This is a genomic window from Rhodococcus sp. DMU2021 (assembly GCF_019641445.1).
GTDB lineage: Bacteria > Actinomycetota > Actinomycetes > Mycobacteriales > Mycobacteriaceae > Rhodococcus > Rhodococcus pyridinivorans.
This window is the reverse complement of the sequence record NZ_JAIFKB010000005.1, coordinates 57,672-115,342: the sequence shown is the minus strand read 5'-3', so window position 1 is coordinate 115,342 and position 57,671 is coordinate 57,672. Positions and strand designations below refer to the sequence as shown.

Sequence of the window (57,671 nt, the reverse complement as noted above, 5' to 3'; positions counted from 1 at the left end):
CTACGAAGGGCTCGACGACAGCCGCGCCCTCTACGAGTGGGACTACGCCAAACAGCTGCTGCACGTGCAGATGCTGCGCGACCGCATCGGCGAACTGCTCGCCGGTCGCGCCGACCTCGCGGACGCGTCGAAGTTCCTCGCGCAGCAGGACTTCGGACTGTACTCGGAGACCTTCCTGTCGGTCCGTCCGCTGCTCGAGGCCGTGCTCTCGGACGAGCCGGTGGTCCTGCTCGTCGACGAGGTGGACCGCACCGAGGAATCCATGGAGGCACTGTTGCTCGAGGTGCTCGCCGAACGGCAGGTGACGATCCCCGAGGTCGGCACGTTCACGGCCCGGTCCACACCGTGGGTGATCCTGACCTCCAACGACACTCGCGAGTTGTCACCCGCGCTCAAGCGTCGCTGCCTGCACTACCACGTCGGATACCCGACACCCGAGCGTGAACGCGAGATCGTCACCGCGCGGGTGCCGGACGTGCGCCCGGGAACGGCTCACCAGATCGTCGACCTGTCCCGGACCCTGCGCGATCTGCCGCTGCGCAAGAGTCCCTCGATCTCGGAGGTCATCGACGCCGCACGTGCGGCGACGGTGATGGGACACGACGCCGACGACCCGGATTCGCTGGGCGGCATGCGCGACGTGCTGCTGGCGACGCTGCTCAAGTACACCGGCGACGTCGACCTCGCGAAGACCCGGCTCGGCGGTGCGGCACCGGCAGCCGCGGTGTCCGAACCGATCGCACCCGAAGCGAGTGCGCCCGAAGCTGTTGTGACCGAATCTGTTTCGTCGCGTGAACGCGTGACGGTCGCATCGCGCCCGGCGAACACCACGACGGCCGTCTTCCGGGGACGCGGTGGTGGCGGTCGCGACGCCGCGGGCAGCGGACTGCGGGGGTGACCCCGCAATGCACGCATCCCGGGTCACACAGGTGACCGCGCTCGACGAGCGTCGCCCCCGCTACGTGCTCGACGTGGTAGCGGCGGTGTTCGGCCTGCTCCTGCGACGCCACGGTGTCGCGGCGTCACCGGCCGAGAGCATCGAGGTGCGCCGGGTGCTCGACCTGGTCTCCGTCCGCGAGCGGGATTCACTGCGCTCGTGCCTGCGGGCGGTGTGCGCCAAGTACCCGCACGAGCGGGCCGGTTTCGAGCGCGCTTTCGACGAGTTGTTCGGTGCGGTCGACGCCGCCGTCGCCGCGAGCGGCGGCGGTCCCGCCCGGGCGCAGTTCGCCGAATCCCTGCCGGCGGCGCTCGAGATCGGCGACGACCCGAGCATCGCGCGCTACGCCGAGTACAACGACCGCGCAGCCGAGGTCGGCGACCACTTCGACACCCCGGAGGCCCGCAAGGGGTTCAACCCGCACAAGGACGACGACGATGTGTCGATGACGTCGTCCGATGCCGATCTGTCGGTGGACACGGGTGCGGACTCGGGCCGTCGCGGCGTCACCTACACCGTCGACGTCGAGAATGCGGCGACCACGACGGTGGGTGATCTGTCCGGTGAACCGGGTGCCGCGGTCGTCGGATCGCTGTCGTGGGACGACCCGGCGTCGATCCTCGCGTGGCTCGACGCCTACGACCCGCACCGCACCTACGGGGGAGAGGTCCTCGACGAACCCCTCTCCGCATCGCAACTCGCGCGACTCGTGGACGCGGTCGAGGCGTTCGTCGCCTCACTCGCCGCCGCGGTGCCGGGCGCCGAGGGTGTCGAGGCGCCCGAATCGCACGACGCCGCCGGCATCGATCGCGCCGAGATCGAGCTCGCGTGCCACGAGGTGCTGCGCCGCATGCGCGGACCGGTCCGGCCCCATCCGCGTGAGCGGACCCGCGGACGGCTCGACATGCGCAGGACCGCCCGGGCGGGGATGCGGACCGACGGTGTGCCGTTCCGGCTCGTCGTCCGCGCACCCCGCCCCGACCGGGTGCGGCTGCTCGTCCTCGCCGACGTCTCGCTGTCGGTCCGCCCGATCACATCGTTCACGCTCCGGCTCGCCCAGGCGATGCACGGGCGGGCGCACCGGTGCCGGGTGGTCGCCTTCGTCGATCGTCCGGTGGACGTGACGACACAGTTGCTCGCCGCCGGCGGTGACGGTGCCCTGGCCGCCGTACTCGCCCATCCTGCCGTCGATCTCGAGGCGAGCAGCGACTACGGAAGGATGTTCGACGAACTGCTCACCGAGCACTCCGGATCGATCGACGGCCGGACGTCGGTGCTTGTCGTGGGGGACGGGCGCTGCAACGGCCTGCCCCCGCGCACCGATCGGCTCGAGGAACTCCGTCGCCGCGTGCACCGCCTCGCGTGGATCACGCCCGAACCCGAGCGGTACTGGACGCAGGCGACCTGCGCGATGCCCGGCTACGCCGAACTGTGCGACGAGGTGGTCGTCGCCCGCGACGGCGCGCAACTGCTCGCGCGCGCCGCCGAACTCGGCCACGCCCTGCGGTGAACGGCGCTCACCGCGTCGCGGACCCGGCAAGCAGTTCCTCGAGTCGTTCGAAGCCCTCGGTCAGGCCGGTCTCCATACCCGCTTCCGCCATGCCGTCGCGGGCCTCCTGTCTCGGGTACACGGAATGGCCGACCAGCTTGCAGGGACGTTCCCGAGGTCGACGAAGGTGAGCGTCTCGAGGCTCACCACATCAGGGAACCCGAGATATTCGAAGGTCTGGACGATGAACTCGTTCTCGCGGACGGTGTGGAAGACACCCGCGAAGCGGTAGCTGCCGCTGTCGTCGGAGTGTTCGTAGCGGTACGAACCGCCGGTGCGGAGGTCGTACTCCTCGATCTTCATCTCCAGGCCGCGCGGGCCGAGCCACTGCGCGACGGCGTCGAGACCGCGGAACTGCTGTTCCTTCACCAACCGGTAGCGGTCGATCCAGGAGGTCAGCATCTCCAGCCGTGCGGGCTTCAGGTGGACGGGCCGGCGCTGGGCGTCGCGCGTGCGCAAACGGATCGCGGTCGAATTCCCTACGGGCACTCACGTGCCCGGCTACGGTCAGTGAATGGTCCTGCCCTCGAGAGCCCGGTCCGGTGTCCGCGCGGCCTTCGCCGCGGCCGTCTCGATCACCCTCCTCGGCGCGTGTACGTCCGCGTCGGACGATATGGAGTCGGGCGGTACGGCTGACGTGCAGGAGACCGCGGCAGCCGCGACCTGCACCGCCGAACCCAACGGCACCCCGATCGCCGAGACGCAGCCGGCGACGGAGACCGGGGATCGCGACATCTCCACGAACCCCGAGATCGCGACCGGTTACCGCGCCGGCATGACCGCGGTGACCACCTCCTCCTTCGCCGTGTCGACGGCCAATCCCGCATCCACCGAAGCGGCATGCGAGGTCCTGCGCGACGGCGGGACCGCGGCCGACGCACTCGTCGCCGCCCAGATGGTCCTCGGTCTGGTCGAACCCCAGTCGTCGGGTATCGGCGGCGGAGCGTTCCTGGTGTACTACGACGCCGAGTCCGGTGAGGTGAAGGCATACGACGGCCGCGAGACGGCACCGATGTCCGCGACCGAGAACTATCTGCGCTGGATCAGCGACACCGATCGCACCGAACCCCGCCCCGACGCGCGTGCGAGCGGCCGCTCGATCGGCGTGCCCGGCGTCGTGCGGATGCTCGAAACCGTCCACGCGAAGCACGGGAGTGCCGCGTGGGGCGAATTGTTCCGCCCCGCGATCGATCTCGCCGATCAGGGCATCGTGATCAGCGACCGTCTGGCGCAGTCGATCGCCGATTCCGCCGAACAGCTCGCCGTCGACGACGAGGCCCGCGCCTACTTCCTGCAGGCCGACGGCTCGCCCAAGCCCGAAGGTGAGATCCTCACGAATCCGGCGATGTCCAAGACGCTCTCGGCGATCGCCACCGACGGCGCCGACGCCTTCTACACCGGTGACATCGCGGCCGGCATCGTCGAGTCCACCGGCACCGATTCGGGCGGGCGTACACCCGGAACGATGACCCTCGACGATCTCGCCGTCTACGAGGCGAAGGAACGGCAACCGCTGTGCACCCGCTACCGCGAGTACGAGATCTGCGGGATGCCCAACCCGTCCTCGGGTGGCATGGCGGTCGCGGCGACGCTCGGCATCCTCGAGAACTTCGACCTCGCGTCGCTGCCGCCGGGTGATGTCGATGCCGACGGTGGCGTCCCCGACGCGGATGCGGTGCACCTGATCTCCGAAGCCGAACGACTCGCCTACGCCGATCGCGACAAGTACGTCGCCGACGCCGATTTCGTGCCCCTGCCGGGTGGCTCGCTCGAGACCCTGGTGAACCCGGACTACCTGTCCGAACGCGCAGGGCTGATCGACCCCGGCAAGAGCATGGGCGAGGCGCAGCCCGGCGACTTCGGTCCGGTCCCGCTCGGCATGCCGCCGCAGAGCCCCGAACACGGCACCAGCCACATCTCGGTCGCGGACAGCTACGGCAACGTCGCATCCATGACGACCACCATCGAGTCGGCCTTCGGCTCGTTCCACATGACCGACGGCGTCCTCCTCAACAATCAGCTCACGGACTTCTCGGCCGAACCGGTCGACGAGGAGGGGCTGCCCGTCGCCAACCGCGTCGAACCCGGCAAGCGGCCGCGCAGCTCGATGGCCCCGACGCTCGTCTTCGATCGCACCTCCGACGGCGGTCGCGGCGACATCCGGATGGTGGTCGGGTCGCCGGGCGGCTCGGTGATCATCCAGTTCGTCGTCAAGACACTCGTGAACACTCTCGACTGGGGACTCGACCCGCAGCAGGCCGTCTCGGCCGTGTCGTTCGGCGCTGCGAACACCCCCGTCACAGGGGTCGGCGGCGAGCATCCGGCGATCGACGGTGCCGACGACGGAGCGACCGATCCACTCGTGCAGCAGCTCCGCGACAGGGGCCACGAGGTGTCCGTCGCCCCGCAGTCCAGTGGACTGAGCGCGCTGCTGCGTCAGGGGGAGGGATGGATCGGTGGCGCCGACCCCCGACGCGAGGGCGCCGTGATGGGTGATACCGGCGGGCAGTGACGATCGGCGCCCTATATCCGTCGAGCGCGGATCGACGCCCGTGACCTACCCTGTCGAATAGGTGCCGACCTCACCATCGGTCCGGTGCGTCCCGTGCCCGCTGCGCCCGACAACCCGCGCACCGTAAGCTGGATCACACAGGTGCGCGGATCGTGCGGATCGTCAGGAGTGAACAGTGGCCGTCGTCATGCCGGGACACCAGAACACGACCCATCCCCGTGCTTCCGCGCCCCCTCGGGACGGCCACCCCGCTTCGGGGCCCGCCCTGGTCAAGTTCCACGCCCCCGAGATCGTCTTCGGGGAGGGCTCGCTCGTCGAAGCGGCCCACGCCGCCGTCCGGCTCGGCGGTGTCCGCCCCATGCTCGTCACCGACCCGGGACTGATCGAAGCCGGCTGGGTCGACGAACTCCTGCAGCACCTGCGTGATCAGGGGGTCGACGCCACCGTGTGGGCCGGTCTCACCCCCAATCCGAAGGACCACGAGGTCGCGACCGGCCACGAGGTGTACCGGTCGCGGGGCTGCGACGTCCTCGTCGCGCTGGGCGGTGGCTCGGTGATCGACGCCGCGAAGGGCGTCGCAATCCTCGCCGCCAACGGCGGCAACATCCTCGACTACGAGGGCGTCGACCGAGCGCCGTTGCCCATCCCGCCGATGGTCATGGTGCCGTCGACGTCCGGGACGGGAGCCGACGTCTCCCAGTTCTGCGTGGTCACCGACACCGCGCGCGGCAGCAAGATCACCATCATCGGCCGGTCGCTCGTCCCCGACCTCACGGTGATCGATCCGCGACTGCTCACCACCATGCCCGACGACCTCAACGCCGCCACCGGACTCGACGCCCTCACCCACGGCATCGAGGCGTTCGTCTCCCGCGCCCACAACCCCCTCACCGACCATCACGCACTGCGGGCGGTCGGCATGGTCACCGGCACGCTCGTGCGCACGATCGACGACCCGACCTACATGCCCGCTCGCGCCACCATGGCCCAGGCCAGTCTCGAGGCCGGACTCGCGTTCACCAACGCGATCCTCGGTGCAGCCCACGCGATGAGCCATCAGGTCGGCGGTCTGCTCGACCTGCCGCACGGGGTCATCAACGGCGTGCTGCTGCCGCACGTCATCCGGTTCAACGGTGCCGACGATCCCGAGCCGTTCGTCCAGGTCGCCGCGACCCTCGGTCTGGAGGAGGCGCGCGGTGCCGCGCCCGAGGCCGTCGATGCCGTCGCGTCGCGCATCGACGCCCTCGCCCGTCAGGTGGGTGTGCCGCGCGGACTGCGCCAACTCGGCGTGCGGGAGGAAGACCTGCCGCGACTCGCCGAGGGAGCACTGCGCGACGCGTGCATGTCGACGAATCCGCGCACCGCGACCCGCGACCAGATGATCGAGTTGTTCCGGACGGCGCTGTGAGTGCTCCCGACCTGTCGGCACTGACCGGACTCCGCTCCGGGAAGTCGACCTTCTATCCGCAGTACCGCGGCGCCGCCGAACGGCTCGAACGCGTCGTCCACGCACTCGAACTGATCTCCCGGGCATTGGTGCGCACGGTCGAGGGGCCCGAGACGCTTATCTGCGCCGTCGCCGAAGCCGCTCGCGCGCACCTGAGCGCGACGTGGGTTGCCTTCGCCCTCGCCGACGGTGTCCTTCCCGATGCCGGGCCGCGCAGGCTCGTGCTCGGCCCCGACGCCACTCCCTTCCTCGTCGACAACGTCGAGGGACCGCCCCTGCCCGACGAGGTCGTGGCCCTGCTCGACGCCGTGCGTACCGGTGCCGTCGAACGTCGCGAGCTGGTCGAGAACCACCACGCGTTCGTGCCCATCGTCCTGGACGGGGGAGTCGCCGGTGCCATCGCCGCGTGGACGCCGGACCGCCGCGTCCTCGACACCACCGACCGCGCCGTTCTGTCGATCCTCGCCAGCCAGACCGCGGTCGCGCTGCAGAACTCCGCGCTCTACCAACGCGGACAACTCCTGCTCGAACGCGCCGAGCAGGCCTACCGCGACGCGAACCGCTCCGCCGCCGATCTGCAGGCACGCAACGAGGAACTCGAAGCGACCCTGAAGAAACTCGCTCTCACGCAGCGGCAGCTGGGCGTCGCCCACCGGAACCAGGCGCTCGACGAGGAACGCCACCGCATCGCGCGCGAGCTCCACGACAGCGTCACGCAGGCCGTGCTCTCGGCGGGCATGCAGATCGAGGTGTGCCGCAGCGACATTCCCGACGCCGAACGCAGCGAACGACTCGACCTCGCCAAGGAACTCACCCGCGGTGCCGTCGAGCAGTTGCGATCCGCGATCTACGCGTTGAACCGACCGTCCGATTCCGAACGGATGTCGTTGCCGGAGATGCTCGAACAGCTCAGCGTGGCCCACATGCCGGGCGAACTCGAGGTCAAGACGAGAATGGGTGGCACACCGGTCGAGTTGAGCGGCGAGGCCGAGCACGCCCTGCTCCGGATCGCCGGCGAAGCGTTGTTCAACGCGGCGGTGCACGCCAACGCGAGTCGCGTGGTGCTGCGGCTCAGTTATGGACGCGATGCGGTCCTGCTGTCGGTCGCTGACGACGGCGACGGCGACCCGGCGCGTCTGCGGGTGATGCTGCGACTCGCCGCCAACGACCTCGACGGGAGCCATCGCGGTCTCGCGAACATGCAGGCCCGCGCCCGCGAACTCGGTGGCACCCTCGAGGTGCGTCGTTCCCGGTTCGGTGGAGTGCGAATCGCGGCCCGTATCCCGTTGCAGGACAATGCTGTAGCTCAACAGGTGGGAGAACCGTCATGACCGTCACGCCGCCTCGGATGACCCCGCGGGCGCGGCCCGGCACGGTGCGCATCGCACTCGTCGACGACCACGCGATCCTCCGCCAGGGACTCCGCTCGATCCTTGATCGCGAACCGGATCTCGAAGTGGTGGGGGAGGCCTCGACGGACGTGGAGGCGCTCGCGCTCGTCGACCGCATGCGCCCCGACATCGTGCTGCTCGATCTCAAGCTCTCGGCCGGGTCGGACTTCGAGGGACTGGGATTGTGCGGGCGGCTGTCCTCGGCGCACCCGGGCATCGGTCTGCTCGTGCTCACCACCTTCCTCGACGAACAACTCGTCGTGCGGGCGGTGCACGCGGGCGCGCGTGGTTACGTCGTCAAGGACGTCGACACCACCGAACTGGTGCGCGCCATCCGGGCGGTCTCTCGCGGTGAGAGCGCCTTCGACTCGCGCAGCGCGGCGGCGGTCGTGCGTTCGCTCAACGGGCAGGGCACATCCGCCGAACAGTTGACCGGCCGCGAACTCGAGGTGCTGAAGCTTCTCGCCGCCGGCATGTCGAACGTGAAGATCGGTGAGCAGCTTTTCATCTCGGCCACCACCGTGAAGTTCCACGTCAGCAACATCATGCGCAAGCTAGGGGTGAGCCGCCGGGCCGAGGCGGTCTACGCCGCCAGCAAGCAGGGGCTGATCTGACCGCCGGCCCCTTCCGACGCTCAGCTCTGCGCGGTGAGCTTGCTGCTGTAGGCCGCACCCCAGTCGTCGAGCCACGCGGCGACGGCCAACGGTTTCGCGTTCGGTGTCCGCGACGAGCGTGGCCGCGTCCGCAAATACGGCGACGGGGGATTGGCGGGTACGGACCCGACGTCCACACCGCGTCAGCGTCCGGTCGGAGCAGGCGAGTGCAATGGCACGAGTACCGACAGTGCGCCGGTATACAGGATCAGGCGCAGGAGCGGTCCGCCTCGGAGAAGCTGCCGGGTGATCTCCCGGACCCGTCGGCCCTCGTCCTCACCCGGCGGCGCGGCGAGCACGATCGCGGGACCGGAACCGGGCCGGGTCGCGGTGACGAGCAGACACTCCTCGACGGTGGTCAGTACCGGAATGTCGTTCGCGCCCTCGGTCTTTCCGATCGCCACGGCGTCGTAGTCGGAGTCGTCCGCATCGTCGTGGAAGACGAGCAGCCGCACGTCCGGTCGCTCGGGGAGCGGCCGACAGTCCGTCACCACTCCGCACGACATGTCCCGCGATGCGCCGGGGCGGGGAAGGACGACGCGACGAGTCGTCCAGCCGAAGTGGCTCTCGACGATGTGGTCCATCACGCCACCTCCTTCCGTCCACACCGGGTATTCGTCGCCGGACGGGAAACGGATGGGCGGGCAGGCGGATGGCCCGGGTGGATCACCCGATGACGAGCCACCCACCGTGGTGTTCGAACACCTCGAAGGGACGCCCCGTACTGCGGCCCAGTTCCTCGAGTGCGGGCAGGTCGAAGGTGCGCACGTGTCCGTGGCAGGCCGTCGCCTCGTCCTCGAACGGCACCGCGACCACCACCCGCTGCCGGGCGATCCGCAGCGCCTCGGCGAGGATCGCGGCACCGAGGGCGTCGTCGACGTGCTCGAGCAGGTGGATCGCGGTGACTGTGTCGGCGCTGCCGTCGGGCACCGGGACGTTCGCCGCGTCGCACACGAGCGTGTCGACGTGCAGCCCGAGCCGCGGTGCGACCGCATCGAGCAGGCGCATCGTGCCGGGCAGGATGTCGGTGGCGGTGACGGTGGTGCCGGCGGCGGCGAGCCGCAGCGGCAGGAAGCCGAAACACGACCCCAGGTCGAGCACGCTCCCACGCACGAGTTCGGCGGCCCGATTATGGATGGGCGCGAAATCGGCTGTACCGTCGAGCAGTTCGCCGAGCGAGTTGCGGTAGTAGGTGACCCACGAGTCGAGGGCGCCGGGCACCGTGGAGCGGACGAGTCCCACCATCGTCAGCTCGAACTCGTCCTGACCGAACTCGATGTCCTGGATCGAGGCGGTGACCTCGGCGACGAGTCGCTCGCTGATCTGCTCGGCCGTGAGGGAATGCGTGACGTGGAGTCGGTCGTCCTCGCGCCGGACGTTCAGCGGCCCGGCGGGTACGCGTTCGACCGTCACGTGATCGTGTGTCCACCGGCCCGGGCTGCAGGGAGCGAGCGAATCGAGCAGGGTCATTGTTTCGCAACCTTTTTCGGAGGTGTGGAAGGGGGCGGTGTGGAAGGGGAGTGCGGGTCACTGTAGTCGAGACCGGCCGTCAGTGTCCCCATCCCGGTGGCCAGTAAGTCGTGCAGATCCGATCCGGGTTCGTCGAGCCACGCCTCGTAGGCGGAGATCGCGACACCGAGCAGCAGATAGCCGACGGTGCGGGGGATGTGGTCGTCGGGATCGGCCCCGATGCGACGGGCGACGAACTCGGCGACGACACGTCTCCAGCCCTGGTACATCACCGACGAATAGCCCTGCAGCGCGGGCGTGTGCAGGATGAGACCCATCCGCGCGCGGTGTCGTTCGGCCTCACTGTCGGGGAAGGTGTTGAAGTCGTGCAGGGCGGTGGTCAGCGCTTCCGAGAGCGGAACGTCCTCGGGGATCGTTTCGAGGCTCGCGCGCATGCCGGCGAGGTGTTCGTCGAAGTTTCCCCAGGCCACCTCGTTCTTCGACGGGAAGTAGCGGAAGAAGGTGCGTCGCGCGATGTCGGCCGCCTCGGCGATGTCGTCGATGCTCGTCTCGTCGAAGCCCGCCTCCATGAACAGCTCGATGCCGATTGCGGCGAGTTCCTCCTTCGTGGTGGACGGGCGGCGACCTATCCGAGCGGACGGTTTCCCGCGACTACGCGTCATTCTTCCTCCCGAAGGCGTGACATTCTGCACTCGATGCCATTACAGTGGTGAACTGTCTCACAGCGCAAGTCCCACTGTGACGACCGGCTCCGATCCAGGAGAAGAAACCGAGGAGGAAACATGTCCGATCGTGACAACGCCGTGATCGAATCCGATCTGATCGAGGAGTCCCTCGTCGAAGAGGTCTCCATCGACGGCATGTGCGGCGTGTACTGACATGACCGCGCCCGGAGCCACCGACGTGTCCCCCCTGGCAATGGACACCGAGACAGCAACGGACACCGAGATGTTCGATCCGGGTGCCGGCTGGCGGCTCCACCCGCAGGTAGCGCTTCGCCCCGAGCCGTTCGGGGCGTTGCTCTACCACTTCGGCACCCGCAAGTTGTCGTTCCTGAAGAACACCGTCATCGTCGACGTCGTCCGATCCCTCGGCGACCAACGGTCGGTGCGAGACGCGTTGCGAGCGCACGGGATCGACGAGAACGCCGAGCGGCCCTACGTGCGTGCCCTGGGCACCCTGGCCGATTCGCACATGATCGTTCCTGTCTGACGTCTGTAAGGACCAGCCCATGACCTCGCTGCTCGAACCGCCCACAACCTCCGCCCCACCGAAGGTCGGTCGCCTCGTCGACCAGTTCGAGAAGGGCCTCGACGCCCCGATCTGCCTGACCTGGGAGCTCACCTACGCCTGCAACCTTTCATGTGTGCACTGCCTGTCCTCGTCGGGCAAGCGCGACCCGCGTGAACTGTCGACCGAACAGTGCAAGGCGATCATCGACGAACTGCAGCGCATGCAGGTCTTCTACGTCAACATCGGCGGCGGCGAACCCACCGTGCGATCCGATTTCTGGGAACTCGTCGACTACGCCACCGAACACCAGGTGGGCGTGAAGTTCTCGACCAACGGTGTGCGCATCGACAAGAAGGTCGCCGCCCGGCTGGCTGCCTCCGACTATGTCGACGTGCAGATCTCCCTCGACGGCGCCACCGCCGAGGTCAACGACGCCGTGCGCGGGCCAGGTTCGTTCGCGATGGCCGTGCGTGCCCTGGAGAACCTGTCCGAGGCGGGCTTCCGCGACGCGAAGATCTCCGTCGTCGTCACCCGCCAGAATGTCGACCAGCTCGACGAATTCAAGGCTCTCGCCGACCGTTACGGCGCGACCCTGCGCATCACGCGACTGCGCCCGTCCGGCCGCGCCGTGGACGTGTGGGACGACCTGCATCCCACCCACGAGCAGCAGCGGCAGCTCTACGACTGGCTCGTCGCCCACGGCGAGGGCGTGCTCACCGGCGACTCGTTCTTCCACCTGTCCGCCTTCGGCGGCGAGGGCGGCGGCTCGCTGCCCGGACTGAACCTGTGCGGTGCGGGACGCGTGGTGTGCCTGATCGACCCGGTCGGCGACGTCTACGCGTGCCCGTTCGCGATCCACGAGAACTTCCACGCCGGAAACATCCTCACCGACGGTGGTTTCGCGTCGGTGTGGAAGAACTCCGAGCTGTTCCGCGAACTGCGCGAACCGCAGTCCGCCGGTGCGTGCGGCTCGTGCAACTTCTTCGACGCGTGCCGCGGCGGCTGTATGGCCGCGAAGTTCTTCACCGGCCTGCCGATGGACGGACCCGATCCCGAGTGCGTGCAGGGCTACGGGCAGTCCGCGCTCGAAGCCGAGCGCACCGTGCCGCAGTCGAGCGTCGACCACTCGCGCACCGGCAAGCGCGCCGAACGGCGCACCCCGGCCGCACCGGTACCGCTGACCCTGCTCACCAAGCCCCCCGCCAAGTTCTGCGACGAGAATCCGCTCGCAGGGCTCTAGACTTTCCGAGGAGACGACCGACGATGGCCAAGCCTTCCTGGTTGAAGAATCCGTGGGCACAGGACCCATGGTTCGAGACCGTCGCAATCGCACAGCAGCGCGCCCGTAAACGCCTGCCCAAGTCCGTCTACGGCGCACTCGTCGCCGGATCCGAGGCCGGCATCACGGCCGACGACAACACCACCGCCTTCCACGAACTCGGGTTCGCCCCGCACGTCGCGGGACTGTCGGACAAGCGGGAGATGTCTACGACCATCATGGGACAGGATGTGTCCCTGCCCGTGATGATCTCGCCGACCGGTGTGCAGGCCGTGCACCCGGACGGTGAGGTCGCCGTGGCCCGCGCGGCCGCCGCCCGCGGCACCGCGATGGGTCTGTCGTCGTTCGCGAGCAAGTCCATCGAGGAAGTCGCGGCGGTCAACGACAAGACCTTCTTCCAGATGTACTGGGTCGGCAGCCGCGACACGCTGATCCAACGCATGGAACGTGCCCGCGCTGCGGGCGCGAAGGGTCTGATCATGACCCTGGACTGGTCGTTCTCCAGCGGTCGAGACTGGGGCAGCCCCGCCATCCCGGAGCGGATGAACCTCGAGGCGATGGTCAAGTTCGCCCCCGAGGGCATCACCCGGCCCAAGTGGCTCCTCGAATGGGTGAAGACCGGTGCCGTGCCGGATCTGACCACCCCCAACCTCACACCGCCGGACGGCCAGGCCCCGACCTTCTTCGGCGCCTACGGCGAGTGGATGACCACGCCCCTGCCCACCTGGGAGGACGTCGCGTGGCTGCGTGAGCAGTGGGGCGATGCACCGTTCATGCTCAAGGGCGTCATGCGCGTCGACGACGCCAAGCGCGCCGTCGATGCCGGGGTCACCGCCATCTCGGTGTCCAACCACGGTGGCAACAACCTCGACGGCACCCCGGCGCCGATCCGGGCCCTGCCGGCGATCGCCGAAGCGGTGGGCAAGGACGTCGAGGTGCTGCTCGACGGCGGTATCCGCCGCGGCAGCGACGTCGTCAAGGCGATCGCGCTCGGCGCCAGGGCCGTGCTCATCGGCCGCGCGTACCTGTGGGGTCTGGCCGCGAACGGTCAGGCAGGCGTGGAGAACGTCCTCGACATCCTTTCCGGCGGAATCGGTTCCGCCCTCATGGGTCTGGGCAAGAACTCGATCCACGAGCTCACCCCCGACGACGTCTTCGTGCCGGACGGCTTCCGCCGCGATCTCGGCATCTGACCGAACCGACGACATGAGCCCCGCGCTCACCGAACCGATCACCCTCGCCGGACGCACCGCTCCGTCGAGGGTGATCTTCGGTCCGCACGTCACCAATCTCGGTGACGGCCGGTCGTTCTCGGACCGTCACGTCGCGTACTACGCGCGACGTGCGCAGGGTGGGTGCGGGATCGTCGTCACGGAGACGGCGTCGGTGCACCCGTCCGACCACCCTTACGAACGCGCGCCGCTGGCCGAGTACTGCGGGGACGGCTACCGGCGGATCGTCGAGGCCTGCCGTCCGCATGGCACACTCGTGCTCGCCGGCCTCGGTCATCGCGGCCTGCAGGGTTCGAGCGCGTGGACCCGGGCACCGCTGTGGGCACCCTCGCGCGTGCCGGATCCGGTGACACGCGAACTGCCTGCCGAGGCGACCGAGCGTGGAATCGCCGAGCTCGTCGAGTCCTTCGCCCGTGCTGCCGTCGTCGCCGCGGAAGCGGGTCTCGACGGAGTGGAACTCGACGCCGGACCGACCTCGCTGCTGCGGCAGTTCCTCTCCGGGCTGACCAACCGTCGCGACGACGCATACGGCACCGAACGCCTGCGGCTGCTGCGTGAGATGATCGCCGCCGTTCGCGCGCGAATCGGCTCGGATCACATTGTTGCACTGAGACTCTCGTGCGACGAGAACGCGCCGTGGGCGGGCATCACACCCGACATCGCCGCCGGGTACGTCCGCGCGATCGCATCATCGGTCGACCTGCTCACCGTGGTACGCGGTGGATTGTTCTCACCCGAGTCGTATCGGCCCGACGCACATGTCCCCGCCGGATTCAACGACGACCTGTGCCGCCGCATCCGGGACGAGATCTCCGGATCGGTCCCGATCGCTCTGCAGGGCAGCATCGTCGACGCCGGCCACGCGCAGCGGGCCCTCTCCGACGGTGCGTGTGACCTGGTCGAGATGACCCGCGCGCAGATCGCCGACCCCGACCTCGTCATCGCCGTCCGTCGCGGTCGTCGGCCGCGTCCCTGCGTGCGCTGCAACCAGGCGTGCCTCGTCGACGACTTCCACAACCCGATCGTGGGGTGCATCGCGAACCCGGAGGCCGGCGACGAGACATGGAACTCTCCCGGACCGGTGGACTCCGCACGCGACGTACTCGTGGTGGGTGCTGGACCCGCCGGTCTGGAAGCAGCGCGCGTGGCAGCGACGCGCGGTCACCGTGTCGTCCTGGTCGAGGCGGACGAACGGGTCGGTGGGACGATCGCCGCCGTCTCGCGCGGTGGCCGGCCCGACTTCGCTGCGCTCGTCGACTGGCTCGAACAGCAGTGCCTGGAGTCCGGCGTCGACATCCGTACCGGCACGGAAGTGAGCGCTGCCGACATCGAGAGTGCGCTCGCCGCGGGTACGGAGGTCGTGCAGGCCACCGGCGGGTTTCCACGTCCACCCTCCTTTCCGGTGACCGAGCCCGAGCGGTACGCGACCGCCGCGAAGGTGCTGTCGGGGATTCGGCCGCCTGCGTCCCGGATGGTCGTGTGGGATCCGACGGGTGGTCCGGTGGCGAGTGCCGTCGTCGACCGTCTCGTGGAGCGCGGCGCGGAGGTCCACTATGCGACGGGTGACCCGGTCGCCGGATCACGACTTGCGCCGACGGGGGACCTCGTCGCCTTCGACGTCCGCATGCAGCGGGCGGGCGTGGCGAGACATCTCGGGTGCCGGGTCGGTTCGGTCGATGCCGACGGCGTCGTGCTCGTCGACCGGGTGTCCGGGGAATCCACGCCGGTGGCGGACGCTGTCCTGGTCGACTGCGCACCCCCGTTACCGGCCGAAGTGTCCGAGTGGCCGGGATCGCGGTCGATCGGCGACCAGGTGGCCCCGAGGACCGTGCGCGAGGCCGTCCGAGAGGGATACCGGGTGGCCACGGCGCTGTAACGTGGGGCACACTGAAACGCGTTCTAATTTGGGTCTACGGAAGGGCCGACATGGGAGATTTCGACGGCAAGGTCGTCTTCATCACCGGGATCGCGCGCGGGCAGGGCCGCAACCACGCCATCCGGTTCGCACGCGAGGGCGCGTCCGTCATCGGCGTCGACATCGCGGCCCCGGTATCGGAGTACGTGACCTACGAGCAGGCCACCGAGGACGACTTCCACGAGACGGTCCGCCTCGTGGAGCAGGCCGGCGGGAAGATCCTCGCCCGTGTCGCGGACGTGCGCGACAGTGCCGCACTGAAGGCCGTCGTCGACGAGGGCGTCGCCCAGTTCGGGCGACTCGACGTGGTGGTCGCCAATGCCGGCATCTGCAGCTGGAACCGCTTCTGGGAAATGCCCGACGACCAGTTCGAAGAGCTGATCGACATCAACCTCACCGGTGTCTTCAAGACCCTCAAGGCCGCTGCCCCCGCGATGATCGAGGCCGGGAACGGCGGATCGATCATCGTCGTCAGCTCGGTGGCGGGCCTCAAGGCGATGCCAGGCCAGATCAACTACGCGGCAGCGAAATTCGGCCTCGTCGGTATCACGCAGGCAGCGGCGAAGGAACTCGGCCCGTACCGTATCCGGGTCAACTCCATCCACCCCTACGGCGTGAACACCCCGATGGGCACCGACGTCAGCGTCCTGAAGCTGTTCGAGAAGAACCCGTCGTGGGGACCGAACTTCGTCCCCATCCTCACCGAGAAGCCTGCGGCCGACCCCGACGACATCTCGGAGACCGTGTTGTTCCTCGCGAGCGATCGGGCCTCCACGATCACCGGCAGCCAGATGGCCATCGACCAGGGCAACTCGAAGGTCTGACGGTGACGCGCACGGCGACCGGCACCGTTCCGCACGCGTCGTTGCGGATCGGTCCGGTCACCCTGCGCAACCGCATCGTCTTCCCGGCGCACCTGACCAACTTCTCGGTCGACGGCACCGTCACCGACCGCCACATCGCGTACTACGAAGCCAGAGCACGAGGCGGCGCGTCGATGATCGTCACCGAAGAGCACACCGTGCACCCCTCGGACCGGCCCTACGAGAAACTGATCCGGGGCTGGGACCCGGACATCGTCACCGGTTACCGCCGCCTCACCGACGCCGTCCACCGACACGGCACGCGGATCCTCGCGCAGCTCAACCACAACGGCGCGCAGGGCACCTCGATGTACACGGGGCAACCGCTGTGGGCGCCGAGCCCCGAACCCGACCCGCTCTTCCGCGAGGTCCCACGCGTGATGACGGAATCCGACATCGCCGAACTCGTCGCGAGCTACGCCGACGTCGCCCGCCGCTGTGCCGAGGGCGGCTTCGACGGTGTCGAGATCCAGTGCTCCCAGGCATCCGTCCTGCGCGCTTTTCTCGCATCCGCGACGAACCGTCGCACGGACCGCTACGGCGGGGATCTCGCCGGGCGGGCCCGTCTGCTGCTCGAGGTCGTGTCCGCGGTACGGGCGGCCGTCGGGCGCGACCGTGTCGTGGGCGTGCGACTGACCGGTCACGACGGCACCGACGGCGGTGTCGGTATCGACGACGCCGTGCAGGTCGCGCGGATGCTCGAGGCGAGCGGCGACGTCGACTACCTCAACACGTCCGTGGGCGTCGCGACCGAGACGCTGCATCTGGTCGAAGCGCCGATGTCCACCCCGCACGGTTATTCCCTGTTCGTCCCCGACGCGATCCGGGCGGCGGTGTCGCTGCCGGTCGTCGGGGTCGGGCGCTTCACCCGACCCGAACAGATCGGTGCCGCGCTCGCCGACGGAGTATGCGATCTGGTCGGCGCCGTGCGCGCGCAGATCGCCGACCCGGACTTCACGAACAAGACCCTCTCCGGACGCGACGACGAGATACGGCCGTGCATCGGCTGCAACCAGGAATGCATCGGACGGGTCGGGCTCAACCGTCCCATCGCGTGCGCGGTCAATCCCCAGGCCGGGTACGAATCCGACGCTCCTGCCGCGCCCGCCGTACCGCACCGGGTCGTCATCGTCGGCGGCGGACCCGCGGGCCTGCAGGCGGCGGTAACGGCTGCCGGAGAAGGACATTCGGTCACCTTGCTCGAACGGAACCGGTGCACCGGCGGCCAGATCCGTGAGGCGGCTGCAGCCCCGCACCGTGCCGAACTGCTCGGTGCGGTGACCCACCTCGACGCCGAGTGCCGCCGCAGGGGAGTCGAGGTGCGTACCGGTGTGACCGCCGATGCCGCGACGCTGCACGCGCTCGCGCCCGACGTCGTGGTCGTCGCGACGGGCGCGCGCCCGCACCGGCCCGCCTGGGCGGGATCGTCCGCACGGGTGAGCGATGTGCGCGATGTGCTCACCGGTCGCACCGCACCCTCCGGCCGCGTCCTCGTCGTCGACGATCTCGGTTTCCACCAGGCGACGTCGGTCGCCGAACTGCTGGCCGACCGGGGATGTGCAGTGACTGTGTGCACGCCGGGAATGCTCGTGGGCCAGGACCTCGGCCTGACGCTCGAGCTCGACGGCTGGTTGCGCCGCGCCCACGACAAGCGGATCGAGCGACTCACCGGCGTCGCCGTCGGCGGTGTCGTGGACCTGCCGGACGGCGCCGAGGTTGCCCTGGTCCACCACGCGACCGGCGAACCGGCGACGCTCGCGGTGGACGCGGTCGTCGTCGCCACCCATCAGGATCCCGTCGACGAGCTGTGGCAGGAGCTTTCGGCATCCGGCACGAGAGTGATCCGTGTGGGCGACGCGGTGACGCCACGCCGCCTGCACGCCGCGATCGTCGAGGGGGAGCGGGCCGCCAGGGACCTGGCTCCTACGCCTCCAGCCCGCGGCGCATGACGATGCGCGGCCAACGGTCGAGGCCGTGCTTCCGTTCCTCCGCGCGGATCCGGGTGAGAACGGGGGAGAGGGCATCGTCCGCAACCGTGTGAAAGCCGAGACGGGCGTAGTATGGGCCGTTCCACGGCACGTCGCGGTAGGTGGTCAGCGTCAGCGATCCGAACCCGGCGTCCCGAGCCCACCCCGCGACATGGTCGATCAGCTTGCGGCCGATCCCGCGACGCGCGTGATCGGGATGCACCGACACCTGCTCGATGTGGACACCGTTGTCGACGAGGTCGGCCACGAGATACGCGACCGCTCGTCCCTGCTCGTCGAACCACGCCCAGCAGCGACCCGCGTCCCGGTGAGCGCGCAACTCCTCGACGGACGGAGGATCGTCGTCGGCGACGAACGCCATCCCGATCTCGGCGAAGGGCTTGCCCGCCGCGCGTTCGATCTCCTGCAGCACCGGCAGGTCGTCGTCGGTCGCCGGACGGATCGGGGGCAGTTCCTTGCAGTAGTACATCGCCGTCGGTGATTCTGCGTAGAGCCCGAAGCGCTCGGTCATCGGCACGTACCCGGCCTTCGCGTACAGCGCGATCGCCTCGGGTTGCTCGCTGCCCGTCTCGAGGATCATGCGACGGCGACCGGCATCGGTCGCCGTGCGCTCCAGCGCACCCAGCACCCGTGCTGCCACACCACGTCGCCGCATGCTCGCCCGCACGTACATCCGCTTGATCTCGGCATCATCGTCGCGTACCCCTCTATGCGAATGCTCCGGTGCACGCCAGCCGCCGATCCCGGCCGGAACCCCGTCGGCCACCGCCAGGAGGAACACCCCGCGTGGCGGTTCGAATTCGTGCGGCGCCAGTTCGGTGTCGTCGGGTCCGCCGTACCTCCGCACGTATTCGAGTTGGACCTCGCCGATGAGGTCCTGCACGTCCGGATCGTCCAGCGGACGAGGTTCGATCAGCACCGGGAAAGCGTACCGACCGGATCTCGGCGTCCGGGCGGACCCACCGAGACCTCCGGGTTTCGTGCACGCCCGCGAAACCCTTAGCATCGGAGCGGTGATGCGGGAGCTCGCCGACGCCTGTTGGACGGACATCGAACCCGACCGGGTGACGGTGGCCGTCCCGATCGGTGCGTTCGAACAACACGGCCCACACCTTCCCCTCGACACCGACACCCGGATCGCGACTGCTGTCGCCGCCGAGCTGCCCGAGGTGGTCCTCGCGCCACCCCTGCCCTACGGAGCCAGCGGGGAACACGAAGGTTTCGCCGGCACCGTCTCGATCGGAGCCGAGGTGACGAAGGCGCTGATCGTCGAATACGGCAGGTCGGTATGCCGATGGGCGAAGCGGGTCGTCTTCGTCAACGGGCACGGCGGCAACGCCTATCCGCTGATCGAGGCGGTGAGCCTCCTGCGATACGAAGGCCGCGACGCTGCCTGGCTTCCGTGCGCGGTGCCCGGATCCGATGCCCACGCCGGTGTCACCGAGACGAGTCTGCTGCTGCACCTGGCGCCCGGGGCGGTCGACATGACGCGGGCCGCGGTCGGCGCAACGGAACCGATCGGAGCACTGATGCCACGACTGCGCGAAGCCGGTATCGTCTCGGTGTCCGCGAACGGAGTGCTGGGAGACCCCACCGAGGCCACCGCAGAACTCGGCGCGCGCCTGTTCGCGAGTCTGGTCGAGCGGGCGAGTGCACAGGTCGCCCGGTGGCAGCCGGGAACGGAAGGAAGGCTTCGGTGAGTCGGGCGATCACTCCACAGGCGACGTCCCCGGAGGCGGCGCAGCCCTCAGCGACCCGGCTCCCCGACGGTTTCGGTGTGCGCATCGACGCGCGGGTGCGCAGCTTCGCCGGAGGACGCGTCCTCGTCGGAGGATCGCCCACGCGCATGCTCACACTTGCCCCCGCCGCCGTAGCGATGATCGACGAGGACTTCGTCGAGGTAGTGGACGCGCAGAGCGCCGCGGTCGCGCGACGCCTGCTCGACTCGGGCATCGGAAACCCCCGGCCGACGAAGCTGCCGCCGAGTTCCGCCGTCACCGTCGTCGTCCCGGTCAAGGACAATCCGTCCGGCCTCGCCCGTCTGCTCGCCGCTGTCGAAGGGCACGAGGTCGTGGTCGTCGACGACGGTTCCGAGAAACCGGTCGAGGCGCCGGAACGTGGTCGCGTCCGGGTGATCCGGCACGAGACCGCACGCGGGCCGGCGGCGGCCCGCAACACCGGATTGCAGCAGGTGGCAACGGAATTCGTCGCCTTCCTCGATTCCGATGTGGTGCCGCAGCTGGGCTGGCTCGAACGATCACTGGGGCACTTCACCGATCCTGCGGTCGCACTCGTCGCGCCGCGCGTCGTGGCCCTCGAACCCGACAGCAGCGCGCTCGCGAAGTACGAGCACGCACGCTCGTCGCTCGACCTCGGCAGCCGGGAATCCGCTGTGGTCGCGGGTGGTCCCGTCTCGTACGTGCCGAGCGCGGCGCTGCTCGTCCGTCGCGACGCGCTCGTCGCCTGCGGTGGTTTCGACGAGACGATGCACGTGGCCGAGGACGTCGATCTGTGCCGGCGACTGCAGACCTCGGGGTGGCGGTTGCGGTACGAGCCCATCTCGCGGGTCGCGCACGACCATCGCACCCGCTTCCGGACGTGGTTGACGCGCAAGGCATTCTACGGAACCGGGGCGGCTCCGCTCGCCGAGCGGCATCCGGGTTCCGTCCCACCGATGGTGATGTCGATCTGGACGCTCCTCGCGTGCGTCGCGATCGCGACCTTCACCCGCGTCGGGGTGATCGCAGCGGTGCTCACCCAGGTGGTCACCTTCGTGCGGTTGCGGCGGATGTTCTCCGAACTCGACCGGCCCGACCGCATCGCCGCGCTGCTCACCGCCCAGGGATTCGCCGGTGGTCTGTGGCAGGTGGCGTCGGCGGTGTGCCGGCACTACTGGCCGGTCACGGTCGTCGCAGCGGTGTTCTCCCGCAAGGTTCGGCGGGCGGTTCTGGCTTGCGCTGTGGCCGAAGGCATCTGGGACTGGAAGACGCACCGCGAGAGCGGCGGCCTCGATCCCGTCCGGTACCTGCTCTACAAGCGCCTCGACGACCTCGCCTACGGCGCGGGGCTGTGGAAGGGTGCGCTCGACGCCCGCACGGCGGCCGCGCTCGTACCCGACATCCGGAAGTGACATGATCCCGGCGCACGCCGATGTGGTGATCGTCGGCGGGGGAAGTTGTGGCTGCGTTCTCGCCGCCGGGCTCAGCGACGATCCGGACCGCACCGTGCTGCTGCTCGAGGAGGGCACGGCGTTCGGGTCGGCGTCCGCTGTTCCGCGCGAGATCCGTGACGCTGCCGTCCTTCCGGTTGGTCCGGAGAGCCCGTGGACGGCGGACTTTCCCGGACGGTTGACCTCGGACGTCCAGGCGACCGTGACGCGGGGCCGGGTGCTCGGCGGCTCCGGCGCGGTCAACGGCGCGTACTTCGTGCGTGCGCGGCCGGACGACTTCGCGTCGTGGCCCGCCTCGTGGTCGTACGAGGAGGTGCTGCCGTCCTTCCGGGCCGTCGAGACCGACACGGATGTCCCCGGCGACCTGCACGGAAGTTCCGGCCCGATACCGGTCGCCAGGGTGCCGCGCGAACGGATGCATCCGCTCTCGCGTGCCTTCGTCGACGCCTCCGAAAGTGCGGGATTCGCACCGGTCGCCGACCTCAACGCTCCCGGACCCGACGGGGTGGGTGCGGTTCCGTCGAACATGCGCAACGGCACGAGAGTGGGTCCGTTCCTCGCGTACCTGGCACCCGTTCTGGACCGGCCGAATCTGACGGTCGCCGGCGGGGTGAGCGCGACCCGAGTCGTGATGGCGGGCGGTCGCGCGGTGGGTGTCGAGATCGCCGGACCCGACGGACCACGAACTATCTCGGCCGGACACGTGATCGTCGCCGCAGGCGCAGTGAGGTCCCCGCAGTTGCTGATGCTCTCCGGGATCGGACCGGCCGACGAACTGCGCCGGCTCGGCGTCGATCCGCTGCACGACCTTCCCGGGGTGGGCCGCGATTTCTCCGACCATCCGGAGTTCGCCGTCCCGTACCGATTCCGCCCGGGCCTCCCGTCGCACACGCTGCTGCTCGAGACGGTCCTGCACACCGAGAACCTCGAACTGCGCCCGTACACCGCGGCATTCGGTGCGGCGATCCCCGGCAGCGGTGTCGCCGATCCGGTGCTCGGCGTCGTCCTGACGCGCCCACGCAGTCGCGGACGCATCGTGCTCGACGAACGTGACCCGCGACGTCCACCTCTGCTCGACTATCGATACCTGACCGACCCGGCCGACCGGCAAGCTCTGGAGGAGGGTGTCCGGCTCGCCGCCGACCTCCTCGCCGCGACCACCGGCGTCGTCGAGGCCGGCAGCGTGGACGCGCGCGGCGGCAGGCTCGGAACGTCCCTGCACCTGTCCGGCACGTGCCGGATGGGCGACGACGAGCACGCCGTGGTCGACGAGTGGTGCCGCGTGCGCGGGATCGAGGGGTTGAGCGTCGTCGACACCTCGGTGTTTCCGCAGGTCCCCAGCCGTGGGCCGCACGCCACCGCGGTGATGCTCGCCCACCGCATCGCCGCGACCGCGAGGGATGCCCTGCCCCACACGGTGTGATCCCGACTACAGTGTCGGGGGAGGAGGCGCCGGTACATGACGGATCGTGGAATCGCGACGACCAACCCCTGGGTGGCACTCGACCCGGGAGCGGACGTGGCCGCGCACGCACGTGCGGTACTGCGCGCGCACGGCACGTTCGTCTCCGCCCGCGGCAAGGATCGGCTCGACGGGGTGCGCTCGGTGGTCCGCGACTCGTGGAGCCGGAGCCTGCAGCGCGGCATCGATCCCGACGTCGTCGAACAACCCGCACTGCTCTCCGGGCACGACCTCGAGGAGTACCGCGCCGGCCACCCCATGTCGCTGATCCGCCCGGTGGTGCGCAAGCTCCTCGTCGAGGACGCCGACGACAGTGGACTGCTCGTCGCCATCACCGACGGACAGGGACGGCTGCTGTGGGTCGAGGGCGATCACGCCGCGCGCGACCGCGCCCTGTCGATGAGCTTCGTCGAAGGGGCCGACTGGAGTGAGGACCGCGTCGGCACGAACGCTCCGGGAACGGCTCTCGCCGTGGATCATTCGGTGCAGATCTTCGGCGCCGAGCATTTCAACCGCACGGTGCACGAATGGAGTTGTTCGGCCGCTCCCGTGCACGACCCCACCAGCGGCCGGGTCCTCGGTGCCATCGACATCACCGGTGGGCACCGCGTCGCCGCGCCCGAGGTCCTGCAACTCGTCCGCGCGACGGTCGCGGCGGCGGAGGCCGAACTGCGGTTGCATGCCCTGAGCGGCCGCCCGTTGTTCCCGTCGGCGACGCCGCGCATCGAGACGATCGGCGCCGGGCGGCCCGCCCTGCACCGCGGAGGCGAACGCGTCGGCCTGTCCCGCCGGCACGCCGAGATCCTGCTGATCCTCGCCGATCACCCCGAAGGCCTGAGCTCCGACAGGCTCGCGATGCTGCTCGACGAGAACGAACTCGACTCGGTGACCATCCGCGCCGAGATGTCGCGCCTGCGCAAGGTGCTCGGGGCCGAACACCTCGGCTCGCGGCCCTACCGGCTGCTCACCACGCTCGACACCGATGTAGCGGACGTGCGCCGCGCACTCGACCGCGGCGACGTGGCCTCGGCGGTCCGCCTCTGTACCGGGGAGATCCTGCCCGGATCGGTGGCGCCGGGCATCGAGGAGATCCGCGACGGACTCCGCTCGGGCGTGCGGGCGGCGCTGTTGCGCTGCGGCGAGGAGCATCTGCTCGCGCAATGGACCTCGTCCGTCCACGGCCGCGAGGACATCACCGCCTGGGCGGCCTACCGGGCATCGATCGATCCCCGTTCGCCCCGCTTCGCGCAGGTCGACGCCACATTGACCCGATTGGACAGGCAGCTCGCAACGTAGTTGCAACCCTCGCGTTCGTAGTGTTTCGGATCACATACCGACCGCTCGACGCTGCAGGAGATGCACATGACCGTGTACGCCCGCCCCGGTTCGCCCGACGCCCACATGTCCTTCCAGTCCCGGTACGACAACTGGATCGGCGGCCAGTGGGTGCCCCCGGTGAAGGGGGAGTACTTCGAGAACGTCACCCCCGTCACCGGCCAGGTGTTCACCGAGGTCGCTCGCGGCACCGAGGAAGACATCGAACTCGCGCTCGACGCAGCCCACGCCGCCGCGCCGGCCTGGGGGAAGACCTCGCCCGCCGAACGCGCGGTTATCCTCAACAAGATCGCCGACCGCATCGAGGAGAATCTCGAGTCGATCGCCCTCGCCGAGTCGTGGGACAACGGCAAGCCCATCCGCGAGACCCTCAACGCCGACATCCCGCTCGCGATCGACCACTTCCGCTACTTCGCGGGAGCCATCCGCGCGCAGGAGGGTTCGATCTCCGAGATCAACTCCGAGACGGTCGCCTACCACTTCCACGAGCCGCTCGGCGTCGTCGGCCAGATCATCCCGTGGAACTTCCCGATCCTCATGGCCGTGTGGAAGCTCGCGCCGGCCCTGGCCGCCGGCAACGCGGTGGTCCTCAAGCCCGCCGAGCAGACACCGGCGTCGATCCTGCACCTGATCTCGATCATCGGCGACCTGCTGCCGCCCGGCGTGGTCAACATCGTCAACGGTTTCGGTGTGGAGGCGGGCAAGCCGCTCGCGTCGAGCCCGCGCATCCGCAAGATCGCGTTCACCGGTGAGACCACCACCGGCCGGCTGATCATGCAGTACGCCTCGCAGAACCTGATCCCGGTCACCCTCGAACTCGGTGGCAAGAGCCCGAACATCTTCTTCTCCGACGTGCTGTCGGCGAACGACGACTACCAGGACAAGGCGCTCGAAGGCTTCACGATGTTCGCCCTCAACCAGGGTGAGGTGTGCACGTGCCCGTCGCGTGCGCTGATCCAGCAGGACATCTTCGACGACTTCCTCTCGCTCGCCGCGGTCCGCACCAAGGCCGTCCGCCAGGGCGATCCGCTCGACACCGACACGATGATCGGCGCTCAGGCCTCGAACGACCAGCTCGAGAAGATCCTGTCGTACATCGAGATCGGCAAGAGCGAGGGTGCCAAGGTCATCACCGGTGGTGAGCGCGCCGATCTCGGCGGCGACCTCTCGGGCGGCTACTACGTGCAGCCGACGATCTTCCAGGGCAACAACAAGATGCGCATCTTCCAGGAGGAGATCTTCGGCCCGGTCGTGTCCGTGACGTCCTTCAGCGATTTCGACGATGCGATCTCGATCGCCAACGACACCCTCTACGGTCTCGGTGCCGGTGTGTGGTCCCGCGACGGTGGCGTCGCCTACCGTGCCGGTCGCGCCATCCAGGCCGGCCGGGTGTGGACGAACACCTACCACCAGTACCCCGCGCACGCGGCCTTCGGTGGTTACAAGCAGTCCGGCATCGGCCGCGAGAACCACCACATGATGCTCGACCACTACCAGCAGACGAAGAACCTCCTGGTGTCCTACGCCCCCAAGGCACAGGGCTTCTTCTGATCCGAACTTCGGCGCCTGTCACGTCCGCACGACGTGGCAGGCGCCGTTGCCATACGCTCGGAACACCGTGCACCCCAACGGAAAGGCAGGCCTGTGACCGTCCCGCGAATCGTGGCGACCGTCGATGCCGTCGCCCTGCTGCGCCGCCTCGCGCAGCGCAACGGACCGCTCATGATGCATCAGTCCGGCGGATGCTGCGACGGCTCCGCGCCGATGTGTTATCCCGACGGCGATTTCGTCGTCGGCGACTGCGACGTGCTCCTCGGAGTCCTCGACCTGCGCCTCGGGGCAGGGGAGACCCGCTCCGATCCGCCGGTCGGCGCGGACGCCGTGCCGGTGTGGATCTCCGGTTCGCAGTTCGAGGCGTGGAAGCACACCTGTCTCGTCCTCGACGTGGTGCCCGGGCGCGGCTCCGGGTTCAGCCTCGAGAGTCCGGAGGGGGTGCGGTTCCTCAGTAGGGGGCGCGCGTTCACTTCCGACGAAATGGCTCTCCTGGAAGCCCACCGGCCACTCACCGGGCGGGACCGGGAGGCCGGCGTGGAGCCCGCCGTGTCCGATGTGCCCACCGTGGTCGCCGAGGCCGCCGACGCGTGCCCGGTACCCGGCCTGTCCCCGTGATCCCATCTGCGTGATCCCATCGGGAGGAGGGTGACTCGCCTGCCGGTTGCCGGTGTGCGTCAGAATCGGGACGGAATCCGTCCGGATTCCGGACGACGACGTGGGCGCCCGGCGGGTGCGACGAGGAGTGGGCATGGCCTTCGCAGGCAACGTGGACGAACTGGCACTGCTGCAGACGGTGCGCCTGAAGAAGCAGGTCACTGCCGAGGTGATCGCCGCGCACCTCGGTGTGTCGGTGGCGGCCGGCCAGGCTGCGGTGGCCGCGCTCCTCGAACAGGGCAAGGCGTCGGAGAACGGCGGCGGCATCAGCCTCACCGACAAGGGCACCTCCGAGCTGAACGATCAGCTCGATGGCGAACGGGTCTCCATCGACGAGGATTCGATCTCGGAGCTCTACGACCAGTTCCTCCCGCTCGACGAGGAGCTGAACACGCTCCTCGAGAACGCGGACGCCGACGGATTCGTCGACGGCCTCATCGACCTCGACCGCCGGGCGCAGAGTCTGTTCGACGACGTGTCGGCGTTCGTGCCGCGCCTGTCGCGCTACCAGGACCTGTTCGCCGAGGCCCTGGAGAAGGTCAAGGGCGGCTCGCTGGCGTGGGCCACGGCCGCCAACATCGACTCCTACGCCTCCGTGTGGGGCGAGATGCGCCAGGAGATCGCGGGCGCCGCCGGCCGCTGACAATTTCGTTCGTTCGGCGCACTATGTGATGCCGGTCACCTCTACCCCCCTTTCGGGGGTGGTGCGGGGGTGACCGGCATCACTACGTTTCGTTCATCCGCCGAGGCGATCACGCCCGCGGTTCGAACGGACAACGGAGGACTCACGTGACCAGTGTGTCGACCCCGGGGGCTGCCGAACCCCCCGTCGCCGGACCGGTGGGACGTTCGCGTCCCGATCCATCCACACCCCGCCACGCGGGCCCCTCGAAGGAAGGGCCCGGTATCCGGCGCGTCGCCGTCGCCAGCTGCATGGGCACGACGATCGAGTTCTACGACTTCTTCATCTACGGCACCGCCGCAGCGCTCGTCTTCCCGACGGTCTTCTTCCCCGCGCTCGGATCGACCGCAGGTACCGTCGCCTCCTTCGCGACCTTCGCCGTCGCCTTCATCGCCCGCCCCGTGGGCGCAATGCTGTTCGGGCACTTCGGCGATCGCATCGGACGCAAGAAGACGCTGATCTCCACGCTGCTGCTGATGGGTATCTCCACCCTGCTCATCGGCCTTCTGCCCGGCGCCGAGACCATCGGTGTCGCCGCCCCGATCATCCTCGTGCTGCTGCGATTCGCCCAGGGCTTCGCAGTGGGCGGTGAGTGGGCCGGTGCGACCCTGCTCACCGCCGAATACGCGCCACCAGGCCAACGCGGTCTGTACGCGATGTTCCCGCAGCTCGGTCCCGCCATCGCATTCGCCCTGTCGAGCGGAACCTTCCTGTTCACCGGTCTCGCCCTCGGCGACACCAACGACGCCTTCCTGAACTACGGCTGGCGGATCCCGTTCCTGCTCAGCATCGTTCTCGTCGGCATCGGCCTCTACATGCGCCTCGCCATCGAAGAGACTCCTGTCTTTCGTGCGGAGCAGGAAGCCCGCCGTAGTGCCCCGGCCGCCGAGATCGAGGCCCCGCGCCGGCTGCCCTTCCTCGACGCGTTGCGCTACCAGGCCAAGGAGATCTTCCTTGCCGGCGGCGCGCTGGCCATCATGTTCGCCTTCTTCTACATGGGCACGGCCTACCTGACCAGCTACGCGACGTCCGAGCTGGGATTCGACCGGCCGTTCGTCCTGGTGGTGGGCATCGCCTCGTCGCTCGTCTTCGGTCTCGCGATCGTGCTGTCCGCGCTGTATTCCGACCGCTTCGGGCGCAAGAAGGTCATCATGGTCTCGTGCGCCTTCTCCGTGGTCTGGGCACTGGTGTTGTTCCCGCTCCTCGACACCGGCTCACCGATTGCGTTCGTGCTCGGAATGATGATCACCCTCGCGATCTTCGGTATCGCCTACGGGCCGTGCGGAGCACTGCTGCCCGAGATGTTCGCGACCCGCTACCGCTACACCGGTGCCGGTCTGGGCTACAACTTCGCCGGTGTCCTCGGCGGCGCCATCCCGCCGATGATCGCCGCACCGCTCGCCGCCTCCTACGGCGGTATCGCGATCGGGATCATGCTGGCCGGAATCGGCCTCGTGAGCCTGGTCTGCACCGCGGCGCTCGTGGAGACCCGCGACCGGGCCCTCTGATCCACCGCCCCACCGATCCACCCCCGGTGGCGGTCGTCCGGCAGCAGCCCGACGACCGCCACCACAGCCGTTTCCCCGCCTCGTGAAGGAGAATGCGATGTCCGGCCTCGACGTCGACCGTCTGCCCAGCTACACCCAGGGTGCCTGGGACGTCCCGCTGCTCGGCGACACCATCGGCGACAACCTCGACCGCACCGCCGCCCGCTTCGGCGACCGTGAGGCGCTCGTCGATTCTGCCGCCGGAAAGCGCTGGAGTTACACCGAATTCGTCGCGGACATCGACGTGCTCGCGCTCGGTATGCTGCGGGCGGGTATCACCAAGGGTGACCGCGTCGGAATCTGGGCACCCAACTGCTGGCAGTGGGTGCTCGTGCAGTACGCGACCGCGAAGATCGGGGCGATCCTCGTCAACATCAACCCCGCCTACCGCTCGCACGAGCTGCAGTACGTCCTCGAGCAGGCCGGTGTGCGGATGCTGGTGTCCGCCCCGACGTTCAAGACCTCCGACTACGCGCAGATGATCGAGACCGTCCGGCCCAACTGCCCCGATCTCGAGGACGTCGTCCTGCTCGACTCGCCGCGGTGGGACGAACTCGTCGACTCCGGCCGCGCCGCGCTCACCGAGGACCGGGCACCGCTCGACGCGGCCCAGGCCTCGCTGTCGCCCGACGATCCGATCAACATCCAGTACACCTCGGGCACCACCGGTTTCCCCAAGGGCGCCACCCTCAGTCACCACAACGTGCTCAACAACGGTTTCTTCGTCGGCGAGCTGTGCCACTACACCGAACGCGACCGGGTCTGCATCCCCGTCCCGCTGTACCACTGCTTCGGGATGACGATGGGCAACCTCGCGTGCACGAGTCACGGCGCGACCATCGTGTTGCCGGCGCCGGGATTCGACCCCGCTGCGACGCTCGGTGCGGTCGCCGAGGAGAAGTGCACGTCGCTGTACGGCGTGCCGACGATGTTCATCGCCGAACTGGCCGACCCCGGATTCGACAACTACGACCTGTCGAGTCTGCGGACCGGAATCATGGCGGGATCACCGTGTCCGGTGGAGGTGATGAAGCAGGTGATCGACCGGATGGGCATGAGCGAGGTCTCCATCTGCTACGGCATGACCGAGACCTCCCCGGTCTCGACGCAGACCCGCAGCGACGACAGCATCGAGCGGCGCGTGAGCACCGTCGGTCGTGTCGGCCCGCATCTCGAGGTGAAGGTCGTCGACCCCGTCACCGGACTGACGGTGCCGCGCGGCGAACCCGGCGAACTATGCACCCGCGGTTACTCGGTGATGCTCGGCTACTGGGATCAGCCCGACAAGACCGCCGAGGCGATCGACGCGGCCCGATGGATGCACACCGGCGACATCGGCGTCATGGACGAGGACGGGTACGTCTCGGTGACCGGCCGGATCAAGGACATGGTCATCCGGGGTGGGGAGAACATCTACCCCCGCGAGATCGAGGAATTCCTCTACACCCACCCGGACATCCTCGACGCCCAGGTCGTCGGCGTGCCCGACACGAAGTACGGCGAGGAACTCATGGCGTGGATCCGGATGCGCGAGGGCGCCGAACCGCTCGACGCCGATTCGCTCCGGACGTTCTGCACCGGCAAGCTCGCCCACTACAAGATCCCGCGCTATGTGCACGTGGTCGAGGAGTTCCCGATGACGGTGACCGGGAAGGTCCGCAAGGTGGAGATGCGCGAGCAGGCGATCGCCTTGCTCGAGGCGACACGACCGGACGGGGGCCGGTGAGACCACGGCCCTGCCGGAGAAGGATGTTCACTCGAAAGGCACGTCGAATCCGCCTCGTGTGAGAGGTTCATGATCGACACTGATGGGGTACATGGTCGTCGAGGTTGCGCCGCCCCGGGTGCGGCGCCGAACAGAGAGGCTCACCATGGGACAGATCATCGGCACGATCATCTTCGGCGCAGTCATCGGTATCCTCGCCAGGTTGGTGATCCCCGGTAAGCAGGCGATGGGGATGCTCATCACCATCGTCATCGGCATCATCGGTGCGCTGATCGGTTACTGGATCTGGGGTCTGATCTCGTCCGAGGGGAACGAGAACACCTCCGGCATCGACTGGATCCGCTGGATCATCTCCATCGCCGTCGCTGTGGTGCTCACCCTCATCTACACGTCTGCGACGCGCGAGCGGCGGTAGCCGAGAGTCCTCGCGCGAGGCTCCGTTTCGGACGTCGTGCACGGGCAGTCCGTCCGTGCACGACGGTTCCCGGCCGGTCCGGGCGGGCCTTCGTCCGTGTTCAGGTACGGTCCCGGACCGGGAGGTGAACTGTGGTGGAACCGCAATGGACTCCGACGGACGTCGACATCGAGCAGGCGAACGTCACCGGATTCACCCGGTTCGTCGAGGAGAGACACGGACTCGACCTGCCCGGCTACCGGGCGTTGTGGCAGTGGTCCGTCGACGAGCCCGGCGCATTCTGGCAGGCAGTGTGGGACGCCTTCGACGTCGTCTCCCACACCGACCCCGGCCCGGCTCTGGCCGACGCCTCCATGCCCGGTGCCGTGTGGTTCCCGGGCGCGCGACTGAACTTCGCCGAGTACGTCTTCCGGGAGCGTCCCCCGGACGAGGCCGCCATCGTCCACCTCGACGAGGAGGGACGCCGGCGCGAGGTCTGCTGGTCCGAACTCGAACGCCGGACGGCCGCGCTCGCCGCGACGCTCCGCGCGCACGGGGTGGGGGAGGGTGATCGTGTCGTCGGCTACCTGCCCAACATCCCCGAAGCGATCGTCGCCCTGCTCGCCACGGCGAGCATCGGGGCCGTCTGGGCCGGATGTGGACAGGACTACGCCGCGCCTGCGGCGATCGACCGTCTGGGCAGACTCGAACCACGAGCACTCGTCACGGCAACCGGATACCGCTACGCAGGACGGCGGCACGACCGCGTCGACGAGGTGGACGTACTCCGCGCCGCGATGCCCGGCCTCGCCCTGACGGTCGTCGTGTCGGAGGAGGAGACATCGTTCGACACGTCCGGGTTCGACACGTCCGGGCAGACCGGGACCGTTCTGGACTGGCGGGACGCTGTCTCCGGCGACGCCGCTCTCGAACCCCTACCCGTTCCCTTCGACCATCCGTTGTGGGTGGTCTTCTCCTCCGGCACCACCGGCCCACCGAAAGGCTTGGTGCACGGCCACGGTGGTGTGCTGCTCGAACACCTCAAGGCGTTGTCGCTGCACCTCGACCTCCGTCCCGGCGACCGCTTCCTCTGGTACACCAGCCCGAGCTGGATGATGTGGAACTTCCTGCTCTCGGGGCTGCTCGTGGGATGCACCGTCGTCACCTACGACGGCGCCCCGTCCCATCCCGAGGTCGATCGCCTGTGGCGGATCGCGGCCGACGAGAACGTCACGGTGCTCGGGACGAGCCCCGGCTATGTGCTGGCCTGCATCAAGGCCGGTGTCGTCCCGCAGGACGACCACGATCTGTCGGCCCTCCGCGGCGTCGGGGTCACCGGGTCGACGCTGCCCGCCTCGTCGTCGGCGTGGCTGTCGGACAACGCCGGTGAGCACGTGCAGGTGATGTCGATCTCCGGCGGGACCGACGTCGTGACGGCCTTCGTCGGCGCCGTCCCCACGGTGCCCGTGTGGCCGGGGGAGATCTCGGTGCCCTGCCTCGGTGTGGCCGTCGACGCCTTCGACGAAGGGGGCCGGCCGGTGCGCGGAGAGGTCGGCGAACTCGTGGTGACCGTCCCCATGCCGTCCATGCCCGTGCGGTTCTGGAACGACCCGGACGGCAGTCGCTACCGCGATGCGTACTTCTCCGTCTATCCGGGTGTGTGGCGCCACGGCGACTGGATCACGATCACCGAGCGCGGAACCTTCGAGATGCACGGCAGGTCCGACTCCACCCTCAATCGCCACGGTGTGCGGATGGGCAGTGCCGATATCTACCAGGCCGTGGAGAACCTGCCCGAGGTCGTCGAGTCGCTCGTCCTCGGCATCGAACAACCCGACGGCACGTACCGCATGCCGCTGTTCGTCGTCCTCGCCGAGGGCGTCACGCTGACCGACGACCTGAAGGAACGGATCCGTGCGGCCGTGCGCGAGCATGCCTCGCCCCGGCACGTGCCCGACGAGATCGTCGCCGCGCCCGGGGTGCCGCACACTCGCACCGGTAAGAAGCTCGAGGTTCCCCTCAAACGGATCCTGCAGGGAGCCGATCCCGGCCGCGTCGTCGACCGCACCGCGATCGACGAACCCGACCTGCTCGACTGGTACCGCGACCAGGCGTGATCCGGGGCACACCATGAGCGTCACCTAACTGGACAGTCCCCGTCCCGAATGGTCGGATTGCGCCCATGGACATCGCCATCAAGATCTTCCTCATCCTGCACTTCATCGGCCTCGCGGGCATCATCGGTTCGTGGCTCGCGGTCATCAAGGAACCGCGCGTCGTCGCCGGCATGCTGCACGGCGCCATCCTGCAGGTCGTGACGGGTCTGGCCCTGGTCGGTCTGCGGGAGGCGCAGGACGTCGTCGAGGTGAACCACATGAAGATCGGCATCAAGCTGCTGGTCGCCCTTGCCGTGCTCGTCGTGGCGTTCATCGGCCTGAGGAAGGAGAAGCAGAATCCCGGCTCGACCGCGACGCTCGCCCACGTCGCCGGTGGTCTGGGCATTCTCAACGTGATCATCGCCGTGGCGTGGACGTGATCGTCCGCACTCGGGTGACAGCTGGTCGGCGCCGGGTGGGCACCCTGTAGATTGGGGCCGATGCGTATGTCATGGGCTCCGGTGATGACCGGCGGGTAACCTGCTTCGGGCGCCTCGGCCGAAAGGCCGGGGATTCGTTGCTGCGTCCGGTCCTGCGGAGAGTCCTACCGCCCGGCCGCGCCGTAACGATTCCCACCTGGTCAGCAGATAAACCGAGAAGGTTGTGCGCTGCGCAAGCTGCCGCCGATGGGGGTTGCGCGACGGTGAGAGAGAGGTTGGGGATTGGACTCGCTGGGTAGCGGCGGATCGGAAGCGGCGAACGCGCAGGGCATCGTGCCGCCCGGGGCCTTTCCGCTCTCGCCGGCACAGCTGGGCATGTGGTTCGCTCAGCACGTCGATCCGACGGTGCCCGCCAACATCGCTCAGTACGTCGAACTCGAGGGCGACCTCGACCGCGACCTGCTGCGTGCCGCGAGTGTCCGCGCCGCCCACGAGATGGGATCGGGTTTCCTCCGGTTCATCGAGGTCGACGCCCAGCCCTACCAGCTCGTCGACCCCTCTCTCGAAGAGTCCGTCGGGTACGAGGATCTTCGGGGCGAGCCCGATCCCCGCCAGGCCGCGCTCGACTGGATGCGCGACGACCGCAGCCGTCCCGTCGACGTCCTCCGCGACCGGCTGATCTCCGCGACGGTCCTGCGCATCGGTGACCGTCGTTACTTCTGGTACAACCGCGTCCACCATCTCGCGCTCGACGGTTTCGCCGCCGCGACCTTCATGACCCGCATCGCCGAGCTCTACACGGCGTCGGTCGACGGCGTCGAACCGTCCCCGAGCCTCGCGTCCGATCTGCGCAAGGTCCACGACGTCGAGATGGAGTACCGCGGATCGAAGCGGTTCGCCGACGACCGCGAGTACTGGGCGCAGCAGATCGAGGGCATCGAGGAACCCACGAGCCTCGCCGGCCGCACCGCGGCGCCCGCGCCGGTCAGCCGCATCGACAGCGCGGCGTTGTCGGACGAGACCGAACGTCGCGTCGAGCAGCTGTCGGAGCGGGAGAACACGAGTCTGGCGACCGCCGTCATCGCGGCGTTCGCGGCCTACGTCGCCCAGATGACCGGGCAGACCGACGTTGTCCTGAGCCTGCCCGTCGCGGCTCGCACGACCGCCCTGTTGCGCCGCTCCGGCAGCATGGTCTCGAACGTCGTCCCGCTCCGGCTGAGCGTGACCGACGAGACCACTGTGCACGACCTGATCGCGGCGTCCGGTGCTGCCGTCTCGGGCGCGCTGCGTCACCAGCGCTACCGGCACGAGGACATCGTCCGCGACCGCGCCGCGACCTCGGCGGGTGGAGCGCAGTCCACCTTCTTCGGACCGTGGGTCAACATCATGCTGTTCGACAACGAGGTCCGACTCGGCGACATGGTGGGACGGATCAACATCCTGTCCACCGGTCTGATCGAGGATCTCGGCGTCAACGTCTACACCAGCGGCGACAACACCCACATCGACTTCGAGTCGAACCCGAATCTCTACGGACCCGACCGGGCCGCCTCCGACCACGCGCGGTTCGTCGAGTTCTTCGACCGCTTCGTCGGTTCGGCCTCCGACCGGCCCGTCTGGGACATCCCGCTCGCCGGCGGCACCGAACTCGACCGGGTCGTCCGCGACTGGAACCGCACCGACCATCCCGTGCAGCGCCGCGACCTGCTCGCGGAGTTCCACGACCGGGTCGCGACCTCTCCCGAGGCGACCGCGCTGGTCTTCGAAGGCGAATCGCTGACCTACGCCGAATTCGCCGCGCGGGTGAACAGCCTTGCCCGGGCACTGGTCGATCTCGGTGTCGGCCCCGAGTCCCTCGTCGGACTGTCCATCCGACGCTCGCTCGAGCTCGTCGTCGGCATGTACGCGATCGTCGAGGCGGGTGGTGCCTGGGTGCCGATCGACCCCGACCACCCCGCCGATCGCACCGCCTACATCCTCGAGACCGCCCACCCCGCGGCGGTGCTCACCACGGCACGCGACGACGTGACGCTGCCCGAGGGCATCCCCACGATCGACGTCGACACCTTCGACCACTCGCGGTTCGGCACGACACCGCTCACCGACGCCGAACGACGCGGACCGATCCTGCCGGACACGACCGCCTACGTCATCTTCACCTCCGGTTCGACGGGCCGGCCGAAGGGCGTGGCCGTGAGCCACGTGGCGATCGACAACCAGATCCAGTGGATGAACGACCAGTACGGTCTGACCTCCACCGACGTGTACCTGCAGAAGACCGCGACGACCTTCGATGTGTCGCTGTGGGGCTTCTTCATGCCCCTGCGCGTCGGCGCGACCCTCGTGATCGCGACGCCCGACGGGCACCGCGACCCGGTCTACGTCGCGAACAAGATCGCCGAGCACGGCATCACGATCACCGACTTCGTGCCGTCGATGCTCACCGTCTTCGTCGCGAATGCGCCTGCCGGGACGTGTGATTCGCTGCGGCACGTCTTCGTCATCGGTGAGGCCCTGCCGTCCGAGACCGCCGCGGACTTCGCGCGCATGTGCCCGGCCGGGCTCCACAACCTGTACGGACCCACCGAAGCCGCGGTCTCCATCACCTACCACCGGGCCGCTCCCGGCGACGTGCACAGCGTCCCGATCGGCGTCCCGCAGTGGAACAGCCGCGCATACGTCCTCGACCGGCGGCTGCGGCCGGTGCCGGTGGGCCGACCCGGCGAGCTCTACCTCGCCGGCGTCCAGCTCGCGCGCGGATATCTCGACCGTCCCGACCTGACCTCCGACCGTTTCCTCGCCGACCCCTTCGGGGCGCCCGGCGAGCGGATGTACCGCACCGGCGACCTGGTGCGGTGGGAGACCGCCGCCGACGGCACGGGTCTGCTCGAATACATCGGCCGCACCGACTTCCAGGTCAAGTTCCGCGGCCAGCGCATCGAACTCGGTGAGATCGAAGCGGTGCTCCTCGCGCACTCCGCCGTCTCGCAGGCCGTCGTGCTCGTGGTGGAGACCCCCACCGGGGACCAGCTCGTGGGGTACGTCGTCGCGGCTCCCGGTCGCACCATCGACCCTTCCGATCTCGCCGATCATGCCGGCCGGTCGCTGCCGTCGTACATGGTTCCGGCGTCGCTCATGGTGCTCGACGCGCTGCCGCTCAACACGAGCGGCAAGCTCGACCGGAAGGCGTTGCCGGAGCCGGTCTTCAGCAGCACCCGCATCTTCCGTGAGCCGCGCACCCCCGCCGAGCGTGCCGTCGCCGAAGCGTTCGGCGAGGTCCTCGGTGTCGAACGTGTCGGTCTCGACGACGACTTCTTCGAACTCGGCGGCAACTCCCTCGTCGCCACCCAGGTGGTCTCCCGCATCGGAGCCGCGCTCGACACCCAGGTGCCCGTGCGTGTGCTGTTCGAGGCGTCCACCGTCGTGGGTCTCGCGACCCGGCTCGCCAAGCAGATCGGTACCGGCGCGCGGTCCCCGCTCGTCGCCCGGCCGCGACCCGACGTGCTGCCGTTGTCGACTGCGCAGCAACGGATCTGGTTCCTCAACCGCTTCGACGTCAACACCGCCGCCTACAACCTTCCGTTCACGGTGCGGCTCACCGGCGCCGTCGATCCCGCAGCGGTGTCCGACGCCTTCGCCGACGTGGTGGCGCGGCACGAGAGCCTGCGGACCGTCTACCCCGAGGTGGACGGCGAGCCGCAGCAGACGATCCTTCCGGTCGAGCAGGTCGTCGTCCCGCTCGAGCCGATCGACGTCGACGAGCAGGACCTGCACGCGGCCGTCGTCGACCTCGCGAGCCGCGGTTTCGACGTCGTCCGCGACGTCCCCTTCCGGGTCGCGCTGTACCGGCTCGCCCCCGACGACTACGTCCTGGCGATGGTGCTGCACCACATCGCCGCCGACGGCTCCTCGTTCGGCCCGTTCGCCCGCGACGTGGTCACGGCCTACAGCGCCCGCGCCGAGGGGAACAAGCCGAGCTGGACGCCGCTTCCGGTCCAGTACGCCGACTACGCCGTTTGGCAGCGAGAGGCCCTCGGCGACGAGGCCGACCCGAATTCCGTTGCGGCGCAGCAGCTCGACTACTGGGTGAACGAGCTCGACGGTCTGCCCGACCAGCTCGACCTGCCCACCGACCGGACCCGGCCCGCCGTCTCCTCCTACAACGGCGACAAGCACCGCTTCGCGATCGACGCCGAGACCCACCGCGGTCTCGTCGACCTCGCCCGCAGGCAGCACGCGTCGCTGTTCATGGTCGTCCACGCTGCCTACGCGGCGCTGCTGTCCCGCCTCAGCGGTTCCGACGACATCGCCATCGGTACCGCCGTGGCAGGTCGTGGGGAGAAGGATCTCGACGACCTGATCGGCATGTTCGTCAACACCCTCGTCCTGCGCACCAGGGTCGATCCCGGCGTGTCGTTCGAGGACTACCTCGCCGGCGTCCGGGAGACCGACCTGACGGCGTTCTCGAACGCCGACGTCCCCTTCGAGCGTCTCGTCGAGGTGCTCAACCCGCCACGCTCGACCGCCCGGCACCCGCTGTTCCAGGCCGCGCTGTCCCTCGAACCGGGCACCGCGCGCGACGTCTCGTTCGCGGGAGTCCACGCCGTCGGCGCCGAACTGGACGTGCCGATCTCGAAGTTCGACATCCAGCTGTGGGTGACCGAGAAGACCGGTGACGACGGCGAACCCGCCGGCCTCGACGCCCTGTTCGAGTACGCCACCGACCTGTTCGACGCCGCGACGGTCGCCGTCTTCGCCGAACGCTTCGCGCGGATTCTCGCCGGGATCGTCGCCGATGCGTCGACCTGCGTGGGCGACCTGGCGATCCTCTCGCCCGGGGAGGCCGAACGCCTGCTCACGGCGACGGGACCCGAGCCCGCCGAGGCCCGCACCCTGGTGGAGCTGCTGACCATCGGCGCCGTCGACCATCCCGACCGCGTCGCCGTCCGCGACCGCGACACCGTCCTGACCTACCGCGAACTCGACACCTGGTCGAACCGCATCGCCCGGCGGCTCGTCGAGCTCGGTGCCCGGCCCGACGGCATCGTCGCGCTGGCCTTCCCGCGGTCGTGGGAGATGGTGCTCGCCGTGTGGTCGGTCGCCAAGACCGGCGCCGCCTACACGCCCGTCGACCCGGAGTACCCGGCCGAACGCGTCACCCACATGCTCGACGACTCGTCGGCCGTCTTCGGCCTGACGACGGGGGAGTACGCCACCGGTCTGTCCTCGGCCACCGAGTGGATCCGCCTCGACGACCCCGAATTCGTCGACGCGTGCGCGTCCTACCCGGACGGCCCGCTCACCGACGCCGACCGCGCTGCGCCGCTGCGCCTCGACCACACCGCTTACGTCATCTACACCTCCGGTTCGACGGGCAAGCCCAAGGGCGTCGCCGTCACCCACCGCGGCCTCGCCGGTCTCGTCCGCGAGACCGTCGAACTGTACGGCGTGACAGAGGAATCGAAGCTCCTGCACATCTGCTCGCCGAGCTTCGACCCGACGGTCCTCGACTGGACGCTGGCCGGGTCCACCGGCGCCGAACTCGTCGTGACACCGCCGTCCGTCTACGGCGGCGCCGAACTGCGCGCGCTCATCGAACGCACCGGCGTCACCCACACCGTCATCACCCCGGCGGTGCTCGGTTCCGTCGACCCGAGCGGACTCGACGCCCTGCGCGTCGTGAACGTCGGTGGCGACGTGTCCACGGCCGACCTCGTCTCCCGCTGGGCGCCCGGCCGCAGCTTCTACAACGCCTACGGGCCGACCGAGACCACGATCGTCTCGACGCGCGCTCTGCTCGAACCGTCCGGGCCGATCACCATCGGACGGCCCGTGGCGGGCGTGCACGCCCTGGTCCTCGACAGCCGGCTCCGCCCGGTCCCCGCCGGTGTCGCGGGTGAGCTCTATCTCGCGGGCGACGTGCTCGCCCGCGGTTACCATCGACGTCCGGCGCTCACCGCCGACCGGTTCGTGGCGAACCCGTTCGGCGCGAACGGAACCCGGATGTACCGCACCGGCGACATCGTGCGCTGGGACGAGCAGGGCCGCATCGAGTTCGCCGGACGCGCCGACTTCCAGGTCAAGGTCCGCGGCTACCGCATCGAACTCGGGGAGATCGACGCCGCTCTGCTGACCCACCCCTCGGTCGCCTTCGCGACCACCGTCGGACACGAGATGCCCTCGGGCCAGACCGCGCTCGTCGCGTACGTGCACGGGGACGAGCAGATCGATCCTGCCGAACTCGCCGATCACGTCGGCCGCTCGCTGCCGTCGTACATGGTGCCCTCGCAGATCATCGTGCTCGACGAGGTGCCGCTCAACCCGGTCGGCAAGCTCGACCGCCGTGCCCTGCCCGAGCCCGATCTCGGCATCAGCTACCGCGAGTTCCGTGCCCCGACCACTCCCATCGAGGAGACGGTCGCGAACGTCTTCGCCGAGGTGCTCGGCGTCCAGGGCGTGGGTCTCGACGACGACTTCTTCGAACTCGGCGGCAACTCGCTGCTCGCCACGCAGGTCGTCTCCCGGCTCGGTGTCGCCCTCGACGCGCAGGTGCCGGTTCGGGCGTTGTTCGAATCCAGTTCGGTGGCGGCCCTGGCGGTGCGCGTCGAGCAGGAGGCAGGTCGCGGAGCGCGCATCGCCCTGACGAAGATGCCGCGGCCCGAACGTGTTCCGCTGTCGCTCGCGCAGCAGCGCATGTGGTTCCTCAACCGCTTCGATCCGCGGTCGTCCACCTACAACCTCCCGATGGCGCTGCGCCTGACCGGCGAATTGGACGTCGCCGCACTGCAGGTGTCGATCATGGACGTCATCGATCGGCACGAGTCGTTGCGCACCGTCTTCCCCGATTCGCCGAACGGACCGCACCAGGTCGTCCGTGCCGCGGCGGAGGTCGTGCCGGATCTGACCCCGACCCGGATCACCCCTGACGAGCTGCCCGCGTCCGTGCGGCGCCTGGTCTTCACCGGACTGGACGTGACGTCGGACGTGCCGATCCGCGCCGAACTGTTCGAACTCGGCGACCAGGAACACGTGCTCGCGCTCGTCGTGCACCACATCTCGGCCGACGGCTGGTCCACCGGTCCGATGGCGCGCGACATCATGGTCGCCTACACTGCCCGCACCGAATGGGAGGAGCCCTCGTGGGCACCCCTGCCGGTGCAGTACGCCGACTACACGCTGTGGCAGCGGCAGGTACTCGGATCCGAGGACGATCCGCAGTCGCTGATCTCCCGGCAGCTCGACTACTGGCGTCGCACCCTCGCCGGTGCGCCCGACCAGCTCGATCTGCCCGCCGACCGTCCGCGCCCGGCCGTGCAGTCGTACTCCGGTGCGACCGTGGACTTCCCGATCGATCCGGAACTGCACCGCGAGCTCGTGGCGCTGGCACGTACCCGCAATGCATCGCTGTTCATGGTGGTACACGCGGCCCTGAGCGTGTTGCTCGCGAGGATGTCCGGTCAGGACGACATCGCGATCGGCACCCCGGTCGCGGGTCGCGGCGAGCAGGCGCTCGACGATCTGATCGGCATGTTCGTCAACACCCTCGTGCTGCGCACGGATGTCGATTCGGGCAGGCCGTTCACCGCGCACCTCGCACGGGCACGCGACGCGGCGCTCGGCGCCTTCGGCCACGCCGACGTGCCGTTCGAGCGGCTCGTCGAGGTGCTCAACCCGACCCGCTCCACCGCCCGGCACCCGCTGTTCCAGGTGATGCTCTCGTTCGAGAACCTGCGCGCCGCGCACGTCGAACTGCGTGGCCTGACCCTCGACGTGCTCGACATCGACACGGCGGTCGCCAGGTTCGACCTGCAGCTCACCCTCACCGAGGACTTCGCGGAGGACGGCACGCCGAACGGTCTCGGAGCGGCGTTCACCTATGCGACCGACCTGTTCGATCACGCGACGGTGCGCGGATTCGCCGATCGCTTCGTCCGAATCCTCGAGGCCGTGGTGCTCGAGCCCGAGGTCGTCGTCGGCGACATCGACCTGCTCGGCGCCGACGAGCGTCTCGCGGTCCTCGAATCGTGGAACGACACCGCGCACGAGCTGGAACCGGCCACTCTCGTCGACCTGTTCGACGCCCGGGTCGCGACGGATCCCGACGCCGTGGCCGTGGCCTTCGAGGGCGAGCAACTGACCTATGCGGACTTCGACGCGCGAGTGAACCGCCTTGCCCGCCATCTGATCTCGCAGGGTGTCGGACCGGAGTCGACCGTCGGACTCGCGGTGCGGCGATCCCTCGACCTCCTCGTCGGCATGTACGCGATCGTCAAGGCCGGCGGCGCCTACCTGCCGCTCGACCCCGATCAGCCCGCCGACCGCAACGCGTACATCCTCGACACGGCGGCGCCGGTCGCGGTGCTGACCACCACCCGCGACGCCTTCGGGTCGACCGCGGCCGCGCACACGATCGAGATCGACACGCTCGATGTGTCCGACCTGCCGTCCGGCCCGATCACCGACGCCGATCGCATCGCCACGCTCACGCCGGCGAACACCGCCTACGTCATCTTCACGTCCGGTTCGACGGGACGGCCCAAGGGTGTCGCGGTGCCGCACGGCGCAATCGTCAACCGCCTGCTGTGGATGCAGGACGAGTACGGCCTCACCCGCGACGACGCGGTGCTGCAGAAGACGCCGTTCACCTTCGACGTGTCGGTGTGGGAGTTCTTCTGGCCCCTGCAGATCGGTGCGCGACTCGAGATCGCACTTCCCGACGGTCATCGGGACCCGGCCTATCTCGCCCGGGTCATGGCCGACCGCGGCGTCACGGTCGCGCACTTCGTGCCGTCCATGCTCGCGGTCTTCGTCGCCGAGAACGCCGCGGCCTCGGCCTCATCGTTGCGGATGGTCTTCGCCTCGGGCGAGGCACTGCCCGCCTCGGTCGCCGCACGCCTGCGGTCGATCCTGCCGGGCGCTCGCCTGCACAACCTGTACGGCCCCACCGAGGCGGCCGTCGACGTGACCTACCACGAGGTCACCGCGGCCGACGCGGTGTCGGTGCCGATCGGCGTCCCGGTCTGGAACACCGGCGTCCACGTCCTCGACGGCCGACTGCATCCGGTGCCGGTCGGTGTCGCGGGTGAGCTCTACCTGTCGGGTGTCCAGCTGGCGCGCGGTTACGTGGCGCGGCCGGATCTGACGGCGGAACGCTTCGTCGCCTCGCCGTACGGGGCGGGGGAGAGGCTCTACCGCACGGGCGATCTCGTGCGGTGGGTCGCCCGGGAGACCTCCGACGCACGCACGGCGCGTGCCGAACTCGAATACATCGGCCGCACCGACTTCCAGGTCAAGTTGCGCGGTCTGCGCATCGAACTCGGCGAGATCGAGACGGCTCTGCTCGCGCTCGACGACGTCGATCAGGCCGTCGTGCTCGTGCGCTCGGACGCCCACTCCGGTGAGCACCTCGTCGCCTATCTCGTCGCCGCCGACGGCCGGTCGCTCGACACCACCTCGGTCTCGCGTCGTCTCGCCGGCTCGCTGCCGGCCTACATGGTGCCGTCGGTCTACGTCGTGCTCGACGAGTTCCCGCTCGGATCGTCGGGCAAGCTCGACCGCAAGGCCCTGCCGGCCCCGATCTTCGAGGTCAAGGAGTTCCGCGCCCCGACGACCCCGGTCGAACAGATCGTCGCGTCGGTCTTCGCCGACGTCCTCGGACTCGAACGCGTCGGTCTCGACGACGACTTCTTCGCGCTCGGCGGCAACTCGCTGATCGCGACGCAGGCCGTCTCCCGCATCGGCGAAGCCCTCGGCGGCCGGACGGCGCTGCGTGCGATCTTCGAGTCGTCCACCGTCGAAGGTCTCGCCGCGGCTGTGGAGGCTGCGTCGTCCGGCATCGACCGGATCCCGCTCGTCGCCGGTCCGCGACCCGCACGGGTGCCGCTGTCGCTCGCCCAGCAGCGCATGTGGTTCCTCAACCGCTTCGACCCCGAGTCGGCGGTGAACAACATCCCCGTCGCCGTGCATCTGTCGGGCAAGCTGGACGTCGAGGCCCTCGAAGCCGCGCTCCACGACGTGATCTCGCGTCACGAGTCGCTACGCACCGTCTACCCCGACATCGACGGCTACGGATACCAGAAGGTGCTCGCCCCGGCCGATGTCACGATCCGACTCGAACCGCTGTCGATCGACCCGGCGAATCTTCCTGCCGAACTCCGACAGCTCGCCGCGACCCCGTTCGACCTTGCTCGCGACGTCCCTCTGATCGTCCGGCTCTTCGAGTCGGCTCCGGACGAGCACGTGCTCGTAGCCGTGCTGCACCACATCGCGGCGGACGGGTTCTCGATGGGACCGCTCACGCGCGACATCATGATCGCCTACGCCGCTCGGTCCACCGGGGAGGCGCCCGGCTGGGAACCGCTCGACATCCAGTACGCCGACTACACCCTCTGGCAGCGCGATGTCCTCGGCTCCGAGGAAGACCCGGATTCCCTGGTAGCGCAGCAGATCGACTACTGGATGGAAGCGCTGAAGGATCTGCCGGACAGCCTGGACCTCCCGGTCGACCGTCCTCGGCCCGCCGTCGCCTCCTACCGTGGAGCGACGTCGCGATTCACCGTCGGCGCAGAGCTGCGGGCCGCGATCGGACGCCTCGCGAAGGAACATCGGACGACGGACTTCATGGTCGTGCACGCGGTGCTCGCAGCGCTCCTCGCACGCATGAGCGCGTCGGACGACATCGCGATCGGCACCCCGATCGCCGGCCGCGGTGAGCGTGTCCTCGACGAGCTCGTCGGCATGTTCGTCAACACGCTCGTGCTGCGTACACAGGTCGACGTCTCGGCTCCGTTCGAGGAACTTCTCGGCCACGTACGCGACGTGGACCTGGGGGCGTTCGCACACGCGGATGTTCCGTTCGAGAGGCTCGTCGACGTCCTGGCCCCCGTGCGCACCCAGGCGCACAATCCGCTGTTCCAGGTGATGCTCGCCTTCCAGAACATCGGCCCGGTCTCGTTCGAGCTGCCGGAACTGTCGGTTTCGAATCTGGCGTTCGACAGCGACCTGTCGAAGTTCGATCTCGCCGTCACCGTCCTCGACGAGGACGGCGCCGGGACGGACGGTGGTTACGTCGTCGAATGGTCCTATGCCACCGACCTGTTCGATGCGGACACCGTTTCCGATTTCGGTGCGCGATTCGTCCGGATGCTCGAAGAGGTCGTCGCCGATGCGTCGACTGCAGTCGGTGATCTCGAAATCCTCTCGGACGGAGAGGCGCAGCACTTGCTCTCCGTCCGTGGACGGGCGGTCGCGCGGACGGCGACGCTCGTGGAACTGCTCACCTCCGCGGTATCCGACCATCCCGATCGCATTGCCGTCCGGGCGGGCGACACCGTCCTGACCTACCGGGACCTCGACGAACGGTCAAACCGGATCGCACGGTATCTGATCGGACGCGGTGCCGGTCCCGACGGGCTCGTTGCACTCGCCTTCCCTCGTTCGTGGGAAATGGTGCTGGGGGTGTGGTCGGTCGCGAAGACGGGTGCGGCCTATGTGCCGATCGACCCGGAATACCCGATCGAACGCGTCGCCCACATGCTCGACGACTCGGGAGCCCTGCTCGGGCTGACCGCGACGGCGCACGCGGCGAAGCTGCCCTCCCGGACCGAATGGGTTCGGCTCGACGACGATGCGTTCGTCGCCGACTACTCCGCCCGGTCGGCGGCCCCGATCACGGATGCCGACCGCACGGCGTCGCTGCGAGTCGACCATCTCGCGTACGTCATCTACACCTCGGGTTCGACGGGTCGCCCGAAGGGCGTCGGGGTCACCCACCGCGGCCTGGCCGGTCTGGTCCGGGAAACCGTCGAACTGTACGGGGTGACCGCCCGGTCCCGGATCCTGCACATCTGTTCGCCGAGTTTCGATCCCTCCGTGCTGGACTGGACGATGGCGGGTTCGACGGGCGCCGAACTCGTCATCACGCCGCCGTCGATCTACGGTGGTGCCGAACTGCGGGCACTCATCGCGCAGACGAAGGTCACGCACGCCGTGATCACCCCGGCGGTACTCGGTTCGGTGGATCCCGGCGACCTGGACTCGCTGCACACCCTCAACGTCGGTGGCGACGCGTCCACTCCGGACCTCGTAGCGCGCTGGGCTCCCGGCCGGCGATTCTTCAACGCCTACGGGCCGACCGAGACCACGATCGTTTCGACTCGCGAACAGCTCGAGGCCGACGGGCCGATCACGATCGGCGCACCCACCGCGGGTGTGCACGCTCTCGTTCTCGACGGCCGGATGCGACCGGTTCCCACAGGGGTACCAGGCGAGCTCTATCTGGCGGGTGACGTACTCGCCCGGGGATACCATCATCGTCCCGGTCTCACCGCAGGGCGGTTCGTCGCGGCCCTGTTCGGCGTGCCGGGCGCTCGGATGTACCGCACCGGCGACATCGTGCGCTGGGACGCCGAGCGTCGTCTGGTGTTCGTGGGCCGCTCGGACTTCCAGGTCAAGATCCGCGGATACCGGATCGAACTCGGTGAGATCGACGCCGTGCTCCTGACACACCCGCTCGTCGTGTTCGCCAGCACCGTCGGCCACGAGATGCCCTCGGGGCAAACGGCTCTCGTCGCATACGTGCAGGGCGGTGCGGGGCTCGTCCCTGCCGAACTCTCCGAGCACGTCGCACGCTCGCTGCCCTCGTACATGGTCCCCTCGCAGATCATCGTGCTCGACGAGGTGCCGTTGACGCCCGTGGGCAAACTCGACCGCAGCGCGCTACCCGAACCGGAGTTCGGCCTCCGTTACCGCGAATTCCGTGCACCCACCACCCCGGTCGAAGAATCCGTCGCGCGAGTGTTCGCCGATGTGCTGGGCGTACAGGATGTCGGGCTCGACGACGACTTCTTCGAGCTCGGAGGGAACTCGCTCCTCGCGACCCAGGTCGTCTCCCGCCTCGGTGCGATCCTGGACACGCAAGTGCCGGTACGTGCACTCTTCGATGCCGGCACCGTTGCCGCACTCGCGGTGCGCGTCGAACGGGAGGCCGGCCGAGGTGAACGCGTCCCGCTCGCCAGGACGACGCGCCCCGAACGTATTCCGTTGTCGCCGGCGCAGCAGCGCATGTGGTTTCTCAACCGGTTCGATCCCGAATCCGGCGCGAACAACATCCCGGTAGGGGTGCGTCTGACCGGGGACCTCGACGTGAAGGCACTGCGCACCGCGCTGCGCGACGTCGTCGAACGACACGAGTCGCTGCGCACCGTCTATCCCGACGTCGACGGCGCAGGACACCAGTCGATCCTGCCGCCCTACACAGTGGAGTTGCCGGTCGAGCGTGTCGACGAGAGCGCCCTGTTCGATCGGGCCGAACAGCTCACCTCGGAGGGTTTCGACGTCACGCGCGAGGTGCCGCTGCGGGTCGTGCTGTTCACTCTCGGTGCCCGCGAACATGTGCTGTTCCTCGTGGTGCACCACATCGCAGCCGACGGTTTCTCCCTGCGACCGCTCGCGCGCGACATCATGCTCGCGTACGCCAACCGCTCGCGTGGGGAAGCTCCCGCGTGGGCGCCGCTGGAAGTGCAGTACGCCGACTATGCCCTCTGGCAGCGCGAGGTCCTCGGTTCGGAAAGTGACCCGGACTCGGTTTTCTCCCGGCAGACGAAGTACTGGACCGATCGGCTGGCGGACCTGCCCGACCAGCTCGATCTGCCGTCCGATCGTGCTCGCCCGGAGGTGGCGTCCAACGCCGGCCGCACGAGCCGGTTCCGGATCGAGCCACAGCTGCACGCTTCGTTGGAAGAGCTGGCCAGGCAACGGAACACGACGCTGTTCATGGTCGTGCATGCGGCACTCGCAGTGTTGCTGGCCCGGGTGTCCGGCTCGGAGGACATCGCCATCGGCACCCCGATCGCCGGTCGCGGCGAGCGTGCACTGGACGACCTCGTGGGCATGTTCGTCAACACGCTCGTGCTCCGCGTCGACGTGCGGAACGATCGTCCCTTCCACGACCTGCTCGGGCAGGTGCGGGAGACCGATCTCGACGCCTTCGCGCACGCCGACGTCCCCTTCGAACGGCTCGTCGAGATCCTCGATCCTCAGCGGTCACAGGCCCGTCACCCGCTGTTCCAGGTGGCGCTCACGTTCCAGAACACCGGTGATGTCGAGTTCGCTCTCGACGGCGTCACCGCCCGGGCCCTCCACTACGACGCGGATACCGCCAAGTTCGACCTGCAGTTCACGTTTGCGGAGAGGAAGGGCGAGGACGATGCGGACGCGGGTATGGATTTCGCCGTCACCTACGCGACGGACCTGTTCGACGACCTGAGGGTCGCGGCGTTCGCGGAGCAGTTGCTCCGGATTCTGCGTGCGGTCGTGGAGGACCCTTCGGCCGTGGTCGGGGACATCGAGATCCTCGACGATTTCGAGCGGGAACTGGTCGTCTCGCGCTGGAACTCGCTGGGCGACGACGTCGCACCGGCCGGGGCGACGCTCGTGGACATGTTCGAGGCGCGCGTCGCCGAGTGCGGCGACGCGGTCGCGGTGCGGTTCGGCGACGAGCAGTTGTCCTACCGTGAGCTCGGTGCGCGGGTGCACCGCCTGGCACGTCATCTCATCGATGTCGGTGCCGGACCGGAGGATCTGGTCGCGGTCGCGATGCCGCGCTCGCTCGATCTGATCGTGGCGTTGCTCGCGGTGCTCGAGGCCGGTGCCGGATACTTGCCGATCGATCCGAACTCGCCGGCCGACCGGATCGAGTTCCTGGTCTCGGACGCGACGCCGGTGGCGGTGGTGACCACCTCGGATGCCGAGGTGCCGTTCCCGGACTCGGTGCCGGTCGTCGAGATCGATCGTCTGGATCTGTCGGAGGTCGACGACGCACCGATCCTCGACGCGGAGCGCCGTGCCCCGCTGACATCGACGAACCTGGCGTACGTGATCTACACGTCGGGATCGACCGGACGCCCGAAGGGTGTGCTGATCCCGCACCGCAATGTCGTGCGGCTGATGGTCAACACCGAATCGGTGTACGGCTTCGACTCGTCGGACGTATGGACGATGTTCCACAGCTACGCCTTCGACTTCTCGGTATGGGAGCTGTGGGGGCCGCTGCTCTACGGCGGAACCCTCGTGGTCGTCGACTACTTCACGTCGCGTTCGCCGGAAGCCTTCCGCGAGTTGCTGATCCGCGAACGCGTCACCGTGCTCAACCAGACGCCGTCGGCCTTCTACCAGCTGGTCGAGGCCGACCGGGTCGCGGTCGACGAGGCGCAGTTGTCGTTGCGGTACGTGATCTTCGGTGGCGAGGCGCTCGAGCCGCGTCGTCTGGCCGGGTGGTTCGAGCGTCACGGGGATGCGGGGCGAGCGCAGCGACTGGGGATCGGCACAGCTCCGCGGTTGGTGAACATGTACGGCATCACCGAGACGACCGTGCACGTGTCGTACCGGGAGATCGGTGCCGACCTGGCGCAGAGTGCGTCCGCGAGCGTGGTCGGTGTCCCGATCGCGGGTCTGCGGGTGTACGTGCTCGACCGGCGGCTCAAGCCGGTGCCGGTGGGCGTGGCCGGCGAAATGTATGTCGGCGGCGGCCAGTTGGCGCGTGGATACCTGCGCCGTCCGGAGCTGTCGGCGGCACGTTTCGTCGCCGATCCGTTCTCGTCCGACGGTGCGCTGCTGTACCGGACGGGCGATGTCGCACGCTGGGTCGTCTCGGGCGATCTCGAATATCTCGGACGCGCCGACGACCAGGTGAAGATCCGCGGTTTCCGCATCGAGCTCGGTGAGGTGGAGGCTGCGGTGCTTGCGCAGGACGAGGTCGCCCACGCGGCGGTCATCGTGCGCGAGGACACCCCGGGAGCAGCCCGGATCGTCGCCTATGTGGTTCCGCACGACGGCATGTCGATCGATACCGAAGCGCTGCGCAGCGGTGTCGCCGTGGTCCTGCCGGAGTACATGGTGCCCTCGGCGTTCGTGGTGATCGACGCGATCCCGCTGACGGTCAACGGCAAGCTCGACCGCCGGGCGCTGCCCGAGCCGGTGTTCGAAACGCGTGGTTTCCGCGCGCCGAGCACCCCGATCGAGGAGATCGTGGCGGGCGTGTTCGCCGACGTCCTCGATGTCGACCGCATCGGCGCCGACGACGATTTCTTCGCACTCGGTGGCAACTCGCTGATCGCGACGCAGGTCGTCGCCCGACTCGGTGCCGCGCTCGATGCGCAGGTGCCGGTGCGGACGTTGTTCGAGGCGTCCACCGTCGCGGAACTCGCGACACGGGTCGAGCAGGAGTCCGGTCGCGGCGCTCGGGTGCCGCTCGCGGCGCGGACACGGCCGGAGTCGATCCCGCTGTCTCCCGCACAGCATCGGATGTGGTTCCTCAACCGGTTCGATCCCGACTCGACGGCCTACAACATCCCGTTCGCGTTGCGGATGACGGGCGCACTGGACGTCGACGCGTTGCGTGCCGCCGTCACCGACCTCGTCGCACGGCACGAGTCCCTGCGCACCGTCTATCCCGAGACCGAATCCGGTCCGGTGCAGCGCATCCTGCCTGCCTCGCAGGTCCGGCCGGAGCTCGAACCGGTGGACGTCACCGCCGCCGATCTCGAGCCGCGGATGCGGGAGATCGCCGCGGCCGGCTTCGACGTCACCGTCGACGTGCCGGTACGGATGCATCTGCTCCGCGTCGCCGACGACGATCACGTCCTCGTCACCGTGGTCCACCACATCAGCGCCGACGGCTCGTCGATGGTGCCGCTGGTCCGCGATGTGATGACGGCCTACGCCGCCCGGTCCGCGAACAGTGATCCGGCGTGGGCGCCGCTCGCGGTGCAGTACGCCGACTTCGCGTTGTGGCAGCGGGAGGTCCTCGGCTCCGAGGACGATCCGGAGTCCACCGCCGCCGAGCAGCTCGGCTACTGGCGCATCGCGCTCGCCGACCTGCCCGACCAGCTCGACCTGCCGCTCGACCGTCCGCGGCCGGCGCAGCAGAGCTTCCGCGGCGACCGCGTGGAGTTCACCATCGGTGCCGATCTCCACCGTGAGCTGCGGGATCTGGCGCGCAACCGGAACGCGACCGTGTTCATGGCCGTGCACGCGGCCTTCGCGGCGCTGCTCGCGCGCCTGTCCGGTTCGACGGACATCGCGGTGGGCACCCCCATCGCGGGCCGCACCGAGCAGGCCACCGAGGACATCATCGGCATGTTCGTCAACACGCTGGTGCTCCGGCTGGAGGTGGACGGTGGTGCGTCCTTCGACGAATTGCTGTCCGCAGCACGGGAAACCGATCTGCAGGCCTTCGCGCACGCGGACGTGCCGTTCGAGCGTCTCGTGGAGGTCCTGAACCCGGCCCGCTCGACGGCCCGGCATCCGCTGTTCCAGGTCGGCTTCTCGTTCCAGAACCAGAGCCGCTCCGAACTCGCCCTGCCCGGGCTCGACATCGAACCGGTCGATCTCGAAGGTGGCACCGCCCAGTTCGACATGCACCTGATCGTCGCCGACAGCTACGGAGACGACGGCGCGCCGAAGGGCATCGACGCGATCCTCACCTACGCGACGGATCTGTTCGACCGCGAGACCGCGGAGGCCGTCGCGGCCCGTTTCGAGCAGCTGCTCGAAGCGCTCGTCGAGTCGCCGGCACTGCCCGTCGGTGATCACGCGTTGCTCCTGCCGCAGGAGCGCGACACGGTGCTCGGCGCGTGGAACGACACCGCGCACGGAACCGACCCCGGCGCGACCCTCGTCGGTCTGTTCGACGAGCAGGTCGCCGCACACCGCGACGACGTCGCGATCGTGTACGAGGGCCGGCGGTGGACCTACGGCGAGTTCGACTCGTCCGTCAACCGTCTCGCCCGGCACCTGCTCGGTCTCGGTGTGGGGCCGGAGGATCGGGTCGCGCTCGCGATCCGTCGTTCACCCGAGCTGCTCGTGGGCATGTACGCGATCGCGAAGACCGGCGCTGCCTACGTGCCGGTCGACCCGGACCAGCCCGCCGAGCGCAACACCTACATCCTCGACACGGCCGCTCCCGTCGCGATCGTGACGACGAGCGGCGACCGGGTCGAGCACGGCACGGCGCCGGTCGTCGAACTCGACGGCCTCGACCTCGCCGGGCTCTCCGACGATCCGATCACCGACGACGACCGGTCGGCTCCGCTGCGGCCGGGCAACACGGCGTACGTGATCTTCACGTCGGGTTCGACCGGCCGCCCCAAGGGCGTCGCGGTCTCCCACGCCGCGATTGTCAACCAGTTGTTGTGGAAGCGTGAGTATTTCGGTATCGGGGCCGACGACGCGGTGCTGCTCAAGACCGTCGCGACGTTCGACCTGTCGGTGTGGGAGTTCTGGTCGGCGCTCACCTCCGGCGCCCGCCTGGTGATCGCCACCGCCGACGGACACCGCGATCCCGACTATCTGCTCGCGTTGTTGCGCGACGAGCAGGTGACCACGCTGCACACCGTTCCGTCCATGCTGTCGATGCTGATGACGGTCGCGGCCGGTCCGGTGGCGCCGTCGCTGCGGCGGATCCTCGCGATCGGTGAGGCGCTGCCCGCGGCGGTGGCCCAGCAGTTCCGCGCGGACAACACCGCGACGCTGTACAACCTCTACGGACCGACCGAGGCCGCGGTCTCGGTGACCGTCCACGAGGTCGACGATGCCGACCGGACCGTCGTCCCGATCGGTGTGCCAGAGTGGAACACCGCCGTCTACGTCCTCGACGACCGGCTGCGGCCGGTGGCGCCGGGTGTCGCCGGCGAGCTGTACCTCGCGGGTGCCCAGCTCGCGCGGGGCTACCACGACCGTCCCGACCTCACCGCGGACCGGTTCGTCGCCGACCCGTACGGACGCGGACGTATGTACCGCACGGGCGACATCGGCCGGTGGAACCGTGCCGGTCGCCTCGAATACCTCGACCGGGCCGACTTCCAGGTCAAGGTTCGCGGTTACCGCATCGAACTCGGCGAGGTCGAGACCGTCCTGCGCGAGCTGCCCGACGTGAAGGATGTCGCTGTCCTGGTGCGCAACACCGCCCACCTCGGCGACCGTCTCGTCGCCTACGTCGTGCCGGCCACCGACGCGTTCGACTCCGGTGCGACACGGACGGCGCTCGCGGAGCGACTGCCGTCGTACATGGTGCCGTCGGCCTTCGTCGAACTCGAGGCGCTGCCGCTGAACACCAACGGCAAGCTCGACCGGCGGGCCCTGCCCGACCCCGAACTCGACGCGGGGCAGTTCCGCGCCCCGACCGATCCCGTCGAGGAGATCGTGGCCGCGACCGTCGCCGAACTGCTCGGCGTCGAGCGGGCCGGCCTCGACGACGATTTCTTCGAACTCGGCGGCAACTCGCTGCTCGCGACGCAGCTCGCCGCCCGGCTCGGTGCCGCACTCGACACCCGCGTGCCGGTCCGGACCGTCTTCGAGTCGTCCACGGTGGTCGCGCTCGCCGCCCGCCTCCGGCCGTCGGTGGGCGAGGGTGCCCGTCCGGCGCTCACGACCGTCCCGCGTCCCGAGCAGGTGCCGCTGTCGCTCGCACAGCAGCGCATGTGGACCCTGAACCGGGTCGATCCGGAATCGGGTGTCTACAACATCCCCGTCGCCGTGCGCCTGACCGGTGCGCTCGACGTGGACGCCCTGCGCGCCGCGGTCGCCGACCTGTTCGCACGACACGAGGTGCTGCGCACCGTCTACCCGGACAGCGGTGACGGTCCGGTGCAGGTCGTGCTGCCGGTTGCGCAGGCCGTGCCCGAGCTCACCCCGGTGGACGTGACCACCGACGAACTCGTCGACCGTCTCACCGAGATCCTCGGCAGCGGATTCGACGTGACGGCATCGGTCCCGCCGGTGCGGGTCGCGTTGTTGCGTCTCGACGCCGCCGAACACGTCCTCGCGGTCGTCGCGCACCACATCAGTGCCGACGGGTACTCGATGCGCCCGCTCGTGCGCGACGTCATGACCGCCTATCTCGCGCATGCCGCGGGGGAGACCCCGGGCTGGGCGCCGCTCGAGGTCCAGTACGCCGACTACACGCTGTGGCAGCAGAGCGTTCTCGGTTCCGAGGACGATCCCGAGAGCGAGCTGTCGCGTCAGCTCGACTACTGGGCCGACGAACTCTCCGGTGTCCCGGAGGTTCTCGCCCTGCCCACGGATCGTCCGCGCCCCGCCCGCCAGTCGACCGTCGGTGAGTCGTTCACCTTCACGATCGGTGAGGAACTCGCGCAGCGGATCGAGAAGACCGCCCGCGAGCACAACGCGACGGTCTTCATGACGATGCACGCCGCCTTCGCGGTGCTGCTCGCCCGCCTGTCGGGCAGCGAGGACATCGCGGTGGGCACGCCGACCGCCGGTCGTGGTGAGGAAGCGCTCGACGACCTCGTCGGCATGTTCGTCAACACCCTCGTGCTCCGCACCCGGGTGGCCGGCTCGGCGACCTTCGCGGAGCTGCTCGCTCAGGCCAAGGAGAAGGATCTCGCGGCGTTCGGCAACGCCGATGTGCCGTTCGAGCGGGTCGTCGAACGTCTCGGTGTGCGACGCAACAGCGCGTACACCCCGCTGTTCCAGGCGATGCTCACCTTCCAGAACATCGACACGGGCACCTTCGCCCTGCCGGGGCTCGAGGTGGCCGCGCTCGAGACGGGCGCCGACCAGGCGAAGTTCGACCTGCAGTGCACGGTGGTCGAACGGTTCTCCGAGTCGGGAGCGCTGACCGCGCTCGATGTGACCTTCACCTACGCCACGGCACTGTTCGACGCCGCGACGGTCGAGGCCTTCGGCGATCGCTTCGTCCGGATCCTCGATGCCGTCAGCGCCGACCCGCAGGTCGTCCTCCGTTCGATCGATATCCGCACGGATGCCGAGCGGGCGCGGGCGGTCCGGCCGAAGAAGGCGCGCACCGTCGCCGATCTGCCGGCACTCGTGGCGGCAGCGGCTGCCGTGGCCCCGGACACCGTCGCCTTCCGGCACGGTGAGCGCGAAGTCACACTCGGCGAGTTCGCACAGCGTCTGGACACCATGGCCACCACGACCGGCGGTGCGCTCACCGCAGAAGCACTCGTGTCGGTGGTTTTGAACGGGCTCGTACCGGGGATGCTGCCCCAACTCGGCGCCGACGGTCTCGCACAGTTGGTGCGCGATGTGATCGCCGTCGCGGTAGGCGTCGATGCCGACGCGGTGGGAGACGCGGATTAGTCCTGTGTCGGTCACTTCGGGATAATGGAAGATCGGCTGTCGTTCGACTGCCCGGCCAGTACGGTGCCGGGTGGCAGCGGGGGGCGGTGTCGCGTGCGCAGCGTGATGCCGAGCGCAGGTTATTTCAGGAGGCTGACGTAGATGACGGGTGACATGGCGGGCAAGCCGGCGCTGGCGATCGAGGACCTTCCCCGGTTGCTCGCCGCCGTCGCGGAGATCGAACCCGACCGCGTCGCCCTCACCGACGGTGACACCCGTATCGGCTACGCGCGCCTGCGCGACGAGATCGCCACGCTCGACACCGCGATGGGTGGCGCGCTCGGTTTCGACGCGCTGTTCCCCGTCGTCCTGTCGAACATCGCGCCCGCTCTGCTGGGTGCTCCGGGTCTCGCGGGGGTGGTCGACGCCCTGCTGGCCGACGCCGTCGAGGTGCTCGGCGACGATGCGGCAGCATCGGCCACGGTCGATCCCGACACCCTCGTGGCGCGTTTCGACGCCCAGGTGGCGCGGACCCCCGATGCGGTCGCTCTCGAGTTCGACGGGCAGGCCCTGACCTACCGCGAATTCGATGCCCGCGCCAACCGTCTCGCACGTCACCTGATCGGTCTCGGTGTGGGCCCGGACGCACGGGTCGGTCTCGCCGTCCGCCGGTCGTTCGATCTGCTGGTCGGCATGTACGCCATCGTCAAGGCCGGTGGCGCCTACGTGCCGCTCGATCCCGACCATCCGGCCGATCGCCTCGCCTACGTCCTCGAGATCGCCGAGCCGGTCGCCGTCGTCACCACAGAGCGCGACGCCGTCGATCTTCCCGATTCGGTCCCGGCGCTGACGATCGACGCCCTCGACCTGTCGGAGGTCTCCGACGAGCCGATCGCCCCGGAGGAGCGCCGCGGCGCGCTCACGGCCGATCACCTCGCCTACGTCATCTTCACGTCCGGTTCGACGGGACGGCCCAAGGGCGTCGCCGTCGAGCACCGGGCGATCGTCGCGAACATCGACTGGCGCCAGTCCGAATACGGGATGCGCGCCGACGACGTGGTGCTGCAGAAGACACCGTTCACCTTCGACGTGTCGGTCTGGGAGTTCTTCTGGCCGCTGCAGGTGGGTGCCCGCCTCACGATCGCGGTGCCCGACGGGCACCGCGACCCGGCCTATCTCGCGCAGACGATGATCGAACGCGGCGTGACGATCGCGCACTTCGTGCCGTCGATGCTCGCCGTCTACCTCACCGAGCCCACCGCCGCGTCGGTGAGCACCCTGCGCTACGTCTTCGCGTCCGGTGAGGCGCTGCCGCCGCAGACCGTCGCCCGCTTCTACGAGATCTCCTCGGCGCGTCTGCACAACCTCTACGGGCCCACCGAGGCCGCGGTCGACGTCACCTACTTCGCGACCTCGGCCGACGACACCGTCGTGCCGATCGGTGCCGCCGTGGCCGACACCGGCCTCTACGTCCTCGACGAGGGCCTGCGTCCCGTCCCGGACGGTGTCGAGGGTGAGCTCTACCTCGCGGGCGTCCAGCTCGCGCGCGGCTACCTCCGTCGCCCCGATCTGACCTCCGATCGCTTCGTCGCCGACCCGTTCGGCGAGCCCGGTGACCGCATGTACCGCACCGGCGACCTCGTGAAGACGAACGACGACGGGCAGATCGAGTACATCGGTCGCACCGACTTCCAGGTGAAGCTGCGCGGTCTGCGCATCGAACTCGGCGAGATCGAATCGGCGTTGCTCGACCATCCGGGCGTGCGGCAGTCGGTCGTCGTCGTACACTCCGACCCCACGCTCGGCGACCACCTCGTCGCCTATCTCGTCACCGACGGGCACGACATCGAACGGTCCGAGCTCGCCGACGCCGTGCGCCGGCGCCTGCCCGACTACATGGTGCCGTCGCTGTTCGTCGAACTCGACGAGTTCCCGCTCGGCGGCAGCGGCAAGCTCGACCGGAAGGCCTTGCCCGCACCGGACTTCAGCTCCCTGCAGCGCGAATACCGCGCGCCGTCGACGGCGACCGAGCGCGCCGTCGTCGCCGCTTTCGAGCAGGTCCTCGGTATCGAGCAGCTCGGTGTCGACGACGACTTCTTCGAACTCGGCGGCAACTCCCTGAGCGCGACGCGGGTCGTCGCGCGGCTCAGCGCCGATCACAAGGTCCGCATCGACGTCCGCGAGTTCTTCGACGCCCCGACGGCGGCCGAACTCGCCTCGCTCGTCGACGCCGCCATGGCCTCGGGTGGCGACGGACGCGCACCGCTGGTCCCGCAGGTGCGTCCGGAACTGGTGCCGTTGTCGCTCGCGCAGCAGCGGATGTGGTTCCTCAACCGCTTCGAGCCCGAATCGGCGGTCGACAACATCCCCGTGGCGATCCGCCTGTCGGGGGCACTCGACGCGGCGGCCCTGCAGGCCGCGGTGACCGACGTGCTCGGCCGGCACGAGTCGCTGCGGACGATCTACCCGGACGTCGACGGTGTGGGCTACCAGCAGGTGCTGCCGGTGGACGAGGTGGTGCCCGACCTGACGCCGGTCCCGGTGGCCGAGTCCGATCTGATCGCCCGGGCCACCGAGATCGTCGGCACCGGCTTCGACGTGACGACGCAGGTCCCCTTCCGGGCGCAATTGTTCGCGGTGTCGGCGACCGAGCACGTGCTGGTGCTGGTCGTGCACCACATCGCCTCCGACGGTTTCTCGATGGGTCCGCTGACCCGCGACGTCGTGACGGCCTACGCCGCACGCGTCTCGGGCGACGCCCCGCAGTGGGAACCGCTCGCGGTGCAGTACGCCGACTTCGCCATCTGGCAGCGGGAGGTGCTCGGCTCGGAGGACGATCCGGAGTCGGTCATCTCCTCGCAGGTCGCGTTCTGGCGGGAGACCCTCGCGGGTCTGCCCGAGCAGCTCGATCTGCCGGCCGACCGTCCGCGACCGGCCGTCGCGAGCTACCGCGGTTCCTCGCACCGGTTCGTCCTGGACTCCGAACTCCGTTCCGCCGTCCGCGATCTCGCCCGCCGCACCTCCACCACCGAGTTCATGGTCGT

General features: G+C 69.1%; 33 protein-coding genes and 1 pseudogene (2 of these 34 cut by a window edge). 27 read left to right on the top strand and 7 right to left on the bottom strand.

Annotation, left to right across the window (positions count from 1 at the left end; genetic code table 11):
* On the top strand, positions 1-898 hold the 3' portion of the coding sequence (locus K3M35_RS10575; protein WP_220666397.1) for a MoxR family ATPase. The gene continues 206 nt to the left of window position 1, outside the view; the window shows 898 of its 1,104 coding nt (coding positions 207-1,104); its start codon lies off the left edge, out of view; the stop codon is at positions 896-898.
* Positions 899-905: 7 nt separating this feature from the next.
* Positions 906-2,447: a VWA domain-containing protein gene (locus K3M35_RS10570; protein WP_064060477.1), complete on the top strand. Its 1,542-nt coding sequence runs from the start codon at positions 906-908 to the stop codon at positions 2,445-2,447.
* A gap of 60 nt (positions 2,448-2,507) precedes the next feature.
* On the opposite strand, the gene K3M35_RS10565 is transcribed toward K3M35_RS10570, so the two are convergent.
* Both K3M35_RS10565 and K3M35_RS10560 read right to left on the bottom strand, forming a co-directional pair.
* On the bottom strand, positions 2,508-2,789 hold the full coding sequence (locus K3M35_RS10565) for an SRPBCC domain-containing protein (RefSeq protein ID WP_248690851.1): 282 nt from the start codon (positions 2,787-2,789) through the stop codon (positions 2,508-2,510).
* A 33-nt stretch (positions 2,790-2,822) separates the two neighbouring features.
* Positions 2,823-2,942, bottom strand: a pseudogene (locus K3M35_RS10560) (transcriptional regulator); the annotation flags it as partial.
* A 58-nt stretch (positions 2,943-3,000) separates the two neighbouring features.
* Between K3M35_RS10560 and ggt the strand changes: the two are divergent.
* The 4 genes from ggt to K3M35_RS10540 all read left to right on the top strand — a co-directional run bounded on the left by ggt (position 3,001) and on the right by K3M35_RS10540 (position 8,450).
* The gene (gene ggt, locus K3M35_RS10555) at positions 3,001-4,998 is read left to right on the top strand and encodes a gamma-glutamyltransferase (RefSeq protein ID WP_220666396.1); all 1,998 of its coding nucleotides are present in this window, start codon (positions 3,001-3,003) and stop codon (positions 4,996-4,998) included.
* Positions 4,999-5,173: 175 nt separating this feature from the next.
* Entirely contained in the window at positions 5,174-6,406 is a 1,233-nt protein-coding gene (locus tag K3M35_RS10550; RefSeq protein ID WP_217579574.1) for an iron-containing alcohol dehydrogenase, read from the top strand.
* On the top strand, positions 6,403-7,776 hold the full coding sequence (locus K3M35_RS10545) for a histidine kinase (RefSeq protein WP_217579575.1): 1,374 nt from the start codon (positions 6,403-6,405) through the stop codon (positions 7,774-7,776). The genes K3M35_RS10550 and K3M35_RS10545 overlap by 4 nt, the downstream gene beginning before the upstream one ends.
* Positions 7,773-8,450, top strand: a complete 678-nt coding sequence (locus K3M35_RS10540; RefSeq protein ID WP_006553550.1) for a response regulator transcription factor — start codon at positions 7,773-7,775, stop codon at positions 8,448-8,450. The genes K3M35_RS10545 and K3M35_RS10540 overlap by 4 nt, the downstream gene beginning before the upstream one ends.
* A gap of 20 nt (positions 8,451-8,470) precedes the next feature.
* On the opposite strand, the gene K3M35_RS10535 is transcribed toward K3M35_RS10540, so the two are convergent.
* The 4 genes from K3M35_RS10535 to mftR all read right to left on the bottom strand — a co-directional run bounded on the left by K3M35_RS10535 (position 8,471) and on the right by mftR (position 10,621).
* Positions 8,471-8,626 carry a hypothetical protein gene (locus tag K3M35_RS10535; protein ID WP_217579576.1) on the bottom strand — a complete coding sequence of 52 codons (156 nt, stop codon included), beginning with the start codon at positions 8,624-8,626 and terminating at the stop codon, positions 8,471-8,473.
* 6 nt (positions 8,627-8,632) lie between these two features.
* Positions 8,633-9,073, bottom strand: a complete 441-nt coding sequence (locus K3M35_RS10530) for a hypothetical protein (RefSeq protein ID WP_024101649.1) — start codon at positions 9,071-9,073, stop codon at positions 8,633-8,635.
* A gap of 82 nt (positions 9,074-9,155) precedes the next feature.
* A complete protein-coding gene (gene mftM / locus K3M35_RS10525; RefSeq protein ID WP_220666395.1) occupies positions 9,156-9,959 on the bottom strand; it encodes a mycofactocin oligosaccharide methyltransferase MftM in 804 nt (267 codons plus the stop codon).
* Positions 9,956-10,621: a mycofactocin system transcriptional regulator gene (gene mftR, locus K3M35_RS10520; protein WP_019291266.1), complete on the bottom strand. Its 666-nt coding sequence runs from the start codon at positions 10,619-10,621 to the stop codon at positions 9,956-9,958. The genes mftM and mftR overlap by 4 nt, the downstream gene beginning before the upstream one ends.
* A gap of 120 nt (positions 10,622-10,741) precedes the next feature.
* On the opposite strand from mftR, the gene mftA reads away from it, so the two are divergent.
* The 7 genes from mftA to K3M35_RS10485 are packed head-to-tail and all read left to right on the top strand — an operon-like array spanning position 10,742 to position 18,430.
* Positions 10,742-10,837, top strand: a complete 96-nt coding sequence (gene mftA / locus K3M35_RS10515; RefSeq protein WP_006553546.1) for a mycofactocin precursor MftA — start codon at positions 10,742-10,744, stop codon at positions 10,835-10,837.
* Between the two features lie 40 nt (positions 10,838-10,877).
* Positions 10,878-11,171 (top strand): mycofactocin biosynthesis chaperone MftB, encoded by a 294-nt coding sequence (gene mftB, locus K3M35_RS10510; RefSeq protein WP_217580293.1) that lies wholly within the window; start codon positions 10,878-10,880, stop codon positions 11,169-11,171.
* Between the two features lie 19 nt (positions 11,172-11,190).
* The gene (mftC, locus tag K3M35_RS10505; protein ID WP_019291268.1) at positions 11,191-12,432 is read left to right on the top strand and encodes a mycofactocin radical SAM maturase; all 1,242 of its coding nucleotides are present in this window, start codon (positions 11,191-11,193) and stop codon (positions 12,430-12,432) included.
* Between the two features lie 23 nt (positions 12,433-12,455).
* The gene (mftD, locus tag K3M35_RS10500) at positions 12,456-13,664 is read left to right on the top strand and encodes a pre-mycofactocin synthase MftD (RefSeq protein ID WP_220666394.1); all 1,209 of its coding nucleotides are present in this window, start codon (positions 12,456-12,458) and stop codon (positions 13,662-13,664) included.
* A gap of 13 nt (positions 13,665-13,677) precedes the next feature.
* The gene (locus K3M35_RS10495) at positions 13,678-15,579 is read left to right on the top strand and encodes a mycofactocin system FadH/OYE family oxidoreductase 1 (protein ID WP_220666393.1); all 1,902 of its coding nucleotides are present in this window, start codon (positions 13,678-13,680) and stop codon (positions 15,577-15,579) included.
* Positions 15,580-15,629: 50 nt separating this feature from the next.
* Complete coding sequence (locus tag K3M35_RS10490; protein ID WP_039585332.1) at positions 15,630-16,442, top strand: mycofactocin-coupled SDR family oxidoreductase; 813 nt, start codon at positions 15,630-15,632, stop codon at positions 16,440-16,442.
* Between the two features lie 2 nt (positions 16,443-16,444).
* Positions 16,445-18,430 carry a mycofactocin system FadH/OYE family oxidoreductase 2 gene (locus K3M35_RS10485; RefSeq protein WP_217579579.1) on the top strand — a complete coding sequence of 662 codons (1,986 nt, stop codon included), beginning with the start codon at positions 16,445-16,447 and terminating at the stop codon, positions 18,428-18,430.
* On the opposite strand, the gene K3M35_RS10480 is transcribed toward K3M35_RS10485, so the two are convergent.
* Positions 18,405-19,388 (bottom strand): GNAT family N-acetyltransferase, encoded by a 984-nt coding sequence (locus K3M35_RS10480; RefSeq protein WP_071935490.1) that lies wholly within the window; start codon positions 19,386-19,388, stop codon positions 18,405-18,407. The genes K3M35_RS10485 and K3M35_RS10480 overlap by 26 nt on opposite strands.
* 97 nt (positions 19,389-19,485) lie before the next feature.
* Here K3M35_RS10480 and mftE point away from each other — a divergent pair, with 97 nt between their 5' ends.
* From mftE to K3M35_RS10410, 14 genes are all read left to right on the top strand, one after another.
* Positions 19,486-20,169 (top strand): mycofactocin biosynthesis peptidyl-dipeptidase MftE, encoded by a 684-nt coding sequence (gene mftE / locus K3M35_RS10475; protein WP_019291273.1) that lies wholly within the window; start codon positions 19,486-19,488, stop codon positions 20,167-20,169.
* Complete coding sequence (gene mftF, locus K3M35_RS10470; RefSeq protein ID WP_064060471.1) at positions 20,166-21,599, top strand: mycofactocin biosynthesis glycosyltransferase MftF; 1,434 nt, start codon at positions 20,166-20,168, stop codon at positions 21,597-21,599. Before mftE ends, mftF begins: the two co-directional genes overlap by 4 nt.
* Position 21,600: 1 nt before the next feature.
* Positions 21,601-23,061 carry a mycofactocin system GMC family oxidoreductase MftG gene (mftG, locus tag K3M35_RS10465; RefSeq protein WP_217579580.1) on the top strand — a complete coding sequence of 487 codons (1,461 nt, stop codon included), beginning with the start codon at positions 21,601-21,603 and terminating at the stop codon, positions 23,059-23,061.
* A gap of 36 nt (positions 23,062-23,097) precedes the next feature.
* Positions 23,098-24,396: a GAF domain-containing protein gene (locus K3M35_RS10460; RefSeq protein WP_217579581.1), complete on the top strand. Its 1,299-nt coding sequence runs from the start codon at positions 23,098-23,100 to the stop codon at positions 24,394-24,396.
* A 66-nt stretch (positions 24,397-24,462) separates the two neighbouring features.
* A complete protein-coding gene (gene adh, locus K3M35_RS10455) occupies positions 24,463-25,986 on the top strand; it encodes an aldehyde dehydrogenase (protein WP_006553532.1) in 1,524 nt (507 codons plus the stop codon).
* A 93-nt stretch (positions 25,987-26,079) separates the two neighbouring features.
* Complete coding sequence (locus K3M35_RS10450; RefSeq protein ID WP_006553531.1) at positions 26,080-26,604, top strand: DUF779 domain-containing protein; 525 nt, start codon at positions 26,080-26,082, stop codon at positions 26,602-26,604.
* Positions 26,605-26,737: 133 nt separating this feature from the next.
* Positions 26,738-27,286: a hypothetical protein gene (locus K3M35_RS10445; protein WP_220666392.1), complete on the top strand. Its 549-nt coding sequence runs from the start codon at positions 26,738-26,740 to the stop codon at positions 27,284-27,286.
* A 146-nt stretch (positions 27,287-27,432) separates the two neighbouring features.
* Positions 27,433-28,833, top strand: coding sequence for an MFS transporter (locus K3M35_RS10440; protein ID WP_006553529.1), 1,401 nt, complete (start codon positions 27,433-27,435; stop codon positions 28,831-28,833).
* A 97-nt stretch (positions 28,834-28,930) separates the two neighbouring features.
* Positions 28,931-30,598, top strand: a complete 1,668-nt coding sequence (locus K3M35_RS10435) for an AMP-binding protein (protein WP_220666391.1) — start codon at positions 28,931-28,933, stop codon at positions 30,596-30,598.
* A 145-nt stretch (positions 30,599-30,743) separates the two neighbouring features.
* Entirely contained in the window at positions 30,744-31,013 is a 270-nt protein-coding gene (locus K3M35_RS10430) for a GlsB/YeaQ/YmgE family stress response membrane protein (protein ID WP_016932945.1), read from the top strand.
* Positions 31,014-31,147: 134 nt separating this feature from the next.
* Positions 31,148-33,109: an acetoacetate--CoA ligase gene (locus K3M35_RS10425; protein WP_064852612.1), complete on the top strand. Its 1,962-nt coding sequence runs from the start codon at positions 31,148-31,150 to the stop codon at positions 33,107-33,109.
* Positions 33,110-33,174: 65 nt separating this feature from the next.
* A complete protein-coding gene (locus tag K3M35_RS10420) occupies positions 33,175-33,528 on the top strand; it encodes a hypothetical protein (RefSeq protein WP_006553525.1) in 354 nt (117 codons plus the stop codon).
* Positions 33,529-33,810: 282 nt separating this feature from the next.
* The gene (locus K3M35_RS10415; protein ID WP_220666390.1) at positions 33,811-54,648 is read left to right on the top strand and encodes a non-ribosomal peptide synthase/polyketide synthase; all 20,838 of its coding nucleotides are present in this window, start codon (positions 33,811-33,813) and stop codon (positions 54,646-54,648) included.
* A gap of 141 nt (positions 54,649-54,789) precedes the next feature.
* Positions 54,790-57,671 carry the 5' portion of a non-ribosomal peptide synthase/polyketide synthase gene (locus K3M35_RS10410; RefSeq protein WP_220666389.1) on the top strand. It continues 18,853 nt past the right edge of the window, so only the first 2,882 of its 21,735 coding nucleotides appear in the window; the start codon lies at positions 54,790-54,792; its stop codon lies off the right edge, out of view.

What these genes read in the sequence shown, in the direction of transcription:
- K3M35_RS10570 (WP_064060477.1), top strand. Translation starts at nt 906, where the DNA reads ATGCACGCATCCCGGGTCACACAGGTGACCGCGCTCGACGAGCGTCGC.
- K3M35_RS10565 (WP_248690851.1), bottom strand. Translation starts at nt 2,789, where the DNA reads ATGAAGATCGAGGAGTACGACCTCCGCACCGGCGGTTCGTACCGCTAC.
- ggt (WP_220666396.1), top strand. Translation starts at nt 3,001, where the DNA reads ATGGTCCTGCCCTCGAGAGCCCGGTCCGGTGTCCGCGCGGCCTTCGCC.
- K3M35_RS10540 (WP_006553550.1), top strand. Translation starts at nt 7,773, where the DNA reads ATGACCGTCACGCCGCCTCGGATGACCCCGCGGGCGCGGCCCGGCACG.
- K3M35_RS10530 (WP_024101649.1), bottom strand. Translation starts at nt 9,073, where the DNA reads ATGGACCACATCGTCGAGAGCCACTTCGGCTGGACGACTCGTCGCGTC.
- mftM (WP_220666395.1), bottom strand. Translation starts at nt 9,959, where the DNA reads ATGACCCTGCTCGATTCGCTCGCTCCCTGCAGCCCGGGCCGGTGGACA.
- mftR (WP_019291266.1), bottom strand. Translation starts at nt 10,621, where the DNA reads ATGACGCGTAGTCGCGGGAAACCGTCCGCTCGGATAGGTCGCCGCCCG.
- mftA (WP_006553546.1), top strand. Translation starts at nt 10,742, where the DNA reads ATGTCCGATCGTGACAACGCCGTGATCGAATCCGATCTGATCGAGGAG.
- mftB (WP_217580293.1), top strand. Translation starts at nt 10,878, where the DNA reads ATGGACACCGAGACAGCAACGGACACCGAGATGTTCGATCCGGGTGCC.
- mftC (WP_019291268.1), top strand. Translation starts at nt 11,191, where the DNA reads ATGACCTCGCTGCTCGAACCGCCCACAACCTCCGCCCCACCGAAGGTC.
- mftD (WP_220666394.1), top strand. Translation starts at nt 12,456, where the DNA reads ATGGCCAAGCCTTCCTGGTTGAAGAATCCGTGGGCACAGGACCCATGG.
- K3M35_RS10495 (WP_220666393.1), top strand. Translation starts at nt 13,678, where the DNA reads ATGAGCCCCGCGCTCACCGAACCGATCACCCTCGCCGGACGCACCGCT.
- K3M35_RS10490 (WP_039585332.1), top strand. Translation starts at nt 15,630, where the DNA reads ATGGGAGATTTCGACGGCAAGGTCGTCTTCATCACCGGGATCGCGCGC.
- mftE (WP_019291273.1), top strand. Translation starts at nt 19,486, where the DNA reads ATGCGGGAGCTCGCCGACGCCTGTTGGACGGACATCGAACCCGACCGG.
- mftG (WP_217579580.1), top strand. Translation starts at nt 21,601, where the DNA reads ATGATCCCGGCGCACGCCGATGTGGTGATCGTCGGCGGGGGAAGTTGT.
- K3M35_RS10460 (WP_217579581.1), top strand. Translation starts at nt 23,098, where the DNA reads ATGACGGATCGTGGAATCGCGACGACCAACCCCTGGGTGGCACTCGAC.
- adh (WP_006553532.1), top strand. Translation starts at nt 24,463, where the DNA reads ATGACCGTGTACGCCCGCCCCGGTTCGCCCGACGCCCACATGTCCTTC.
- K3M35_RS10445 (WP_220666392.1), top strand. Translation starts at nt 26,738, where the DNA reads ATGGCCTTCGCAGGCAACGTGGACGAACTGGCACTGCTGCAGACGGTG.
- K3M35_RS10435 (WP_220666391.1), top strand. Translation starts at nt 28,931, where the DNA reads ATGTCCGGCCTCGACGTCGACCGTCTGCCCAGCTACACCCAGGGTGCC.
- K3M35_RS10430 (WP_016932945.1), top strand. Translation starts at nt 30,744, where the DNA reads ATGGGACAGATCATCGGCACGATCATCTTCGGCGCAGTCATCGGTATC.
- K3M35_RS10420 (WP_006553525.1), top strand. Translation starts at nt 33,175, where the DNA reads ATGGACATCGCCATCAAGATCTTCCTCATCCTGCACTTCATCGGCCTC.